Source organism: Kribbella sp. NPDC056861 (assembly GCF_040687575.1).
Taxonomy (GTDB): domain Bacteria; phylum Actinomycetota; class Actinomycetes; order Propionibacteriales; family Kribbellaceae; genus Kribbella.
The window spans coordinates 54,130-111,800 of sequence record NZ_JBFBNQ010000001.1; the positions used below are offsets into that span (position 1 = coordinate 54,130).

Consider the following 57,671-nt stretch of genomic DNA (forward strand, 5'->3'; position numbering starts at 1 on the left):
AACGGTGGGACCAATGGACAGGTGCGTGGTCATCTCGCACATGGCCCGGCCGCCGGTTTACCGGTTGGCTGGTGGGCATGACGATTCTGGTGCTGGCAGCGACAGGGAAGACCGGGCGGCGGCTGGTGCCGCTGTTGCGGGCCGATGGCAACGAAGTACGGGCTGCGTCGCGGTCTGGTGAGGTGCGGTTCGACTGGGGCGAGCGGGAGACCTGGCCGGCGGTGCTGGCCGGACTACGGGCGGTGTATCTGGTGGCGCCGGAGGATCCGGAGCCGATCGAGGCGTTCGTGGCGCAGGCGGTGCAGGCCGGGGTGGAGCGGTTCGTCGTGTTGTCGGGGCGGGAGCTCGACCGGAGTGACGGGCGGTTCGGGCACGAGATGCTCGCGGCCGAGCGGGCGGTGGCCGCGTCGGGGGTTGGCTGGACGGTGGTGAGGGCAAACAACTTCGACCAGAACTTCGACGAGTACACCTGGCGTGAGCCGTTGCTGGCCGGGCGGCTGGGGTTGCCGATCGGTGCTGTTGCCGAGCCGTTCATCGATGTCCGGGACGTCGCTGAGGTGGCTGCCCTCGCGTTGACCGGCGACGGGCACTTCGGGCAGGTGTACGAGCTGAGTGGGCCGGAGGCGCTCACCTTCGCCGAGGCCGTCGGGATGATCTCCGAGGCACTCGGGCGGCCGATCGAGTACGTCGAGCTGTCGGCGGCGGAGTACGAGGCGGAGCTGCTCGCCGAGGGGTATCCGGCGGCGGCTGTCGAGGCGCTGGGGGCTCTCTTCGAGTTGATGCGGGCGGGGCTCATCGCGGAGCCGACCGACACCGTGGAGAAGCTGCTCGGGCGGCCGGCGGCGAGCTTCGCGGAGTACGTCGAACGGGTCTGGCGGCGGCCCTAGCGCATCGCGGCCAAAATTGCGCGGCGGATCGGGGAGTGAGCCAGGTCGTGGCGCGAATCCGCTGACTGGATAGGCTCCCTCTCATGCAGGCTTGGACTCAACCAGAAATCCCGGTGGTAGCCGGACCGGCTCGGCGTCTTCGCCTGTACGACACGGCGTCCGCGGGGCTGGTCGAGGTGAACCCGGCCGATGGCGCCGCGGCCCGGATCTACGTCTGCGGGATCACGCCGTACGACGCGACCCACATGGGGCACGCTGCGACGTACGTCACATTCGACCTGATCAACCGGCTGTGGCGCGACGCCGGGCACGACGTGAACTACACCCAGAACATCACCGACGTGGACGACCCGCTGCTCGAGCGGGCGACCGCGACCGGGGTCGACTGGACCGAGCTGGCGCAGTCGGAGATCCAGCTGTTCCGCGACGACATGACCGCGCTGCGGGTGGTTCCGCCGCAGAACTACGTCGGCGTGGTCGAGTCGATCGATCTCGTCATCGGCGCGATCGAGGACCTGCAGCGGGCCGGTGCCGTCTATGACGTCGACGGTGACCTGTACTTCGCGGTGAAGGCCGATCCCCGGTTCGGTGGGGTGTCGGGGTACGACGCGGAGACGATGCGCGCGTTGTTCGCCGAGCGGGGTGGCGACCCTGATCGCGCGGGTAAGCAGGATCCGCTCGACAGCCTGCTGTGGCGGGCCGAGCGGCCGGGCGAGCCGGCTTGGGAGTCGCCGTTCGGCCGTGGGCGGCCGGGGTGGCACGTGGAGTGCTCGGCGATCGCGCTGAAGTATCTGGGGATGACGTTCGATGTTCAGGGTGGTGGGAGTGACCTGATCTTCCCGCACCACGAGATGTCGGCGAGCGGGGCTGAGGTCGCCACTGGTGAGCACCCGTTCGCGCGGGCTTACGTGCACCAGGCGATGGTCGGGCTGGACGGCGAGAAGATGTCCAAGTCCAAGGGAAATCTGGTGCTGGTCTCCAAGGAGCGGTTGGGCGGGACCGATCCGATGGCGATCCGGTTGGTGTTGCTGGCGCATCACTATCGGACTGACTGGTTCTGGACCGAGACGGACCTGCTGGCCGCGCAGGAGCGGTTGGACATCTGGCGGGGCGCGATCGGTCGCGGCTCAGGTCCTGACGGCGCGGCGGTGGTTGATGCCGTGCGGGCTGCGTTGACCAATGACTTGGATGCGGCGGCGGCGCTGGCTGCCGTTGATCTCTGGGCTGAGAGCAACGGGGATGACACCGCCGCGCCGGCGTTGGTGGCGCAGGCGGTTGATGCGCTGCTGGGGGTTGAGCTGTAGTACTAGCCGGTGACCGGGTGGTGGGTCTTCACCGGAGTCGGCACGGGCGCGGCCGGCGCAGGCGCTTCAGGTGCAGGCACCGGCGGCGTGGTCTTCGGCTGAGTCGGCTTCGGGGTGGCCTTGGCGGCCGGCTTCGCGCAGGTTGCCGAGGCCAAGCGGATCACCTCGGTGCCGCCACCGAGATTGATGGTCAGGCCAGTGATCGTGAACGCGCCGTCCGAGTGCTTGGTCTGCTCGTTGATGGTGATGGTCGCCAGGGGAGCGGCGGGGATCGTCGCGCCCTGCTTGACCGTCGGTACCGCGATCCGCCGACCGAGCAGCGTCAGGGCGCCGACATCGACGCCGCCCGTGGTGCCCGTGCACCAGACGGTGACGGACTCGATGCCGAGCAGCGAGCTCGGCGGGGTGAGCAGCAGTTTGCACAGGTCCGGCAGGTTCTTGACCGGCAGGTCGATCGTGCTGAGGTCCGGCAGCGGGATGCCCAGGTCGGGCAGCGGGAGCTTCGGGATCGGCAGGTCGTCGGCGCCGGTCGCGGGCAGGGTGTCGCAGCTCTTCTTCAGGTCCGGCGGCAGCTTCACCTGGTTGAGGATGTCCGGGCCGACGACGATGTCGAACAGCTCGACCGAGGCGGCGTTGTTCGCGGCGGTCACGGTGCCGGCCCGCACGGACAGCAGCGGGTTCTTCGGCAGCTCGAGCGCGGAGGAGCTGTTCCGCTTGCCGTCCAGCGATTCGGCGTACGGCGTCCTGGCGACCGGCACCTGTCCCTCGGCACTGACCGCGTACGCCGAGGAGGCGCGCGCCGCCGCGTTGCCAACGGGAGCGCTGGCGACCAGCGTGAACGCCACGACGCCGGTCACGGCTGCGAACGTCGTGATGGTCGGCACTAGCTGTCGTCGCATCGGAATCCTCACTTCGTCTACCGAACAGTGCATTTCGAAGAGCTACTTGCCGTCGATCAGAACGAGAGTCCCGAGCGGCACCTTCTGAAGCTTGCTGAGCGCCACCTTCGGCACCCGGACACAGCCGGCGCTGATCGCAGCGCCGAAGACATCAGGTCTGGGCCAGCCGTGGATCGCGACCGTACCAGGACCGCCACCGAACGTGTCCAGAGTGGGACTGTGCGCACCCAGCGGCAGCACGATCGGCGAGGCGGACCGCTTGCTGTCGACGATCGACCCGAGCAGGAAGGTCCGCCCGGACGGTGTCGGCGTGGCCTTCGCCCCGACGCCGGCCTTCCAGCTGCCGAGGCTCTTGCCGTTCTCGAACAGCTCGATCGTCCGCGATCCGGTGTGCACCCGGATCAGGTACGCCGAGGAGGCGCGATCCAGGCCCTCGTCCCGGACCCAGCCGGTCGAGCGGTTCGGCTTCGACGGCAACAACACCTGCAACCAGCCGTCCAGCTTGCTGACGACGGGCAACCAGGTCGGCCCGAACTGGGTCGGCCCGATCTTGGCGAACGGCTCCGCGTCAGGCGCGGAGTACAGGGCGGTCTGGGTGCGCGGGTGGACGACCAGGCCGTCGGTACCGCCGAACGGCTCCGGATCGAGCGGCGCGGCGGCGATGGTGGTCTGCGTCGAAGAACCCGGCAGAACGGTCAGATCGACCACCGGGGCGGCGTCCTTGCGGTTGCCGAGGAACCCGACGACGGCAACAGTGGCCAGCACCAGGAGCACGGCCAGTGCCCCGATCGAACCGCCACCGCGCTCGTTCGCGCGTACCTTGCGCATCCCCGGCTCCCCGTGTTTCCCCGTCGGTCGAGACGACCATAAGCCGCCTCGACCGAAGAAGCTACTCCTCAGTACATCTTTTCTGAACGAGGCGGTTACTCAGGGCGATCCGTGTTGCGCCGGCGAAGGTAGCGCTCGAACTCGGCCGCGATCGCGTCCCCGCTGGCCTCGGGCAGGTCGGTGGTGTCGCGCTGCTCCTCCAGCGACGCCACGTACTCCGCGACCTCGGGGTCCTCTTCGCTGAGTTCGTCCGCGCCGCGCTGCCAGGCCCGGGCCAGCTCAGGCAGGTCGCCCTCGGGGATCGGGAGGTCCAGCAACGCCTCGACCTTGCTGAGCAGTGCCAGCGACGCCTTCGGGCACGGAGTACCGGCGATGTAGTGGGGGATCGCCGACCAGATCGAGACCGCTGGTACGCCGAGGGCGCCGCACAGGTCGGCGAAGACGCCGGTGATCCCGGTCGGGCCCTCGTAGCTCGACGGCTCCAGACTCCACGACGCGGTCAGCTCCGGGTCCGACGAGGACGCCGTGACCGGGATCGGCCGGGTGTGCGGTGAGTCGGCGAGCAGGGCGCCGAGGACGACGACGAGTTGCGCGTTCGACTCGTCGACGACCTCGAGCAGCTCGCGGCAGAAGCCGCGCCAGCGCATGTTCGGTTCGATCCCGCGGACCAGCAGCACGTCGCGGTCGGTGTCGTCCGGCCGGGCCAGGAAGATCCGGGTGGTCGGCCAGGTCAGCCGCCGGACTCCCTCGTCGTCGAACTCGACCTCGGGCCGTTTCACCTGGAAGTCGTAGTACTCCTCGGGGTCGATCGCGGTGACGAGCTCCGCGTCCCACTCTTCGATGAGGTGGTCGACCGCTCCGGTGGCCGCCTCGGCCGCGTCGTTCCAGCCTTCGAACGCGGCGATCACGACCGGATCCCTCAGGTTCGCGAGATCTACCACTCGCCATCCCCCGTCCTAGTCGTCTGTTGAGCCCTGTTGAGTGAGCACTGTCGGACTGCCCAGCCTACGTCGAACGCGCGCTCGGCGGCGGTCGTTTCACGGCCAGCCGAAAGGGTGTCGGCCGCACTCCGTAGGATCTCGGTATGACCCTCCAAGCGGTGCTCTGGGACATGGACGGCACGTTGGTGGATACGGAGCCGGTCTGGGCGCGGGTGCAGATCGACGTCCTCACCGAACTCGGCGGCACCTGGACGGTCGAGGACTGTACGGCGCTGGTCGGCAGCGACCTCTCCCATGCGGTGAAGGTCTGGCTGGCCGCGCTGCCCGCCGGGGCGATCGAGCCCGACGAACTGGCCGAGCGGATCTACAGCGAAGTGGTCGGCACCCTCAAGAACGAGGTCGTACTGCGACCCGGCGCGCTCGAGTTGCTGACCGGCCTGAAGGCGGCGGGCGTCCCGTGCGCGCTGGTCTCCGCGTCGTACCGGGTGATGATCGACGCCGTGCTGTCCCATCTGCCGCCGGATCTGTTCGACGTGATCGTGGCCGGCGACGAGGTCCGCAACGGCAAGCCGCACCCGGAGCCTTATCTGACGGCAGCGGCCGAGCTGCAGGTCGATCCGGCCAACTGCGTAGTGATCGAGGACTCTCCGGGCGGCACCCAATCCGGTACTGCGGCGGGCGCGTTCGTCGTCGCCGTGCCGCAATGGGTGGCCATCCCGGCGGCGCCGCGGCGGCTGGTGCTGGAGTCACTGGAAGCGCTCAGCCCGGACGCGCTGCGCGACTTGCTCCGTTGACGGGATACCTTCTTGGGGTGCTGTGGGGGGTGTTCCGGGGGAAGGTTGGGATGGTGACTGTGCTGAAGCGTCGCGCCGTTTGGCTCGCGCTGGCCGGCGTGCTGGCGGGTTCGCTCGCGGGCTGCGGGAAGTCCGGCGCGGACAAGCCGAACGAAGGCGATACGACGCCGAAGGAACTGGTCATCAAGGTGGCGACCACCGACACGGTCAGCTCGCTCGACCCGGCCGGTCCGTACGAGATCGGCTCCCGGACGCTGCAGGCCAACCTCTTCCAGACGTTGCTGACGATACTTCCGGACAAGCCGACGCCGGTGCCGGACGCCGCCGACTGCCAGTACGACGCGCCGACGACGTACACCTGCAGCCTGAAGGACGGCCTCACCTTCCCGAACGGGCACGAGCTGGAGTCGTCGGACGTCAAGTTCAGCTTCGACCGGATGCTCAAGCTGAAGACGCCGGGCGGTCCCGCTGGACTGTTCACCTCGCTGGCCTCGGTCAGCACGCCGGACCGGCTGACGGCCGTCTTCACGTTGAAGAAGCCCGACGCACGGCTGCCGTACCTGCTGACCACCACCGCCGCGTCGATCGTCGACGAGCAGTTCTATCCGGCGAGCAAGCTGCTCAACGACAACGCGATGGGCAGCGGCCCGTACCAGCTGAGGTCGTACCAGGCCGGCTCGACCGCGGTGCTCGGCAAGTTCAAGGGCTACCGCGGGCCGCGCGCCGCGCAGAACGACTCGGTCGAGGTCAGCGTGGTGCCGAACGGGTCGTCGCTGTCGAAGGCCGTCACGACCGGCCAGGCCGACGTCGCGTACCACGGGTTCGGGCCGGGCACGCTGGACAAGCTGCGCGCCGGCGACCAGGTGCAGGTGGTCGACGGAGGATCGGCTGAGATCCGGTTCTTCTCCTTCCACATGCGCTCGACGGTCGCCCGCAATCCCGCCGTACGACGGGCTGTGGCGCAGCTGATCGACCGGCCGGCCATCGCCAAGCTGGCGTACGGCGATCACGTCACGCCGCTGTACTCCGTGGTGCCGCCGGGGTTCGCGGGACATGTGGAGCCGTTCCGGACGCAATACAAGGAGCCGGGCAAGGTCGCCGCGGCGGCGATCCTGCGCGAGGCGGGGTTCACCACGCCGGTCACGTTGAACGTCGGGTGGACGCCCTCGCAGTACGGCGTACGGGCGAAGGCCGAGGTGCTGGAGCTGAAGCGGCAACTGGAGGCTTCGGGGTTGTTCAAGGTGGTGCTGCGGAGCGCGGAGTGGCCGAAGTACCTGCAACTCGCGCGGGCCGGGGCGTACGACCTCTACCAGGCCGGTCTCTTTCCGGACTACCTCGACAGTGGTGACTACCTGCAGCCGTTCGTACGCGACGGCGGGCTGTTCCAGAACGGTTATCGCAGTGCGGCGGCGAACAAGCTGATGGATCAGGAGATCGCCGAGCAGAACCAGCTCGAACGCGAAGCGTCACTGACCGAGCTGCAGAACCTGCTGGCCGTCGACGCCCCGGTGATCCCGACCTGGCAGGGTCGCGTCACGGTGGTGGCCGGCAAGAACATCGAAGACGTGGACCGGACGCTCAGTCCGCTGTCTTTCCTGTACTTCTCGCCGCTACGCAAGTAGTTGGGTTCTGGCCCGTCGGTGCCAGTGACAGCGCGTCGCCAGCGACCCTCAGTAGGTGCATGCTGTACTGCGTGTTGTCCCACGATACGGGACGATTTCCTACTCATCACGATCGAGCAACGCAGCACTTTCGTCGTTTGACTCCAGCGAGTAATGACGGCAAGTTAAGGCCGCCAGCTATACCGGTTCTGCCGGTTCCACAAACACGAGGCAGGGGTACCCATCGCGTGAGCGCACCACTCGAGGTCGCACCGGGGTCGGAGTCGGCGCAGCCGGAAGCCGTTCTCGCTGGTGTTCGCAAGATCGAGGGCCGCTCGCTGTGGCAGATCTCCTGGATGCGGCTCAAGCGGGACAAGATCGCGATCGCGGGTGGCGTCATCGTCCTCCTGCTGATTCTGGTCGCTGTCACCGCGCCGCTGATCTGCAAGATCTTCGGCGTCACTCCGAACGACTTCCACCAGGATCTGGTCGACCCGTCGCTGCAGACCCCGATCGGCAAGCTCGGCGGGATGAGCGGTGACCACCCGTTCGGGATCGAGCCGGTGAACGGCCGCGACATCCTGGCCCGGATCGTCTACGGTGCCCGGATCTCGCTGCTGATCGCGTTCCTGGCGACCTTGGTGTCGGTGGTGATCGGTGTCGCGATGGGGATCATCGCGGGCTACTTCGGCGGCTGGGTCGACACCCTGATCAGCCGGTTGATGGACATCTTCCTGGCTTTCCCGCTGGTGCTGTTCGCGTTGGCGCTGGTCGGTGCGGTGCCGGACTCGATCCTCGGCCTGGAAGGCGACTCGCTGCGGGTCGCGCTGATCGTCTTCATCATCGGCTTCTTCAGCTGGCCCTACATCGGCCGGATTATCCGGGGTCAGACGCTGTCGCTGCGCGAGCGGGAGTTCGTCGACGCGGCCCGCAGCCTCGGCGCCCGCCGGCCGTACATCCTGTTCACCGAGCTGCTGCCGAACCTGATCGCGCCGATCCTGGTCTACGCCACGCTGCTGATCCCGACCAACGTGCTGTTCGAGGCCGGCCTGTCGTACCTCGGCGTGGGTGTCCGCCCGCCGACGGCCAGCTGGGGCGACATGCTCTCGATCGCCGCCAACTGGTACCGGGTCGACCCGATGTACATGGTCTGGCCGGGCCTCGCGATCTTCGTCACGGTGCTGGCCTTCAACCTGTTCGGCGACGGCTTGCGGGACGCGCTCGACCCACGCTCGCGCTGAGAACTTCTCTCCAACCAGGGAGCCTGGGCTCTCACAAAAAAAGGGGTGCAAGAAAAGATGAGATGGAATCGCATGAAGACGGCGACCGTCGTCAGTGCGGCCGTCGCCTTGAGCCTGGTCGTGGCTTGTGGGGGACCGAAGGCCACTCCGGGTGGAGGCAGCTCCGAGGGCGGCGGCTCGACCGCCGAGTTCAACGGGGCCGTCAACAAGGTGTTCAACCCGAGCGACAAAAAGGGTGGCACGTTGCGGATGGCGATCACCGAGGCGTGGGACTCGCCCGACCCCGGTGACACCTACTTCGGGTTGTCGTGGAACCTGGTCCGGAACTATGTCCGGCCGTTGATGACCTTCAAGGTCGCACCGGGTGCCGACGGCGCGAAGCCGGTCCCGGACCTGGCCGAGGCGGCCGGCGTGCCCAGTGACGGCGCCAAGACCTGGACCTACAAGATCCGCAAGGGCGTCAAGTTCGAGGACGGCACGCCGGTCACCTCGAAGGACGTCAAGTACGCCGTCGCGCGGTCGCTCGACAAGGCGACGCTGCCGAGCGGACCGACGTACTTCAACGACTTCCTGCTGGACGTGCCGAAGGGATACAGCGTCTACAAGGACAAGGCGCTGACCGGTGTCGCCAAGGCGATCGAGACCCCGGACGACCAGACCATCGTCTTCCACTTGAACAAGCCGTTCGCGAGCTTCGACTACTTCGCGCAGCTGCCGTCCACCGCTCCGGTGCCGCAGGCGAAGGACACCGGCGCGAAGTACAAGGAGCACCCGGTCTCGACCGGTCCGTACAAGTTCGGCACCTACGACTCGAACAAGGGCTTCACCCTGGTCCGCAACGACCAGTACGACGCCTCGACCGACCCGGACTCGGGCCGCAAGGCGCTGCCGGACTCGATCAACATCGCCTACAACGTCAACGGCACCGACATCGACAACCGGCTGATCGCCGGTGACCTCGACGTCGACCTCGCCGGTACCGGCGTGCAGGCGGAGACCCAGGCCAAGATCCTGGCCGACCCGAAGCTGAAGGCGCACTCCGACAACGTGCCGGCGTCGCGACTCAACTTCACCGTGCTGAACAGCCAGGTTCCGCCGCTGGACAACGTGAACTGCCGCAAGGCGGTCCTCTACGCGGCCGACCACGAGGGCTACCAGCGTGCCTACGGTGGCCCGATCGGTGGCGACATCGCCACCAACCTGATGCCGCCGCTGGTCGTCGGTGCCAAGAAGTTCGACGACTACGGCTTCGAGGCCGACAAGAACGGCAACGTCGAGAAGGCCAAGGCGGCGCTCAAGGAGTGCGGCCAGCCGAACGGCTTCGCCGTCAACATCTCCTACCGGGCCGACCGGGCCAAGGAGAAGGCGGTCGCCGAGACCCTGCAGCAGTCGCTGAAGAAGGCCGGCATCATCCTCACCACCAAGCCCTACCCGACCGGTGACTACACCAAGCTCTACGCCGGCAAGCCGGACTTCGCCAAGGCCAACAAGCTCGGTCTGATCATCTACAGCTGGGGTGCGGACTGGGGCGACGGCTTCGGCTTCCTGAGCCAGATCGTGGACAGCCGGGTCATCCGCGAGACCGGTGGTAACAGCAACCTGGGTGTGCGGATCCCCGAGGTCGACGCGATGATCGACAAGGCGCTGACCACCACGGACGAGGGCGCCCGTAACGAGATCTGGGCCGGCGTCGACAAGAAGGTCATGGACGAGGCCGGAGTTCTGCCGGGTACCTGGGCCAAGGCCCTGCTGTACCGCCCGGACACCCTGGCCAACGTGTTCTCCAACGACGGTCAGAACATGTACGACTACGCGGGCATCGGCCTCAAGTAGCCCAATCGGTTGCCCTGAACAACCATTTCGCCAGCAGAGGTAGGTGAAGGCTTCGGTGGCCGATGATCAGCGATGATCATCGGCCACCACGCCGAGCACGGTGTTCGCATATCTGGTCCGCCGGGTGATCGGAGCAGTAATCCTGCTCTTCATCGTCACGGCCGTCACATTCTCGATCTTCTTCCAGGTGCCCAAGCTCGGCGGTGCGACCGCCGACGACCTGGCCTCGCGCTATGTCGGTAAGAGCGCGGGTGCAGAGCAGATCCACCAGACGGCGGTGCGGCTCGGCTTCACCGACCCTCTCTACGTGCAGTACGGCCGCTTCGTGAAGGGCCTGGTCGTCGGGCAGGACTACAACTACGGTCCGGCGACCGAGCGCTGCCCGGCACCTTGCTTCGGGTACTCGTTCCTGACCCAGACCCCGGTCTGGCCGGATCTGAAAGCCCGAATACCAGTCACCGCGTCCCTCGCCGGTGGTGCGGCCTTCATCTGGCTGCTCACCGGCGTGGGCACCGGCATCGTCTCCGCGCTGAAACGCGGCTCGGTGCTGGACCGGTCGCTGATGTCGGTCGCACTGGCCGGCGTCTCGCTGCCGATCTTCTTCACCGGTCTGTTGTCGTTGTCCGTCTTCAGTTACGGCCTCGGCTGGACCGCGGAGGGCGGAACCAATCCGCTCGACGAGACGAATCCGATCTGGTGGGCCTACGACCTGATCCTGCCGTGGGTCACGCTGGCCTTCCTGTACGCCGCGGCGTACGCACGGCTGACCCGGGCCGGGATGCTCGAGACGATGAACGAGGACTTCGTCCGGACGGCCCGGGCCAAGGGGCTGAAGGAGGGCGACGTCGTCGTCAAGCACGGCCTGCGCTCCGCGCTGACCCCGATCCTGACCATCTTCGGTCTCGACCTCGGCCTGCTGATGGGCGGCGCGATCCTGACCGAGACCACCTTCTCGCTGCCCGGCATCGGCCAGTACGCCGTGATCGCGCTGCGCGCCAACGACCTGCCGAAGGTGCTGGGCGTGACACTGGTGGCCGCGTTCTTCATCGTGCTGGCCAACCTGGTAGTCGATCTCCTGTACGCCGTCGTCGACCCGAGGGTGCGAATCTCGTGACCGAAGCTGTGCAAGACACCACCCAACGGGTCCCGCGGGGCGAGGCGTTCCTCGACGTCCGGAACCTGCAGGTGCACTTTCCGACCGACGACGGCATCGTGAAGTCGGTGGACGGCATCTCGTTCCAGCTCGAGCGCGGCAAGACGCTCGGCATCGTGGGCGAGTCCGGCTCCGGCAAGAGCGTGACCAGCCTGTCGATCATGGGCCTGCACAAGCGTGGTACGGCGAAGATCTCCGGCGAGGTGTTTCTCGACGGCCAGGACCTGATCTCCTCCACCCCGGAGGAGGTCCGGCTGCTCCGCGGCAAGCGGATGGCGATGATCTTCCAGGACCCGCTGTCGGCGATGCACCCGTTCTACACGGTCGGCAAGCAGATCATCGAGGCCTACCAGGTCCACAACAAGGTCAGCAAGCAGGTCGCCCGCAAGCACGCGATCGAGATGCTCGACCGGGTCGGTATCCCGCAGCCGGACAAGCGGGTGGACGCCTACCCGCACCAGTTCTCCGGCGGGATGCGGCAGCGCGCGATGATCGCGATGGCGCTGTCCTGCGACCCCGACCTGCTGATCGCCGACGAGCCGACCACCGCGCTCGACGTCACCGTGCAGGCGCAGATCCTGGACCTGATCCGGGACCTGCAGCGCGAGTTCAACTCGGCCGTCATCATCATCACCCACGACCTGGGCGTGGTCGCCGAGCTGGCCGACGACATCCAGGTGATGTACGCCGGCCGCGCGATCGAGTACGGCACGGCCGAGGACATCTTCGACCGGCCGCAGCACCCCTACACCTGGGGCCTGCTCGGCTCGATGCCGCGGATCGACCGGGAGCGCACCGACCGGCTGATCCCGATCAAGGGCACGCCGCCCAGCCTGATCAACGTCCCGACCGGCTGTGCGTTCAACCCGCGCTGCAACTACGCGCACCTGAACGACGGCGCCAGCGAGACCGACCGGCCGGAGCTGCTCGACATCGGTGACGGCCACCAGGTGGCCTGCCACCTCACCCCGGAACTGCGCAAGCAGAGCTGGGAAACCGACATCTTGCCGAAGCTGTGAACTCACAGGGGACTGACGGAGCAACCGTGACCACGACTGACACCGAACCGACCGCAGCGACGCCGCCGACCGGCGAGACGCTGCTGTCGGTCACGGGCCTGGTGAAGCACTTCCCCATCCGCAAGGGACTGCTGCAGCGCCAGACCGGCGCAGTACAGGCTGTCGACGGGCTGGACTTCAGCGTCAAGAAGGGCGAGACGTTCTCGCTGGTGGGGGAGTCCGGCTGCGGCAAGACCACCACCGGCCGGCTGCTAACCCGCCTGCTGGAGCCGACCGCGGGCAAGATCGTCTTCGAGGGCGAGGACATCACGCACCTGTCCGAGGGCAAGATGCGGCCGCTGCGCAAAGACGTCCAGATGATCTTCCAGGACCCGTACGGCTCACTGAACCCGCGGCACACGGTCGGCAAGATCGTCGGCGCCCCGTTCCGGCTGCAGAACGTGAAGACCGAGGGCGGCACCAAGAAGGCCGTCCAGGAACTCCTCGAACTGGTGGGCCTGAGCCCCGAGCACTACAACCGCTACCCGCACGAGTTCTCCGGCGGCCAGCGCCAGCGGATCGGCATCGCCCGCACCCTGGCACTGCGCCCGAAGCTGATCGTCGCCGACGAGCCCGTCTCGGCCCTGGACGTCTCCATCCAAGCCCAGGTCGTCAACCTGCTCGAAGACCTGCAGAACGAGTTCGACCTCACCTACGTGATGATCGCCCACGACCTCTCGGTCGTCCGGCACGTCTCGGACCGGGTAGCGGTGATGTACCTCGGCAAGATCGTGGAGATCGCCGACCGCGTCGACCTCTACGAGAAGCCGATGCATCCGTACACCCTGGCCCTGCTCTCGGCCGTCCCGATCCCGGACACCAAGCGCCGCGGCAAGCAGGAGCGCATCCGCCTCCAGGGCGACGTCCCCAGCCCGATCAACCCGCCGCCGGCCTGCCGCTTCCACACGCGCTGCTGGAAGGCCCAGGACATCTGCAAGACGGTGGAACCGCCGCTGCTGCAGCTGGCTCCGGGCCACCAGACGGCTTGCCACTTCCCGGAAAACCAGGAAGGCGGCGAAGCGCCGCGCAAGGCTACTGCCAGCTGATTCAGAGAAGTCCTGGACGCCTGGCCACCTCGGTGGCCAGGTCTGGGTTGTCGAGCAACTCAGAGATCTGGTCTGCAGCTCTCGGATTGTGTTCGCGGAAGAAAACCGAAGCGAACTCGAGATTCATCATGCCCTCGTCGGTGTCGGCTAGGGCGAGCTGACTGGTGCCCAGGCGACGGCGAATCTGGGCTTCCCGGCGGTGGTCCGTCAGGTCGAGCGCAAGCTCGAGACCTGCTTCATAGCTGATCACAGCCTCCTGGTGGCGATCGCCCCTGGCGAGTATCCAACCGAGCCAGCAGTATCCGTCTGAACGGTTGGCGGTCAGGCCGAGACGTTCCAGTTCGGCCAGACCTTGCCTGGCCGTGGTGAGGGCCTGGGTGGTGAGGCCTAGTCGGGAGTACGCGACGGCCGCGTCAATCAGCGAGTTCGCTGCGCCGCTGACGTCGCCGGCTTCGCGGTACAGCTCCCGAGCTTGCACAACGTGCTCGAGTTCGGCTTGGTGATCGCCGATCTCACCGTAGATCTCACTCAACGACAGTATGGCTCTACCAATGCCGCGCACATCGGCCAGACTGCTGTTCAGTTCGAGGGCGTGTTCGGCGAAGGGTCTGGCATCGTGAAAGCGGCCGAGTCGGTTCAGCAGGCGCGCCATGTTGTTGGCAGCCAACGACTGGCCGCGGACATCGCCGGCCGTTTCGAAGGTTTGTGCCGCGGCGCTGAGACGGGCGAGGGACTCGTCGAAGCGGCCGAGCTCGGCCAGCGCAATTCCCGCATCGGCATCCAGTTGCGCCCGGCACCACGGCTCGATCTCCGCCTCGAGTACGGTGTCGATGGTCTCGAGCCAGCTGCTCAGGTGCCCGCATCCGGTGAAGTATCTGAACAGTCCGATGACCAGTCCAGCCGCGCCGTCGGAGTGCTCGGGCAGCGATGCCGCCTGGCTGATCAGCGAGAGCACGTTGGCGAGTTCGCGCTCGAGCCAGTTGATCCCTTCGCCAGTACTCGTCATTTCAGGACCGCGCGAACACCTTCTTTCGCTGTACCACTTCATGCGTACGCTGCCCGAGTCGGACAGCTCGGTAACGCGCCAGGCGGCGGCAACGTGGAAGCTCAGGTATCGGTCGAACGCGACGGTTCGATCGTCCGGCGCGACCAGTTCACCCGCATAAGTACGGACGAGGTCGTGGAGGTGGTAGCGGCCAGGCGAAGCGGATTCGAGCAGGTGAAGGTCAACCAGGCGTTCGAGAGCCCGGTCGGCATCGAGACTTGAGACGTTGAGCAGCGGTGCGGCGATCTCGGCGGTGATGTCTGGGCCGTCGGGGATGCTCAGAAGCGCGAGGGCGCGAATGGCAGCGGTATCACGGTCGGTGTTGGTACCGGCCAACTGCTCGATCGAGAACGACAAGCTGGTTCTGACGTCGAGGTCGTCAGAACCCAAGAGGTCCAGCCGGCGGCTTTCGTCCCCGAGGCGAGCAGCGAGGTCTGTTGGTGTCCATTCGGGCCGTCGGGCGAGCCATGCTCCTGCGACTGAGATGGCCAGCGGCAGATTGCCGCAAAGCTCAGCCACGATCTGCGCATCGGGGTCACTCCGATCGGCGCCGCTGATGGCCGTCAAGAGGTCAAGCGAGTCGCCGCGTGACATTGGATCGAGCTGAAGGTGCAACCCGGCGCCGATCGTCGTCAGGGTGTTGCGGCTGGTGATGACGACGCTGCATCCGGGGGCGGCCGGTAGCAGATCATCGACCTGGGCGACCTCGACTGCGTTGTCGAGTACGACAAGCATCTTCCGATCGGCAAGGCGGGTCCGGTACGTCGCCGCCGCATCCTCCAGCCGACCTGGGACGTCGTCCGGTGATACACCGGTTGCCCGCAGGATTTGACCGAGTGCTGCCAATGGAGTCATCGGGGCACCAGGGCCGAAGCCGCGGAGGTCCACGAACACCGCGCCATCCGGGTACCGGCCAGCTACCGAATGGGCGACCTGCAACGCCAACGCGGTCTTGCCGACGCCTGCCATGCCTTGGATCGTCGCCAACGTGGGGCTTCCAGGACGTGCTGAACCGTTGGTGAGTCGTCCGACCAGTGCGCTGAGCTGGCTGCGCCGACCGACGAAAGTGGTGGTGGCCATCGGGAGCTCGCGTGGGATCGACCACGCGGTGCCGGTCGAAAGAGAATCGTCGGTCGGGTCAGTGGGGACGACACCACGGGCAGCCAGTCGCTCGAAGGCGGATCGCTCGGTGGGGCTCAGACGCAGGGCATCGGCAAGACGGTCGAGGGTGACGCGCTGAGGGAACCGTCGAACGCCACGTTCGAGCAGGCTGATCGCCTGGGGGCTGACACCTGCTGCTTCGGCCAGTCCTTCTTGGGTGAGGTCGAGCTTCAGCCTCAGGCCCTTGAGCACCTGGGCGAACGTTTCCTGCACTCCTCGCTCCCTTCCCCCGAGGCCAAAGTGTCGCACGCGGCGATGTCAGCTGCTGGCCGAATTGAGGGGGATGCAGGTGGGCGCTCGGGTCACCCATGGGAGCTGCGAGGTGGGCAGGGGTGGGAGGTGGCGTCGGGGTGCGGAAACGCGGGGCGGATGGAATCGCGGCCGGCCACTCGCATTGGTTCGGGTGGGCACGGCGCTCAAGCTGCGATACGAGTTCGGGTGGGGCGATGGACGTCAGCCGAAGAGCCACCGGATCGGGCTGCCTATGGGGAGGACGAAGGGGGCTACCCGGGGTGCGGATTTGGTGAAGTTGAAGGCGGAGATGTCGGTGGTGGTGGTTTCGCAGGTGAGGGAGGTGGTGGAGCAGGTGAGGAGGTCTACGGGGGAGGTGGCGGTGGTGGTGCGCAGGCCGGCGGCGGTGAAGGTGGTGTCGGTGAGCCACTGGTTGAAGATCAGGCGAGGGTGGTCGGGGTGGGTGAAGGGGAGTTGCTGGTGGGTGGTGGTCTCGAAGAGTTTCAGGTCGGCTGGGGGCGGGGTGATCTTCTGCGGGTCGGCGGCTGCGGTCAGGAGGTGCTTCCCGGTGGGGGAGAGGTAGCCGTACTTACCGGAGTACGAGCTGAGGACGTTGCTGCCGGCGAGGGTTCGAAGCTGCAGGGTGATCGGCTGGGGGCCGCGGAGGAGCCGTGGGTCGGTGTCGAAGAGGTAGCGGTCGGCGGCCAGGGTGCGGATGGCGCTTGGGCGGACCGAGGGGACGATCAGCCGGTACTGGCCGGTCCTCAGGTCCCAGCGGTAGACGCCGTCGAGCGTGCCGAGGTAGGCGTAGCCGCCGTCGATGGCGACGATGCGGGGACCATCGACCAGCGAGGCGATCGGCGGGGGTGTGTTGCCGAGTGGGGTGCGGACCACCTCACGGCGGGCCGCGACGTCGTAGATGACGGAGTCGTACCGGCCTTCGGAAGGTTCGATCCAGCCGACGAGGTTGCCGTCGCGGGCGGCCGTGAGGTCGGTCAGGTCGCCGGGGTAGTCGGCGAGCTTGTGGATCTGCTTGCCGTCAGCAAGAAACAGACCGCCCTCGGCGCCAGTGGGGATGAAGACGAAGCCGGTGTCGGTCTGGACGAAGGCGCTGATCTTCTGCGGGGCGGCCGATATGACGTCGGCGCCGTAGTGGATCTCGCTGCCGGTCGCATAGGTGGCGCGGCGTTCGGCGAACGACGCCACGGCCGGAGCCGGCTCGCGGTCGACGCCGCGGGCCAGGGTGAGGCCGGTCGCGAGGACGGCGAGCGTGACCAGCGCAGTACCGGCGACGGCGAGGACCCGGCGACGGCGGATCCGGCGGTTGCCGGTGGTGATGATCGTGTCCAGCGCGAGGGCAGCCGGCACGGCGGCGTCCGCGCGCTCGGTCAGGGTGTCCTTCAACAGGTCGGTCATTCCGTCATCCCCGCCTTGTCCATGATCAGGTGCGCGTCGGCGCCGAGCCGGGCTCGGAGCTTCTTGAGGGCGTCGGAGACCTGGCTCTTCACCGTGCCGATCGAGCAGTCGAGTACTTCGGCGGTCTGCGCTTCGGTGAGGTCTTCGTAGTACCGGAGCACCACTGCGGCGCGCTGGCGAGGTGGCAGCTGTTTGAGCTCCTCCCAGAGCCAGAGGCGGGCAGTGGCGTCTTCGGGGACTGCAGGTTGCTCCGGTACGTCGTCGCGCGGCTGCTCGCTGTGCCAGGACTTCCGGCGCCACCAGGTGATCGCGATCGACGTGATCGCCTTGCGGGTGTAGGCCTCGGCGTTGGCGGGGTCGCGGAGCTTGCGCCAGGCGACGTAGGTCTTGGTGAGCGCTTCTTGGACCAGGTCGTCGGCCAGGCCGCGTTCGCCGGCGAGCAGGTAGGCGTAGCGGTAGAGCGCGTGGTGCCTGCTGGTGGCGAACTCCTCGAACCCGGTGCGGTCCGGTCCGGCTGCCATCGGGTCTCCTTCGCCTCGGGTTGGCCCTTGTGACTGCCGTGACGGGTTCGGTGCGGCAAAAGGTTGGGTGGCAAGGCCAGGATGCCGGAATCTGGGCTGGCGATGCAGGAGATAGGAGTGAGATCGGAGGGAGGCGAGCCACCGCTGTGGTTTGGGTGGGCACGCCGCTTGAGCCGCGACGTGAGTTCGGGTGGGGCGAGGCGCTGGAGCGAGGTGCTGCGGGTTGGATCGGACTCGCGGCCGGCCACTCAGGAAGTTTGGGCGGGCACGCCGCTTGAGCCGCGACGTGAGTTCGGGTGGGGCGAGGCGCTGGAGCGGGGAGATGCGGGTTGGATCGGACACGCGCCCGGTCACCCGAGTGGTTTGGGCGGGCACGCCGCGCAAGCCGCGACCCGAGCTCGGGTGGGGCGACGCGCCGGGTCGCAACCCCGAAGACTTGCAACCACCTGGCAGAGTGGTCTCGTTCGACAATGTCGAACGAGTGGCGTTGTGCCGCCTCGCTAACGCTCCTACATTCCAGTTCTCCGTGGTCGTCACGGGGTGGAAGGGAGATCAAGCATGGCTACGACCGAGGCGGTCAAGGCGAAGACCCTTCTGGGGGAGTGCTCCGCCGAGCTCGCCGGTACGTTCATCCTGATCCTGTTCGGCTGTGGCGTCGTCGCCCAGGTTGTCGCCGGGGGTATCGGCGACCACGACTCGATCGCGTGGGCCTGGGGACTCGGTGTGACACTGGGCATCTACGTGGCGGGCCGGATGACCGGCGCGCACCTGAATCCGGCCGTGACGATCGCCCTGGCGGCGTTCCGCGGGTTCAGCTGGAAGAAGGTGCTGCCGTACTCGGTGGCACAGTTCCTCGGAGCGTTCCTGGCGGCGCTGGTAGTTCGGTGGAACTACACCGAGGCACTCAACAAGGTCGATCCCGGCCTGACCATCAAGACCCAGGGCGTGTTCTCCACGCTTCCGGGCAACGGCAGCATGGATCTCGGCGTCCACATGTGGGGCGGTTTCCGGGACCAGATCATCGGTACGGCGATCCTGATGATGGTGATCCTGGCCATCACCGACCTGCGCAACACCTCCCCGGCGGCCAACCTGGCACCGCTGATCGTCGGCCTGCTGGTGGTCGCGATCGGGATGGCGTGGGGCACCAACGCCGGGTATGCGATCAACCCGGCGCGTGACTTCGGTCCTCGGCTGGCCTCCTTCTTCACCGGGTACGGGGGAGCCTTCAAGGATCAGTTCGGGGACATCTATTTCTGGGTGCCGATCGTGGCGCCGATCATCGGAGCCCTCGTCGGCGCGTTCCTGTACGACCTGCTGGTCGGGCGCAACCTGCCGATCGCCGACGACGAGGAAGAGCCCGGCCGGATTCCCGAGGGCGAGACCACCGCATGACCCGCGAGCGTGAGGAGAGGAAATTCCATGGCTGACTTCGTAGGTGCCGTCGACCAGGGCACCACGAGCACCCGCTTCATGATCTTCGACCACTCCGGCAACGAGGTGGGCAAGCACCAGCTCGAGCACGAGCAGATCCTGCCGCAGGCCGGCTGGGTCGAGCACAACCCGGTGGAGATCTGGGAGCGCACCAGCTCGGTGATCCGGACCGCGCTGAACGCCAACAACCTGCAGGCCAGCGACCTGGCGGCGCTGGGCATCACCAACCAGCGTGAGACGGCGGTGGTCTGGAACAAGAAGACCGGCCGGCCGTACTACAACGCGATCGTCTGGCAGGACACCCGGACCGACCGGATCGCGTCGGCGCTGGAGCGTGAGGGCAAGGGCGACGTGATCCGGCAGAAGGCCGGTCTGCCGCCGGCGACGTACTTCTCGGCCGGCAAGGTGCAGTGGATCCTGGAGAACGTGGACGGGGTCCGCGAGGCCGCGGAGGCCGGTGACGCCGTCTTCGGCAACACCGACAGTTGGCTGCTGTGGAACCTCACCGGCGGTACCGAAGGCGGCGTCCACGTCACCGACGTGACGAACGCCAGCCGCACGATGCTGATGAACCTGGAGACGCTCGAGTGGGACGACGAGCTGATCTCGTTCTTCGACATCCCGCGGCAGATGCTGCCGGAGATCCGGCCGTCGTCGGACCCGAACAAGTACGGCGAGACGCTCGCCAACGGCCCGCTCGGCGGCGTGGTACCGCTGACGGGTGACCTCGGTGACCAGCAGGCGGCCACGGTCGGCCAGGTCTGCTTCAACCCGGGTGAGGCCAAGAACACCTACGGCACCGGCAACTTCATGCTGCTGAACACCGGTACCGAGCTGGTCCGCTCCAAGGCGGGGCTGCTCAGCACGATGGCCTACAAGTTCGGCGACGACGCTCCCGTCTACGCGCTGGAGGGATCGATCGCCGTCACCGGTTCGGCCGTCCAGTGGCTGCGCGACCAGCTCGGCATCATCTCGGGCGCGAGTGAGACCGAGACGCTGGCCCGGCAGGTGCCGGACAACGGCGGCGTGTACTTCGTACCGGCGTTCTCCGGGCTGTTCGCTCCGTACTGGCGGTCGGATGCGCGCGGTGCGATCGTCGGGCTGTCGCGGTTCAACACCAACGCCCACCTGGCCCGGGCGACGCTGGAAGCGATCTGCTACCAGAGCAAGGACGTCGCCGACGCGATGGAGAAGGACTCCGGGGTCAAGCTCGAGGTCCTGAAGGTCGACGGCGGTGTCACCGCCAACGAGCTCTGCATGCAGATGCAGGCCGACATCCTCGGCGTCCCGGTGAGCAAGCCGGTCGTCGCGGAGACCACCGCCCTCGGCGCGGCGTACGCGGCCGGGCTGGCGGTCGGGTTCTGGAACAACACCGACGAACTGGTGCAGAACTGGAACGAGGACAAGCGCTGGAGTCCCGAGTGGAACGACGAACAGCGTGCGGACGGGTACAAGGGGTGGGAGAAGGCGGTCAGCCGCACTCTCGACTGGGTCGACGTGGACTAGGTAACACCCCGGACTAACCAGCCCGCGGTCAGCGTTGTGCAGTACGAGGGAAACGACGGAAGGAACAGAAGTGGGAGCAGCGGCACTGTCACCGCAGGCCAGGACCGACGCCATCGAGGCGATGGCGGACGGTCGGGAACTCGACATCCTGGTGGTCGGTGGCGGGGTGGTCGGCACAGGTTCGGCGCTCGACGCCGCGACCCGGGGACTGACCACCGGTCTGCTGGAGGCTCGCGACTTCGCGAGCGGCACCTCCAGCCGGTCCAGCAAGCTGGTCCACGGCGGGCTGCGCTACCTGGAGATGCTGGACTTCCGTCTCGTGCACGAGGCGTTGCAGGAGCGTGGGCTGCTCCTGCAACGCCTCGCACCCCACCTGGTGAAGCCGGTGGCGTTCCTCTACCCGCTACAGCACCGCTGGTGGGAGCGCTTCTACGCCGGCGCCGGCGTCGCCCTGTACGACGCGATGTCACTCAGCTCGGGCCACGGCGCCGGGCTGCCGATCCACAAGCACCTGACCAGGCGCGGAGCGATGCGACTCGCCCCCAGCCTCAAGAAGTCGGCGCTGGTCGGCGCCCTCCAGTACTACGACGCGCAGGTCGACGATGCCCGGCACACGATGGAGCTGGCCCGTACTGCGGCGTCGTACGGCGCGCATGTCGCCAACCGGGTCAAGGTGACCGGCTTCCTGCGTCAGGGCGAGCGGGTGACCGGGGTCAAGGCCAAGGACCTGGAGAGCGGCCGCGAGTTCGAGGTGCGCGCCAAGCAGGTCGTCAACGCGACCGGCGTGTGGACCGATGACACCCAGGCGATGGTCGGCGAGCGCGGTCAGTACCACGTGCGCGCCTCGAAGGGCATCCACCTGGTGGTGCCGAAGGACCGGATCCAGTCCAGCACCGGGATGATCCTGCGGACCGAGAAGTCGGTCCTCTTCATCATCCCGTGGGGCCGGCACTGGCTGATCGGCACCACCGACACCGACTGGAACCTGGACAAGGCCCACCCGGCCGCGACCAGCAAGGACATCGACTACCTGCTCGACCACGTCAACGACGTGCTGGTCACGCCGCTGACCCGTGAGGACGTCGAAGGCGTGTACGCCGGTCTGCGGCCGCTGCTGGCGGGCGAGTCGGAGAGTACGTCGAAGCTGTCCCGCGAGCACGTCGTCGCGCACGCCGCCCCCGGTCTGGTGGTCGTTGCCGGTGGCAAGTACACGACGTACCGGGTGATGGCCAAGGACGCGGTCGACGCGGCCGCCAACGCCCTGGACGGACGGGTGCCGAAGTCGGTCACCAAGAACACCCCGCTGGTCGGCGCGGACGGGTACCACGCGATGTGGAACCAGCGGCACCTGATCGCGCAGCGCTCGGGGCTGCACGTGGCCCGGATCGAGCACCTGCTCAACCGGTACGGCGCCCTGATCGACGAGGTGCTCGCGCTGGTCGAGGAGGACCCGTCGCTGGGTGAGCAGCTGCCCGGCACGCAGGACTACCTCAAGGCCGAGGTGGTCTACGGGGCTCGCAGCGAAGGCGCGCGGCACCTGGACGACGTGCTGGCCCGGCGGACCCGGATCTCGATCGAGGCCTGGGACCGCGGTGTCGAGGCAGCTGAGGCAGCGGCTCGGCTGATGGCGCCGGTGCTCGGCTGGGACGAGGCGACGATCGAGCGGGAGGTCTCCTTCTACACCCAGCGGGTGCAGTCGGAGCGTGACTCGCAGGACCAGCCCGACGACGAGTCGGCCGACAAGGTCCGCCTCGGGGCGCCGGACATCGTCTCACCGGCCTGACGCATTTGGTTGCCAGCAGCAAGTAGTGCTGACTGCTGACTAAAGTGGCGGGCATGGATCTCGCAGAACTGGCCGAGAGTGCCGAAGCGACGCTGATCTCCTCGATCGGCGAGGTCGATCCGGGAGTGGTCGAGCGGCTGGGGATCACCAGCCGCAGGTTCGGACGCGGGATCGCGATCTCGCTCCGCAACGATCCCTCCCGGTTCTGGTCGAAGGCGGTGGGCTTCGGGTTCGACCGGCCGGTGACCTCGGAGTTGATCGGCGAGGTCGTCGACTTCTACCGCGAGGCCGGTACTGCGTCGGCGAGCTTTCACTTGCCACCGGCCGTGCTACCGGCCGACTGGGAAGAGATTCGGGCCACCTACGGACTCGAGTTGACCGGAACACTGGTGCGGCTGGTGCGGGACGACACTCCCATCGAGCCCGTCGAGACGACGTTGCGGGTCGGCCAACTGGACCCCTCGGACACGGCCGGCGTCCGCGCCTGGGCCGAGCTGCAGATCCTCGCGTTCGCGATGCCGGACCCGGACGGTCTGCTGGCGGAGATGCTGGTCGCGTTCTGCCACCTGCGGCACTTCCAGCCGTACGCCGCCTGGGACGGCGACCGGCTGGTCGCGACCGGCGGCTTGTTCGTGGACGGCGCGATGGGTAAGTGCGTCAACGCGTCCACGCTGCCGGAGTACCGCGGTCGTGGAGCGCAGTCGGCGCTGATCGCCGTCCGGGTGCAGAACGCGCTGGCAGCCGGCTGCAAATGGGTCTCGACGGGGGCGGACAAGCCGGCCTTGGGCAAGCGCAACCCATCGCTCGACAACATGCAGCGAGCCGGCTTCAAGGCTCTCTACGAGCGCCCAGGCTGGACCTGGAAGCCGTGACCCTCACTGGTCGGGGCGGATCCAGCCGAAGGTTCGCTGGACCGCCGCCTGCCAGTTGGCGTACTCCGTGGCGCGACGGTCGGGGTCCATGTGGGGGAGCCACTGGCCGGCGCGGTGCCAGTTGCTGCGCAGGCCCTCCAGGTCAGGCCAGTAGCCGACGGCCAGACCGGCGGCGTACGCGGCGCCCAGTGACACCGTCTCGGTGACCATCGGGCGGACCACCGGGACATCGAGCAGGTCGGCGAGGAACTGCATCAGCAGGTTGTTCGCCGTCATGCCGCCGTCGACCTTGAGCGCCTTCAGGGCGATCCCGGAGTCCGCGTTCATCGCGTCGACCACCTCGAGCGTCTGGAACGCGGTCGCCTCCAGCACCGCCCGGGCCAGATGCCCCTTGGTGATGTACGACGTCAGCCCCGCGATCACGCCACGCGCCTCGCTGCGCCAGTGCGGCGCGAACAGGCCGGAGAACGCGGGCACGATGTAGGCGCCGCCGTTGTCCTCGACCGTCCGCGCCAGCGTCTCGATCTCGGCGGCAGTGTGGATCAGCCCGAGGCCGTCCCGAAACCACTGCACCAGCGAGCCGGTGACCGCCATCGACCCTTCCAGCGCGTACGCCGCCGGCTCCGACCCGATCTGGTACGCGACCGTGGTCAGCATGCCGTGCGTCGACCGGACGATCTCCTTGCCGGTGTGCAGCAGCAGGAACGACCCGGTCCCGTAGGTGCACTTGGCCTCACCCGCGCTGAAACACGTCTGCCCGAACAGCGCAGCCTGCTGGTCGCCCAGCGCAGCCCCGATCCGTACGCCGGGAAGCACCTCCGCCGCGGTGCCGAAGTCCCCTGACGACGGCCGGATCTCCGGCAGCACACACCGCGGCACGTCGAAGGCGGCGAGCAGTTCGTCGTCCCATTCGAGCGTCTCGATGTTCATCAGCATCGTCCGGCTGGCGTTCGTCACGTCGGTGGCGTGCAGCCCTCCGTTCGGGCCGCCGGTGAACTTCCAGATCAGCCAGGTCTCCATCGTGCCGAACAACACCTCGCCGCGATTGGCGCGACCGCGCAGACCGGGGGTGTGGTCGAGCATCCAGCGCAGCCGGGGCGCGGAGAAGTACGTCGTCAGCGGCAGCCCGCACAGGTCCGCGAACCGATCCGGGCCTTCGTCGCCGGCCAGTTCGGTGATCAGCCGGTCGGTCCGGGTGTCCTGCCAGACGACGGCGTGACCGATCGGCTGGCCGGTCCTGCGGTCCCAGAGCAGACTGGTCTCCCGCTGGTTGGTGATGCCGATGGCAACGATCTGGGAGGGCTCGGCGCCGATCTGCCGGATCGCGGCCGGCACCACCCGGGTGACGTTGCGCCAGATCTCCGCCGCGTCGTGCTCGACCCAGCCCGGCCGCGGGAAGTACTGCTTGTGCTCCCGCTGCGCCACCGACACCAACCGCCCGCGGCGGTCGAACAGGATGCAGCGGGTCGAGTTGGTGCCCTGGTCGACAGCGGCGACGTATTGCTCGGCCATCAGATCCCCCTCGGTGGGGCAGGGGAGAGCAGTCTCGTCATCGGTCCTCGCGAAGGTCGCGGCCGATGGCTTCCGCGGTCGCGCGGACCATCGTGATCAGGTCGGTGCGATGCCGGAGTCTGCTGTCGCAGATGCGCTCGATCCGGCCGGTCAGGCCGACGGCGCCGACCACCAAGCCCCCCAGACCGCGGATGGGGGCAGCGATGCCGGCCAGTTCGACGGTGTGCTCCTCGAACTCGGCAGCCCACCCCTTCGCCCGTACTGCGGCAAGCTCCTCCGCCAGCCGGGCGGGTTCCGTGATCGTCCTGGTCGTGTAGGCGTCGAGCTTGGCGGGCCGGGTGCCACCGGAAGCGTCGAAGGCGAGCACCGCCTTGCCGAGCGCGCACGCGTGCGGCGGCAACGTCGTACCGACGTCGAGGTTCTGGTCGCTGTCGTCGGGACGGAAGACATGGTGCACGACCACCACCTTGCCCTCCACCAGTCGGCCGACGCGAACCACCTCGCCGCTGCGGGACGCCAGCGAATCGGCCCAGTTGATCGCCCGGCTGCGCAGCTCGTTCGGGTCGAGATAGGTCTCGCCCAGCCGCCCGAACGCGTCGCTGAGCCGGTAGTGCGCGCCGCTGTGGTCCTGGTCGACGAAACCGACCTGGTGCAACGTTTTCAGAATGCCGTGCACGGTCGCCTTGGCCAGCCCGAGCGCATTGCTGAGATCGGCGACGCCCAACCCGTTCGGCGCCGCGGCGAGTAGTCGCAGCACGGCCGCAGCACGCTCGATGGACTGCACGCTGCCCGGCACACCGGCAGGCTACCTGCGATTGCGCGTCGTGGCTGCGCTTCGCACGCGCTTACTCGCTGGCGATCGCCCGCAGTACGTCGAGTCTGGCTGCACGGCGTGACGGCCAGACCGCAGCCAGTACGCCGACCACGGCTGCGACCAGTACTGCGATCACCAGTTGGAGCACGGGGATCTCGAGTACGCCGAGGCCGTCCTCGCGCATCACATGCTGGACCGCCGCGCCGAACAGGACGCCGATCAGCAGCCCGAGAAGCGCACCCAGCAAGGCGATCGCGATCGCCTCGACCTGCAGCATCCGGCGCAGCTGCGGCCCGTCCATCCCGATCGCGCGGAGCAGCCCGATCTCCCGGGTGCGCTCGATCACGCCGAGCGCGAGGGTGTTCACGATGCCGAGGACGGCGATCAGGATCGCCAGCGCGAGCAGCATCGCGATCACGGCCAGCACGGTGTCGATCGGCTGCTGCTGGCTCTGCGCGTAGGCCTGCTGGTCGCGCGCCTTGACGGCCGGGTAGTCGGCGAGCTGGGCGCCGACGGCCTGCCGGACCGTGCCGAGATCGGTGCCATTGGCAACTTCGACGTACAGGGTGCGGTCGGTGGTGGCGCCGCCGGCCCGGGTGAAGGTGGGCTGGGCCACGATGACGGCATTGAGCTGACGGTTCGGCGCGATGATGCCACCGACCCGCAGGGTCTGCTTGGCGCTGTCGGTGGTCAGCTCGAACTTCTCGCCGACCACCAGGTCGAGCTGGTCGGCCAGGTTGCGGGGGATCACCGCGTCGCCGTTCTTCAGCCCGTCCGCCGAGCCGGAGAGGAACCGGGCGGTGATCGGTCCGGCGAGGGTGCCGTCGTCCACACCGGCCACGGTGACCCGGTGATCGGCGATGTCGCCCGGCATCTGCCGGACGCGGTGCACGGAGGTGACCCCGGGGACCTTGGCGATCTTGTCGCCGACCTGGCTGCTGAACGGCTGGTCGGCGCTGACCAGGAGCTCGGCGGTCCCGATCGCGTCCTGCAGCCCCTGGTTGACCGAGGCCTTCGCCGACGCGGCGATGACGACCAGGCCGCTGACCAGGGCCAGCGAGATCATCAGGGCGGACGCGGTGGCCGAGGTACGGCGGGGATTGCGCTCGGCGTTGCGGCGGCCGAGCGTGATGGGGGCCTGGTGGCCGAACGGCGACAGCAGCGCGCGTACGGCGTACCGGCTGATCAGGGGGCTGGTCATCACCACGCCGAGGGTGCCGATGGCGGCGGCGAGGCCGATCAGGATCGCGGCAGGGAGGCCTTGCAGGGTGAAGCCGATCGCGACCAGTAGCGCGGTCATCAGCAGCATGAAGGCGCCGAGCACCAGGCGGAGGAGCAGCGAGCGTTCGGGGACGCTCACGTCGTCGCGCATCGCGGCGACCGGCGGGAGCTTGCCGGCTCGGCGGGCCGCGGGGTAGGCGGCGAAGAGGGTGACGCCGACGCCGAGGAGATAGCAGGCGATGACGGTCGGGATGCTGATCTGGAGGCTGGAGCCCGGGATGGCCAGGTCGAGGGATTTGTAGAAGGCTTGCAGGCCGCCCGCCACCCCCGCGCCGAGGAGCAGGCCGAGGGTCGAGCCGACGACGCCGATCACGAGAGCTTCGATCAGGACCGTGCTGGTCACCTGGCCGCGGGATGCGCCGATCGCCCGCAGCATCGCCAGTTCGCGGGAACGCTGGGCGACCAGCATCGCGAAGGTGTTGACGATCAGGAACGCGCCGACGAAGAGCGCGATCCCGGCGAACAGCAGCAGGACGGCACTGAAGCCGCCGAAGCTGTTGTCGATGGCGCTCTCGCCGTCGGCCGAGACCTGCGCCGCAGTCCGGACGCTGACGTCTTTGCCGGCGACCTTGGCGATCGCCTGGGTGACGGCCTGCACGTCCTGGCCGGGCTCGACGGTGACGGTGATCGTGGTCCAGCCGGGGCGGCCGAGGATCAGCAGTTGAGCGGTGGCGGAGTCGAAGGTGATCAGCGGAGCGCCGGCCGAGGCGCCGGAGAGGCTGGGGGTGGTGACCCCGGTGAGGATCGCGGTGACCGCCCTGACCGGGGTGACGACCTTGATCTGGTCGCCGATCTCGTAGCCCTCGCGCTTGGCCGTCGATTGGTCGATCGTCAGCTGCTGCTGGCCCCAGGACGGCTTGCCGTCGATCAGCTGGAAGGTCGCCGTACGGCGGTCGCGCGGCCAGCTCGCGGCGTACGTGGGGAGGCCGAAGGCGTCGGTCGGTTGACCGTCGGAGCCGAGGATCTGGGCGCCCGCGACGAGGATCTGCGGATCGGCGCTGGCCACGCCGGGGACGCCCGCGATCTGGGTCGCGAGATCAGAAGAAAGGGTGGCGGGGCGGGCGTTGGACAGGCCGGGGTTGTTCTTGAGCGCGGCAGCCGGGGTGACGGTGATGTCGGCGGGGCTGCCGGCGTAGTTCTTCTTGAGGGCGGCCGACAGGGTGTCGGTGAAGATTAGCGCGCCGCCGACGAAGGCGACGCCGAGCAGCACGGCGACCATGCACAGCAGGAAACGGAGCCGGTGCGCGAGCACCGACCGGAGGCCGAGCTTGAGCATCAGCCGGCCTCTTGGGCGTCGAGCTGCTTCATCCGGTCGAGCACGGAGTCCGCGGTCGGATCGAGCAGCTCGGACTGCAGCAAGCCGTCGGCGAGGAAGACCACGCGGTCGGCGTACGAGGCGGCGGTCGGGTCATGCGTGACCATCACGACGGTCTGGCCGAAGTCGCGCACGGAGCGGTGCAGGAAGCTGAGCACGTCGGCGGACGAGCGGGAGTCGAGGTTGCCGGTCGGCTCGTCGGCGAACACGACCTCGGGCCGGGAGACGAGTGCGCGGGCACAGGCGACACGCTGCTGCTGGCCGCCGGACAGCTCGGACGGCTTGTGGTTGAGGCGATCCCGCAAACCGATCGCGTCGATCACCTTGTCGAGCCACTCGGTGTCGGGTTTGCGGCCGGCCAGGTCCAGCGGGAGGGTGATGTTCTCCAGCGCGCTGAGGGTGGGGACCAGGTTGAAGGCCTGGAAGACGAACCCGATCTTGTCGCGGCGCAGGTGGGTGAGGCGCTTCTCGTCGAGCCGCGTGAGGTCGACGTCACCGAGCAGCACCTGCCCGGTGGTGGGCCGGTCCAGGCCGGCCAGGCAGTGCAGCAAGGTCGACTTGCCGGAGCCCGACGGGCCCATGATCGCGGTGAACCGGCCCTTGCCGAAGTCCAGACTCACCTCGGCCAGCGCGTCGACCCGGGTGTCGCCGGCGCCGTAGCTCTTGCCGAGTCCGACGGTCCGGATGGCCACGCTCTGCTCGACAACTTTCACGGTCACACCCAGAACGCTATCCGCCCGCGGGTCCGACGCACATCAGCCCCACCCAACAGTCGCCGGGTGGGGCTGATGAAGGGGTCAGGCGTCGATGACGACCGGGATGACGACCGGACGGCGACGCCAGTGGCGCCAGGTCCAGTTGCCGACCGCCCGGCCGACGAGCTCCTCCAGCGCGTGGGCGTCTCCAATACTTTCGGAGGCCGCCTTCGCGAGGGTGTCCTCGATCACCGGGATGACGTCCTTGAACGTCGTGTCGTCGTGGACGAACCCGCGAGCCAGGAAGTCCGGCGGCTCGGCCAGCCGGCCGGTGTTGGCATCGACCAGCAGCACGACGGTGACGACGCCCTCCTCGGCCAGCGTCCGGCGGTCCTTCAGGTTCGCCTCGGTGACCCCGCCGACCGTCATGGCGTCGACGTACACGTAACCGGCCTCGACCTTGCCGACGATCTTCGCCCGGCCCTTGTCCAGGTCGACGACCACACCGTCCTCGGCGATGATCACCCGATCAGCCGGTACGCCGGTGGCGACGGCGAGCGCCGCGTTCGCCTTCAGGTGCCGGTACTCGCCGTGGACCGGCATCACGTTGCGGGGCTTGATCAGGTTGTAGCAGTAGACCAGCTCGCCGGCACTCGCGTGCCCGGAGACGTGCACCTTGGCGTTGCCCTTGTGGACGACGTTCGCGCCCCAGCGGATCAGGCCGTTGATCAGGCCGTAGATCGCGTTCTCGTTGCCGGGGATCAGCGAGCTGGCCATCAGCACGGTGTCGCCCTCGCCGATCCGGATCATGTGATCGCGGTTCGCCATCCGGGCCAGCGCGGCCATCGGCTCACCCTGCGAGCCGGTGCAGATCAGCGTGACCTTGCGGTCGGGGAGCTTCTCCAGCTCCTTCAGGTCGACGATCAGACCCTTGGGGATCTTTAGGTAGCCCAGGTCACCGGCGATACCCATGTTGCGGACCATCGAGCGGCCGACGAACGCGACCTTGCGGCCGCCCAGCTTGGCTGCGTCCAGCACCTGCTGGATCCGGTGCACGTGGCTGGCGAAGCTGGAGACGATGATCCGGCCGGGCGCGGTCCGGAAGACCGTGTCGATGGCCGGGCCGAGGTCCTTCTCGGAGGTGGTGAAACCGGGCACCTCGGCGTTGGTCGAGTCCGTCATGAAGAGGTCGACGCCCTCTTCGCTGAGCTTGGCGAACCCGCGCAGGTCGGTCAGCCGCTTGTCCAGCGGGAACTGGTCCATCTTGAAGTCGCCGGTGTGCAGCACGATGCCGGCCTTGGTCCGGATCGCGACCGCGAGGCCGTCCGGGATCGAGTGGTTGACGGCGAAGAACTCGGTCTCGAACGGGCCGACCTTGCGCCGGTCGCCCTCCTTGACCTCGATCGTCTTCGGGGTGATCCGGTGTTCCTTGAGCTTGGAGGTGATGAACGCCAGGGTCAGCTTGGAGCCGATCACCGGGATGTCGGCGCGCTCCTTCAGCAGATACGGGACGCCGCCGATGTGGTCTTCGTGGCCGTGGGTGAGGACGATCGCGTCGATCTTGTCCAGCCGGTCCCGGATGTAGCCGAAATCAGGCAGGATCACGTCGACGCCGGGCTGGTGCTCCTCGGGGAACAGCACGCCGCAGTCCACGATCAGCAACCGGCCGCGGTGCTCGAACACGGTCATGTTGCGGCCGATCTCCCCGAGACCGCCCAGAGCGACCACGCGGAGCGCGTCCTGGGGCAGGCGGGGCGGTTGGCCGAGGTCGGGATGCGGATGACTCATACTGCGGACCGTATCCGAGAGTGGTGGTTGTGCCTGGCATCGACCGGGTGTGAGCCGAAACTCAGGCGGGTGCTAGCGCGGCGCGCGAGGGGGTCGCGGAGCCCGGTCAGCCGTCCACGCCGATCAGGTCGACGCCGGCCGACTCCTGCGCGACTTCCTCCGCCGACCGGGTCGGCAGCGGCGGCGGGGTGCCGCCCCAGGCGGGGCAGAGGGCCTTGTGGTCACACCAGTCGCAGAGCGCGCCCTTGCTCGGCTGCCAGTCGCCTGACTCCAGCGCGAGGCTGATGGCCTGCCAGAGCGCCTCGACCTTGCGTTCGCAGGCGCGCAGGTCGGCCTCGTCGGGGACGTAGCGGATGATCTCGCCGTTGCCGAGGTAGACCAGCTGCAGCATCGCCGGTACGACGCCGCGCAGCCGCCACAGCACCAAGGCGTAGAACTTCATCTGGAACAACGCCTTGGCCTCGAAGAACTCCGACGGCGACCGCCCGGTCTTGTAGTCGACGACCCGGATCTCCCCGGTCGGCGCGACGTCGAGGCGATCGACGTACCCGCGCAGAGTCAGACCCGACTCGAGCACGGTCTCGACGTACAGCTCCCGCTCGGCCGGCTCCAGCCGGTTGGGGTCCTCCAGCGTGAAGTACTTGCCGAGCAATTGGTGAGCCTCTTGCAGGAACTTGGCCAGCTCCTCGCCGTCGGCGTCCTCAGTGAACAGCTCGGCCACCTCGGGCTCGGCCTCGAGCAGCTTCTGCCATTGCGGCTCCAGCATCCCGGCAGCTTGCTCGAGCGTGCGTTGGCCGCTCGGCAGGTCGAAGAGGCGCTCCAGTACGGCGTGCACGACCGTGCCCCGGACGGCGGCCGACGACGGCTTCTCCGGCAGCCGGTCGATCACTCTGAACCGGTACTTGAGCGGGCAGCTCATGAAGTCGGCCGCACGGGACGGCGACAGGGCACCGTTCGGATGGCCGTGCCGGTCGACAGCTGCAGCGACGCTCATGCCGTCAAGGCTAGGGGAGAGCGCCGACACTCTGGGGCTCACAGCCAACTCACAGCGGACTTTCGGCGAACCATCGGGTCGGGTCGGCACTCTGGATCCATCGGCGAGACGAGGAGAGCCACAGATGCATGACCACGACAGAGGACTCGAGTACGACCTCGGCGTACTGCGCCGGCGCAACGTGCTGAGGTTGTTCGCCGGTGCCGGGTTGGCTGTTGTCGCCGGCTGCGCCGCCGACAACACCACGACGAGCGGTTCCACACCGAGCACCTCCGGTGCGGCGGCCAGTCCGACATCGACGAGTTCGACGGCGACCACGAATGTCGAGGAGATTCCCGAGGAGACCGCCGGGCCGTTCCCCGGCGACGGGTCCAACGGGCCGAACGTGCTGACCGAGTCGGGCATCGTGCGCAGCGACCTGACCAAGAGCTTCGGCTCCGCGTCGGGTGTGGCCGAGGGCGTCCCGCTGACGGTCGAGCTCGTAGTACTGGACGCTGCCAAGGACACGCCGCTGGCCGGTGCTGCCGTCTACCTGTGGCACTGCGACGCGCAGGGCCGCTACTCGCTCTACGACGGCGAGATCAGCGGCGAGAACTACTGCCGCGGAGTACAGGCCGCCGACTCGGCCGGGAAGGTCACCTTCACCACGATCTTCCCCGCGGCGTACCAGGGGAGGTGGCCGCACATCCACTTCGAGGTGTACTCGTCGCTGTCCGAGGCGACGGCCGCCGGAAGATCAGCGCGACCTCGCAACTAGCTCTGCCGGCCGAGGCGTGCAGCGCGGTCTACGCGACCTCCGGGTACGACGGGAGCGCGCAGAACCTGGCGTCCAGCTCGCTGGAGAAGGACAACGTGTTCAGCGACGACGGCGCCGTGCGCCAGCTGGCGGCGACCACCGGCGGGGTGCAGGACGGATACACCGCCCGGCTCACCGTGGGTGTGTAGCGCGCTCTTACCACTGGACCGATAGCGTTGCCTCGATGTCCGAGTCGCGTGATCCTCACAGTCCCACCCCGTCCGCCGGTCCGACGCCGGGCACGTGGGTGATCGGCAGCGTCCGCGGGATCAAGCTGACGATGCGGTTCACCTGGCTGCCGGTGGCGCTGTTGCTGGCCTTCGGGTTCTCCAGCATCATCGGCGCGCAGTTCCCCGACCTGGGCAGCTGGCGGTACGTCGCGTCGTTCGCGTTCGTGGTCGCCTTCACCGCGTCGATCCTGCTGCACGAGCTGGCGCACGCGCTGGTCGCGCTGCGGTTCGGCATCACGGTCTCCGAGATCAACCTCGGATTCTTCGCGGCCGGCACCCACATCGAGGGGGAGCGGAAACGCCCCTTCGAGGAGTTCGCCGTGTCCGTGGTCGGGCCGCTGGCGTCGCTGCTGGTCGGCGGGCTGGCCTATCTGGGCTCGCGTGCGGCCGACGAAGGTGTGGCGTACGTCGCGTTGTTCGAGCTGGCGGTGGCGAACCTGATCGTCGGCGTCACCAACCTGCTGCCCGGCCTCCCACTGGACGGCGGGTGGGTACTCCGCGCCTTCGTGTGGAAGGTGACCGGCAACCCGCACACCGGCACGATCGCGGCCGCCTGGGCCGGCCGGATCCTGGCCATCGCCGTACTGGCTGCGCCGGTGATCCTGCAGGAGCTGTTCGACCGGCAGCCGACCATCATCGACTTCGTCATCGCGCTGGCCGTCGGGTTCTTCCTCTGGATGGGCTCGACCGCGTCCCTGATGCAGGCCCGCCTCCGGCGCAAGCTGCCCGCGCTGCAGGTCCGCACGCTGGCTCGGCGCGCGATCGCAGTACATGCCAGTACGCCGATCTCCGAGGCCATCCGCCTCGCCACCGGTGCCCAAGCCGGCGCGGTCGTCGTGACCGATGGCGACGACAAGCCCCACGCCCTCGTCTCGGAGTCAGCTGTCAGCGCCGTCGCCCCCAACCAGCGCCCCTGGACCACGGTCGGCGAGGTCGCCACCCGGATCGGCGCCGGCCACATCATCGGCGTCAACGACACCGGCGAAGAGATCCTCGACACCCTCCGCAAGAACCCCTCCTCGGAGTACCTGGTGCTGGACGCCAACGGCCTGGTTTACGGCGTACTGGCCACCGCCGACGTGGAACAGGCCTTCCGCACCCGCTGATCCGGAACTGTCGGGGTCCCGAAGTAGGGTGACCCTCTTATGTCTGATCTTCGCGATTTTCCTGATGCCTCGTTCTCCGGGGTGCACCACGGGCCGCTGCAGGCCGGTGAGTGGATCACCCTGTCCGACTCCAAGCAGCGCCGGCACTCGGTGTTCCTGGAGCGTGGGAAGGTGTTCCACACGACCAAGGGCGGGATCGAGCACGACGAGCTGATCGACGGGCCCGACGCGGTGGTGATCCGGTCCAAGGGTGGCGTGGAGTACCTCGCGCTGCGGCCGTTGATGGCGGACTACTCGGTGTCGATGCCGCGCGGCGCGGCGGTGATCTACCCCAAGGACACCGCTCAGATCGTGACGATGGCCGACATCTTCCCGGGCGCGAAGGTGGTCGAGGCGGGCGCCGGGTCGGGCGCGCTGACGACGGCGCTGCTGCGGGCGGTCGGGATCCACGGGCAGGTGATCTCGTACGAGCGCCGCGAGGACTTCGCCGAGGTGGCCCGCAAGAACGTGACCGGCTTCTTCGGCGCCGAGCACCCGGCCTGGCGGCTGCAGGTCGGCGACCTGGTTGAGTCGCTGGACGAGCAAGACGTGGACCGGATCATCCTCGACATGCTGGCGCCGTGGGAGTGCGTGGACGCAGCCGCCGGCGCGCTGGTGCCGGGTGGGGTGTTCTGCGCGTACGTCGCTACCACCACCCAGTTAAGCAGGGTCGTGGAGACCCTGCGGGCGCACGGCGAGTTCACCGAGCCGCGGTCGTGGGAGTCGCTGGTGCGGGACTGGCACGTCGAGGGGCTGGCGGTCCGGCCGGGGCACCGGATGCAGGGTCACACCGCGTTCCTGGTCACCGCGCGGCGGATGGCGCACGGCGTACAGGCGCCCCGGAAGAAGCGCCGGCCGGCCCCTGGCGCGTACGGCGACGACTATTCCGGACCCCGCAAGTCCGATACCGGTGAAGACACGCCGCCGGCAACCGGATCATCCGCAACCGACACGTGATGGGATTCGGCTTGCTAGGTGAGGTTTTCTGGGTAAGGTCCATAGGGTCGAGCCCCACATGGTGAGGTGATGATCGTGGCTGGAGACGAGAGTCCTACCGCGGCAGAGCTGCGTAACCAGGTCCGGTACCTGGAGGCCGAGGTCGCAGCGTTGCGGCGGAGGTTGTTGGAGCACCCGGCGGACAGCCGGTCGCTCGAGAGCAGACTGTCCGAAACCCAGGCGTCCTTGTCGAGTGTGACCGCCCAGAACGAACGGCTGGCGGACACCCTTCGCGAGGCCCGAGAGAAGATCATCGCCCTGAAGGAGGAAGTCGACCGGCTGGCCCAACCGCCGTCCGGTTTCGGTACCTTCCTGGGCCGCAACGACGATGACACGCTGGACGTGTTCACCGGGGGCCGCAAGCTCCGGGTCGCTGCGAGCCCATCAGTCGACTTGGACGCGCTTCGGCTCGGCCAGGAACTGATGCTGAACGAGGCGCTGAACGTGGTCGAAGCCTGCGACTTCGAGGTCGTCGGTGACGTGGTGATGTTGAAGGAGCTGCTGGCCGACGGCGAGCGGGCACTGGTGATCGCGCAGGCGGACGAGGAACGTATCGTCCGGCTCGCCCAGCCGCTGCTCGACCAGTCGCTGCGGACCGGTGACTCCCTGCTGCTGGAGCCCCGCTCCGGCTATGTCTACGAGAAGATCCCGAAGTCCGAGGTCGAGGAGCTGGTGCTCGAAGAGGTCCCGGACATCGACTACACGCAGATCGGTGGGCTGGCCGGCCAGATCGAGCAGATCCGGGACGCGGTCGAGATGCCGTATCTGCACAAGGACCTGTTCCTCGAGCACGAGCTGAAGCCGCCGAAGGGTGTCCTGCTGTACGGGCCGCCCGGCTGTGGCAAGACGCTGATCGCGAAGGCGGTCGCCAACTCGCTGGCCAAGAAGGTCGCCGAGCGGACCGGGGTGGAGGGGCAGAAGTCGTTCTTCCTCAACATCAAGGGTCCGGAGCTGCTCAACAAGTACGTGGGTGAGACCGAGCGGCACATCCGCCTCGTCTTCCAGCGCGCCCGGGAGAAGGCTTCCGAGGGCATGCCGGTGATCGTGTTCTTCGACGAGATGGACTCGCTGTTCCGCACCCGCGGCTCCGGTGTCTCCTCCGACGTCGAGAACACCATCGTCCCGCAGCTGCTGAGCGAGATCGACGGCGTCGAGGGCCTGGAGAACGTGATCGTGATCGGCGCCTCGAACCGTGAGGACATGATCGACCCGGCGATCCTGCGGCCGGGCCGGCTGGACGTGAAGATCAAGATCGAGCGGCCGGACGCCGAGTCCGCCCGCGACATCTTCTCGAAGTACCTGACCACGACGCTGCCGTTGCACCCCGACGACGTCAGCGAGTTCGGTGGCGACCGCGGCGAGTGCGTGAACGGGATGATCCAGCGCACGGTCGAGCGGATGTACACCGAGGCCGACGAGAACCGCTTCCTCGAGGTCACCTATGCCAACGGTGACAAGGAGGTCCTGTACTTCAAGGACTTCAACTCGGGCGCGATGATCCAGAACATCGTCGACCGGGCCAAGAAGATGGCGATCAAGGCGTTCCTCGACGACGGCCAGAAGGGTCTGCGGGTGCAGCACCTGCTGCAGGCCTGCGTGGACGAGTTCAAGGAGAACGAGGACCTGCCGAACACGACCAACCCGGACGACTGGGCCCGGATCTCCGGCAAGAAGGGCGAGCGGATCGTCTACATCCGTACGCTCATCTCCGGCAAGCAGGGCACCGAGCCGGGTCGATCGATCGACACGGCAACGAACACCGGTCAGTACCTGTAACACGCTTCATCGGCAGCCGCCCCGGATCCTCGGATCCGGGGCGGCTGTTGCTTTGCCCGCTCAGTCGTGTTTCCGTAAGCGAGAGGGGAAAGGGCCTGGGGGACGGGTTCCAGGGGGTGGGCGGCATGCCCAGATTCAGCGTGTCCGGAGCGGTTCGGCAGCTCTCGCAGGCGGACTGGCTCAAGCCGCTGCTGGCCGGGATCTTCGTCGACGGTGTCGAGGTCACCCAGGTGATCCAGTACCGCAAGGCGGCGGCGCACCTGACCGACCGAGACGATCACGGGCCGGACAACTCGATCGGGCTGGTCGCCGACAAGACGGCGTACGTGCGGGTGTACGTGCATGCGGTGTTCGCCGACGTGCCCAACGTGCAGGCGACGGTCACGGTGCAGCGGATGAAGTACGGCGTCTGGGTGGATGCCGGGACGCTCAGTCAGCAAGGTCCAGGGGTGATCACCGCGCTCGCGGAGCCGGACTACGAGACCGAGCGCGGCACGCTCTGGAACAGCCTGAACTTCGTCATCCCCGCGGCCCAGATGCGCGGGACCTTCCGGCTCAAGGTGGTTGCCACCGCGCCGAGCCGCCGCAGCGCGGAGTACACCCAGGTCGTTGGCGCGAGTCTGCTCCAGACGCTCAGAGTGCGGATGATCCCGGTCCGCTATTCGGGTGACGACTTGGCCGGCAACCATGTCGACCTGCCCGCGCCGACGATCGCCGACCTGCAGAGCACAGTGCCACAGACTCTGGACTGGTTCCCGGTCTCGAGGACGCCCGAGTTGTCGATCGCCGGCACGATGAACTGGTTCGTCCCGTTGGCCGGGGCCATTGTCGACGGCAAGTGTCCGGACGCCTGGAACAGCCTGCTCAGCTGGCTCTATCTGATGAAGATGGCCGACGGCAACAGACCCGGTTGGCTGTACTACGGCCTGCTGCCGAGCGCGATTCCGCGGAGCGGCGCGGGCGGCTGTGGTGGTGGCGGGGCAGGCCTCGGCGCCGGCCCGGTCGGTCGGCAGGAGTCGATGGGGCACGAACTCGGCCACATGCTCGGCTTCGACCATGCGCCGTGCGGGCTGACCAACGACCCGAACGTCGACCTCGCCTACCCGGCGTACGAGCCGTACGACTCGGAGACGAGCAAGATGGCGTCGATCGGCGAGTACGGCTTCGACCTGTCCGGGCCGTCCGTGCTCTCGCCGCGAGTCGGCCGCGACTTCATGTCGTACTGCGGACCGCGGTGGCCGTCGCTCTACCAGTACCAGCGGATGCTGCAGCACAGCGCACTGAACCCGGTGTGGATCCCCGGACCGGGCGACGTCCGCCCACCGAACGTGCAGCTCGATCTCGACGGGCCGATCCCGCACTACCTCCCTGACCCGCCACCGCCCTGGGTGGTGGATCAGCAGGTTCCGGTGCTGACCCTGATGGTGATCGGCCGGCTGAACGGTGGAGTGATCGAGGTCGAGCATGTCGTCACGCTGGAAACCGTGGCCACACAGGCCGGTACGCCGCTGCCCGGCGCGCGACTGGACCTGATTGACGACGAGGGCAGGATCGTTGCCACAACCCCTGTTCGGGTGATCGAGACGCTGGCTTGCGGGGACGGCAGCGGCGGCTGTGGTTGCAGCGGAGGCGGCCCGGTGGACTCGGGAGTGATCTGCGCGGTGATCCCCGAGCCGCGGCGCGGTTCGACCTTGCGGATCGTGCGCGACGACGAGGAGGCCTGGATCCGAGAGCCTACCGGCGCACCGCCGCGAGTGGAGGGACTTCAAACGGCCGTCGAGGGTGAGTGGCTGCGGGTGACCTGGCAGGAGGAGGTGGACGCCTATCGGCCGCTTCGGATGCTGCGCTGGTCTGGCGACGAAGGGGAGACCTGGCAGGTCCTGGCCGCTGCCCTGGACGCTGGTGAGGCGAACGTGCCGGTGGCGACGCTGCCGTCGGGATCGGCGCTGATCCAGCTGATCGCCTCGGACGGCTTCGATACCGGCGTCAGTGAGTGGACCCACGTCGACGTACCGCGCCGCGCGCCGGACGTCACGATCATCGCCCCGGCCGCCGGGGCGACTGTGCGAGCAGGATCGTTGATCCGGCTCGCCGCATTGGCCACGGACAGCTTCGGCCACCCGCTGGCCGACGACCAGTTGCAGTGGGAGCTCGACGGCCAGCAGGTCGGTGCCGGGGCCGAGGTCTTCGCCGACCTGATGGACTTCGAAGGCGACCATCGGGCCGTGCTGATCGCCGACGACGGCACCGGCCGGGTCGAGGTGATGACGGACTTCTGGGCCTCCGGCAACGGCCGCGCACCTTTCCGCCGGAGCTGACGGTATTCGAAATATTTCGATAATTCTTAAGGACGATTGCCTAAGAGGAAATCCCCTCAGGGGCGAAATGTTTCGAGAAATTCTCGGTATTTCGCTCTTGATTTATCGGTCCGCTATGCCCACGATCACTGCGTGACGTCACCCCACATCTGACCGCCCCCAGAGAAGGTGAACCGCATGATCAGAAGAAGCCTGGCGGCCTTGACCGTCAGTGCCCTGGCCGCGACCGGCCTGGCAGTACTCGTCCCGTCCACCGCCGAAGCCGCCACCACCCTCGGCGCCTCGGCCGCCCAGACCGGCCGGTACTTCGGTACCGCGATCAGCGCCGGCAAGCTCGGCGACTCGGCGTACACGACCATCGCGAACCGCGAATTCAACATGGTCACGCCCGAGAACGAAATGAAGATCGACGCGACCGAACCGAATCGCAACCAGTTCAACTACACCAACGCCGACCGCGTCCTGAACTGGGCCACCAGCAACGGAAAGCGCGTCCGCGGCCACACTCTCGCCTGGCATTCCCAGCAGCCGGGCTGGATGCAGAGCCTGAGTGGCTCCACCCTCCGCAGCGCGATGCTCAACCACGTCACCCAGGTCGCCAGTCACTACCGCGGCAAGATCTACGCCTGGGACGTCGTCAACGAGGCCTTCGCCGACGGCAGCTCGGGCGCCCGGCGGGACTCGAACCTGCAGCGCACCGGCGGCGACTGGATCGAGGCCGCCTTCCGGGCCGCGCGCACCGCCGATCCGGGCGCGAAGCTCTGCTACAACGACTACAACATCGAGAACATCAACCAGGCCAAGACCCAGGCCGTGGTCGCGCTCGTTCGCGACTTCAAGAACCGCGGCGTACCGATCGACTGCGTCGGTCTGCAGTCGCACTTCAACAGCGGCAGCCCGCTGCCGAGCGACTTCCAGACCACGTTGACCACCTTCGCCAACCTGGGCGTCGACGTGCACATCACCGAACTCGACATCCAGGGCTCGGGAACCGACCAGGCGAACAAGTACCGCAGCGTCGTACGGGCCTGCCTGGCCGTCGCGCGCTGCAAGGGCATCACCGTGTGGGGGGTGCGTGACACCGACTCCTGGCGGCCCGGTGACACGCCCCTGTTGTTCGACGGCAGCGGCAACAAGAAGGCGGCGTACAACTCGACGCTGGCCGCACTGAACGGCGCCATCGCAGTACTGCCACCGGCCGACTGCCGCAACGGTTATGTCGCCCTCACCTACGACGACGGCCCGAACGCCGGCAACACCAGGACGTTGCTCAACGCGCTGGGCTCAGCCGGCGTACGGGCGACGATGTTCAACACCGGTCAGAACGCTGCCGCCAATCCAGGCCTGGTGGCAGCCGAGGTGAGCGCGGGGATGTGGGTCGCCAACCACAGCTACACCCACCCACACATGCTCACTCTGGGATCGGCCCAGCAGTCGTCCGAGTTGTCCCGAACCCAGACGGCCATCCGCAACGCGGGCGGCGGTACGCCGAACCTGTTCCGCCCGCCGTACGGCGAATCGAACGCCGGCCTCCAGTCGGTCGCCTCGGGCCTCGGCCTGCGAACCATCATCTGGGACGTCGACTCGCAGGACTGGAACGGCGCCTCCACCGCCCAGATCGTGCAAGCCGCAAGCCGGCTGACCAACGGCCAGAGCATCCTCATGCACGACCAGTACGCGACCACGGTCGCCGCCGTACCGCAGATCGTCTCCGGCCTGCGCAGCCGGGGCCTGTGCGCCGGCAAGATCTCCCCAACCACGGGCCGGGCAGTCGCCCCTTAGTCCGCCCCCACTGGCTATCGGGGGTTTCCCCGATAGTCAGTGGTCCGGTCGCGTCGTACCTTGCTGGTATGGCGACGGACGAGATTCGCAAGGACCTGCGGGCCGCGGTGGCGGCGCGGCAGGAGCTGGGGCCGGAGTACGAGCTCGAGGTGATCGAGGGGTTCCTCGCCAAACTCGACGCGCACACCGCGCAGCATGTCGCCACGCCGCCGGTGCAGGCGCCGAAGCCGACCCGGGACGGTGATCCGGGTGGGCTGGCGCTGGCCATCGTGTCGGTGGGCGCGGGGATTCCGATCACCGCCATCGCCGCTGCTCAGGAAGGTGTCTTCGCGATCGTGGTCTGCTGGGGCGGTCTGGTCGGGATCAACCTGGCCCGTTCCATCTCACGCTTCGTCAGAAACAACTGACGATCCTCGGGAGACCGCTCTGGACGTCGTCGGGCAGGTCGAGCAATAGGCCGCGGTGGACCTGGTACCACGGGCTGAGCCGGATCCAGTCGAGCGCTCGGTGTCGTAGCTCGTCGGTCACTGGGTAGGTCTCCTGCAGGCCGGTCGCGATGCCTTCTGGGGCGCCGTTGAGGAGCCAGCACAGGTCCAGGGCGGGGTCGCCGATCTGGGCGTCGGTCCAGTCGATGATGCCGGTCATGCGGCCGTCGGCGACCAGTAGGTGGTTGCTGCCGAGGTCGGCGTGGATCAGCGACGTACGGGTTTGGGCCACGCGGGTCAGTAAGGCCTCGGCGGGCTGGTGGAGGTCGGGTGGGAGCAGGGGGATCACCTGGGCTCGGCACTCGTCGAGGAAGGTCGCCTTCTCCAGGGCGGCTGTTGCGGCGTCCAGTGCGCGATATGCGACCGCTTCGGTTGGGTCGACGGCGTGCAGTGCGGTGAGGAACTCGCCTAGCTGGCGGCCGAGCGCAGTACTGCCTGCTTCTAATGGCTCGCCGAGCAGCACCCGGTGGCGTACGCCGTATTGCGTGAGCTCGGGGACCGGTACTGGGATCGGCAGCTGTGGCGCGAGCCAGGGGAGGAGCGTGGCCTCAGCGAGGAGTCGTGGGCGGACCTGTTCGCGGCGGGGCTCGCGGTGGAGCCAGTCGCCGTCCAGCCAGGCTCTGCTGTCCCAGCCGTCGTCGTTGATTGTCACTGCAGGTAGGTCCGGACCAGTGGGCCCAGGAGGGCGACTGTGTCGGGCATGAAGGGCCACTCGTCCAGCTTGGCGACCAGCTCTGCGGGTGACATCCAGGCGCCCCAGGCGACCTCCTCCGGCTGGTGCTTGACCGGGCCTTCCCAGACACACGTGTAGAGGTAGGCGTGGTAGCTGGTGTTGTCGTCCGCGTAGTCGCCCTCGGGCAGGCGGGTCAGCTCGACACCGGTGATGCCCAGCTCCTCGTCCAGCTCGCGGACGACAGCGTCGTACGGGTCCTCGCCGGCCGCGACGACACCACCGGCCGCGAAGTCGTAATGGCTCGGGTAGACGTCCTTGGTCGCGGTTCGGCGGTGCACGTAGATCTCACCGGCGCCGTTCCGGACCAGGACGCCGGTCGCGCCGTGCCGCAGGTTGTCGCGTCTCATCACCGAGCGCGGCGCGGACCCGCACACCCGGCCGTCGCTGTCCAGCAAAGCCACCAGTTCGTCCATTTGCGCAGTCTCACAGGTAACCCTGTGGACAGTTCAACCCCTTTAGTCGTCCTTACCGCGTAGGCTCGATTCATGAGTGTTCGGCGGATCATGGGGACTGAGACCGAGTTCGGCATCTCGGTTCCTGGCCAGCCCGGGGCCAACCCGATGCTGACCTCGAGCCAGGTGGTCAACGGCTACGCGCAGACGCAGCCGCTGGCGCGCAAGACGCGATGGGACTTCGACGAGGAGCACCCGTTACGCGACGCGCGCGGCTTCGACCTGAGCCGGGAGGTGGCGGACTCCAGCCAGCTCACCGACGAGGAGACCGGGCTGGCAAACGTCATCCTGACCAACGGCGCCCGGTTGTACGTCGACCACGCCCACCCGGAGTACTCCGCGCCGGAGTGCACCAACCCCCGCGACGTGGTGGTCTGGGACAAGGCCGGCGAGCTGGTGATCATGGAGGGCGCCCGGCAGGCCCGGCAGATCCCCGGCGCGCCGCAGCTGAACCTGTACAAGAACAACACCGACAACAAGGGCGCGTCGTACGGCTCGCACGAGAACTACCTGATGCGCCGGTCCACGCCGTTCGCGTCGATCGTGCGGCACCTGACCCCGTTCTTCGTCAGCCGCCAGGTGGTCACCGGGGCCGGCCGGGTCGGGATCGGCCAGGACGGCAGCACGAACGGCTTCCAGATCAGCCAGCGGGCCGACTACTTCGAGGTCGAGGTCGGCCTGGAGACCACGCTGAAGCGGCCGATCATCAACACCCGTGACGAGCCGCACGCGAACCCGGACCGGTACCGCCGGCTGCACGTGATCATCGGCGACGCGAACCTGGCCGAGATCTCGACCTACCTGAAGGTCGGCACCACCTCGCTGGTGCTGGCGATGATCGAGGACGGCTGGCTGACCGACGACCTGTCCGTCGACCGGCCGGTGATGGCGCTGCACGAGATCAGCCACGACCCGACCTGCACGCACCTGATGACGCTCAAGGACGGCCGCAAGATCACCGCGATCCAGCTCCAGGTGGAGTATCTGGAGCAGGCCCGCAAGTACGTCGAGGACAAGTACGGCGACGACGCCGACCGGCAGACCAAGGACGTGCTGCACCGCTGGGAGAGCGTGCTGGACCAGCTCGCGATCGACCCGATGCAGCTGTCCGACCAGCTCGACTGGGTCGCGAAGTACAAGCTGCTGCAGTCCTACCGCGACCGCGACGGGCTGGAGTGGGACGACCCGAAGCTGCACCTGGTCGACCTGCAGTACGCCGACCTGCGCCCGGACAAGGGGCTGTACTACAAGCTGGTCAAGTCCGGCCGGATGCAGCGCCTGGTCAGCGACGAGGAGATCCGGATGGCCGTCTCGCATCCGCCGACCGACACCCGCGCCTACTTCCGCGGCCGCTGCATGCAGCAGTACGCCGGTCAGGTCGCGGCCGCCTCCTGGGACTCGGTGATCTTCGACCTCCCGGGCCGTGAATCGCTTCAACGCATCCCGACCCTGGACCCGCTGCGCGGTACGAAAGCCCACGTCGGAGCGTTGCTCGACCAGTGCGACACCGCGAGTGACCTGGTTCGCACCATTACTGGGGGTGCTGCCGGGTAGGGTCGTTCGTAGAGAGCCGGTTGGGCGGTTCTCCACTGCGGTTCTAGGAGGTGTGTGCCATGGCGAAAGACGGCGGACAGCAGCACAAGCAGCCGAAGCGCTCGTCGACCGAAGAAGAGGTCACCGAGGTCAAGTCCGGTGAGGACGTGGCCGAGCGCAAGGAACGGCTCGACGACGACGTCGACTCGATCCTGGACGAGATCGACGAGGTGCTGGAGGAGAACGCGGAAGAGTTCGTCCGCGGCTTCGTGCAAAAGGGTGGGGAGTGAACCGCTAGATGACATTCGATGCCTCCGGCCGGTTGCCGGAAGCCTTCCTGACCCCAGGTGGCTCGTCCTTCATGGACTTCCTGGCCGGGCACGCGCCCGACCTGTTGCCCGGACGACGCGACCTGGGGGTGGGTGACTTCGGCAAGGACGTCCCGCACGGTACGACGATCGTCGCCGCCACCTTCGACGGTGGCGTGGTGATGGCCGGCGACCGGCGCGCCACGATGGGCAACATCATCGCCCAGCGCGACATCGAGAAGGTGTTTCCGGCCGACGAGTACTCCTGCGTGGCCTTCGCCGGTACGGCGGGCCTCGGGATCGAGATGGTGCGGCTGTTCCAGGTCGAGCTGGAGCACTACGAGAAGCTCGAGGGCACCACGCTCAGCCTCGACGGCAAGGCCAGCCGGCTGACCGCGCTGATCCGCGGCAACCTGCCGATGGCGATGCAGGGCCTGACCGTGGTGCCGCTGTTCGCGGGCTACGACCAGGACATCAAGGGCGGCCGGATCTTCTCCTACGACCCGACCGGCGGGCGGTACGAGGAGCGCGCCTTCCACAGCGTCGGCTCCGGCTCGCTGTTCGCCCGGGGCGCGCTGAAGAAGCTCTACCGCGAGGACCTGACCGAGACCGAGACCGTCACGGTGGCGATCCAGTCCCTGGTCGACGCCGCCGACGACGACTCGGCGACCGGTGGTCCGGACATGCTGCGGCGGATCTTCCCGGTGATCGGTGTGGTCACCGCCGACGGCTACCGGCGGCTGCCGGCCGAGGAGGTCGGCGAGCTGGTCGACACCGTCATGGCGGCCCGGCAAGTGCGTCCCGACGGCCCGGCCGCGCCCCTCACCTGACCACCATCGACTGATAGAGGACGACACCCTAGATGAGTACGCCGTTCTACGTCTCGCCCGAACAGTTGATGCGGGACCGGGCCGACTTCGCCCGCAAGGGCATCGCGAAGGGTCGCAGCGCGATCGCCCTGCAGTATGCCGACGGCATCCTGTTCGTGGCGGAGAACCGGTCCCCGGCCCTGCACAAGGTGGCCGAGATCTACGACCGGCTGGCCTTCGCCGCGGTCGGTCGCTACAACGAGTTCGAGAACCTGCGGATCGCCGGTGTGCGGCTGGCCGACATGCGGGGGTACTCCTACGACCGGCGCGACGTCACCGGCCGGGCGCTGGCCAACGCCTACGCCCAGACCCTCGGCGCGATCTTCTCCTCCGGTGGTGAGAAGCCGCTCGAGGTCGAGATCCTGGTCGCCGAGGTCGGCGCCAGCACCGCCGAGGACACGATCTACCGGCTCACTTACGACGGCTCGATCGCGGACGTCCGCGGTTACGCCGTGATGGGCGGCCCGGCCGAGCAGGTCGCGGAGTACGTCGGTGAGCACTACTCCGAGGGCATCTCGCTGGCGGGCGCGCTGCGCCTGGCGGTGGACGCGCTCGGGCACGAGGGCACCGAGGTACGCCAGTTGGAGCCGGATCAGATCGAGGTCGCCATCCTCGACCGGACCCGCACCCAGGTGCGCAAGTTCAAGCGGATCTCGGATGAGACGCTGGCCCGGATCCTGGCCGAGTCGCGCCCGGACACCTCTCCGGCCGGTAATGCCGAGCCGGCGACGCACGCCGAGTCGGCCCAGCCGGTCAACGGTGGCAGCTACGAGAGCGACTCCGCCGACGACGCCCCGGTGGCGCCGCCGGCTGAGGACGACACTCCGATCGCCCCGCCGGAAAACCCGGACACCGACCGCCCGCTGTGACGAGTTCTTCGCCGTCCGCCCCAGATACTTCTGGGGCGGACGGCGTTCGTCCAGGTGACCCTGAGCCGTGGGTCCTGCTCGACGAGGAGCCGGGGTACGACGGGTTTCTCACCGTGCGGAAGCGGCGCTACCGGATGCCGAACGGGCAGGAAGCCGACTGGGATGTCTTCGGCCCAGCACTCAACGCAGGGGTCAGCGGCGGTGTTGCCGTGCTCCCGCTGACGCCTGACGGCAAGATCGTGGTCGTGCGGATGTTCCGGGCCGGCCCCGACCAGGTGGTGACCAACCTCCCCGGCGGGCTGATCGACCCGGGCGAGGAACCGGCCGACGCGGGTCGCCGGGAGTTGGAAGAGGAGACCGGCTACACCTGCGAGTCGATCGAGATCGTGGGATGGATGTGGTCCGGCGCGTCCTCCGTCTACCGCAAGCACGTCGCGGTCGCCCGCGGCTGCCGGCCGGACGGCAAGCAGTCGCTCGACGAGTTCGAGGACTGTGTGCCGGCCGAGCTGACCATCGCCGAGTTCCTGGCCGATCTCCGCACCCCGGGGACGATGACCGGCACCGACGCGGCGTACTTCGCCCTGGATCACGCCGGTCTGCTCTAGCAAACCAGTTGCTCAGCACCAGGCGAGGTCCGAGGATGTCCGCGTGCTGACTGACCGCTGGCCGTTGCGCAACCTTCGCCTCACCACCGAGCGACTCGTCCTGCGCCAACCGGCCGAGGACGAACTGGCGGAGCTGGCCGACCTCGCCGCGGCTGGCGTGCACAAGCCTGGCGAGCGCCCGTTCCTCACTCCCTGGACGGATCTCGAGCCGGCCGAGCGGGCGCAGTACGTGCTGCAGCAACACTGGAACCGCCTCGGCGCGTGGTCGCCGGACAACTGGGCGCTGGAGCTGGCCGTGTTCCGCGACGACCTGCCGATCGGGTTGGTCACGCTGAAGGCCCGCGAATTCGCAGTACTGCGGGAAGTGCGCACCGAGTCCTGGCTGGGTCTGGCTCATCACGGCAAGGGCTACGGCACCGAAGCCCGTACTGCGCTGCTGCACCTCGCCTTCGCGCAGCTCGGAGCCGAGGCGGCGCTGTCGGAGGTGTTCCAGGACAACCACGGTTCGCAGGCGGTCTCTCGCAAGCTCGGTTATCAGCCCGACGGCATCTCCCGCGACGTGTTGCACGGAGAAGTGGTGATCTCGGACCGTCTGCGACTCACCCTCGCCGACTGGCGGCCGCGCGCAGTACGGGTCGAGGGGCTGGAGCAGTGCAGGGAGTCTTTCGGCGGGCAGTAAACTGCTCGACGGACCGCGACTGGCGTTGAGGTGGATGACCACCGGGGAACGGTCTGCCGCATCGAGTCGGCCGAGCCGCGCGCCTGGGCATTCAGACTTCTGTCCAGAGGAGTACGCGTGAGTGCCAAACTGATGATCGGGACCGACCTGGCCGCCGAGATGGTGACCAAGGCGGGGGAGCGGGCCAAGAAGCTGTACGACGAGACCGGCGTCCAGCCCTGTCTCGCGACGGTGCTGGTCGGGGACGACCCGGCCTCGGCCACCTACGTCCGGATGAAGCAGAACCGGAGCAAGAAGGCCGGCATCGGCTCGCGCAGTGTCGTGCTGCCCGCCGAGACGACCACCGAAGAACTGGTTGCCGAACTACACAAACTTTCCAACGATCCTGAGGTGCACGGCATCCTGCTGCAGCACCCGGTCCCGGCGCAGATCGACGAGCGGGCCGCGTTCGAGGCGATCGCTCCGGCCAAGGACGTCGACGGCGTGACGATGCACGGCTTCGCCGCGATGGCGTTCGGTGAGCCCGGCTTCGTCTCCTGTACGCCGGGTGGCATCCTCCGGTTGCTGCAGGCGTACGACGTACCGCTGGAAGGCGCGCACGCGGTCGTGATCGGCCGCAGCCCGATCCTCGGCAAGCCAGCCGGGATGTTGCTGCTGGCATCGAACGCGACCGTCACCTACACCCACTCCAAGACCCGCGACCTGGCCTCGATCGTCAGGACGGCGGACATCGTCGTCGCCGCGGTCGGCCGGGCGAACTTCGTCCGCGGCGACTGGCTGAAGCCGGGCGTCGTCGTGATCGATGCCGGATACAACGAAGGCAACGTCGGCGACGTGCACTTCGAGGAGGCCTCACAGGTGGCGAGCCTGATCACGCCGGTTCCTGGCGGGGTCGGGCCGATGACCATCGCGCTGCTGCTGGAGCAGACCGTCGAGGCCGCGGAATCCGAGACGGTCGCGCATCCGGTGGACGTTCTGTCCTAGTGTTGAGACAGCAACACCATCGATCGAGGAGGCAGTAGCTGTGGCGGTACGGGCGATCCGGGGTGCCACCCAGCTCGAGGTGGACGAGCGCGAGCATCTGCTCGAGCGGTCCGCCGAGCTGGTCAGGGCCGTGCTGGAGGCCAACGAGCTGGAGTCGGAGGACCTGATCAGCATCCTGTTCACCGTCACGCCCGATCTGCGGTCGGAGTTTCCGGCGGTGGCCGGGCGGCAGGTCGGCCTGACCGACGTACCGCTGATGTGCATGCAGGAGATCAACGTCCCGCACGCGTTGCCGCGAGTGGTCCGGATGATGGTGCACGCGGACTCGCCGCGGTCGCGGGAGAAGATCCAGCACGTCTACCTGCACGGCGCCGTCAGCCTGCGCCCCGACCTGACCGGCGCCCAGTGACCGAGCTGCGCGGCCCGGTGCGGATCGTCGGCACCGGCCTGATCGGTACGTCGATCGGTCTCGCGCTGAGCCGGCTCGGGGTCGTGGTCGAGCTGGTGGACGCCAGCCCCGACAACGCCCTGATGGCCGAGCGGATCGGGGCCGGTTCGCGGCTGGTCCAGATCGAGCCGCAACTGGTCGTCGTCGCCGTCCCGCCGGACCACGTCGGGGCGGTGATCGTCGAGCAGCTCCAGCAAACCGACGCGATCGTCACCGATGCCGCCAGCGTGAAGGGCAAGCCGCTCTTCGACGCACGTGCCCTGGTCGCCAAGCCCGAAGACCTCGCCCGGTACGTCGGCAGCCACCCGATGGCCGGCTCCGAGCGAAGCGGCCCATTGGCCGGCCGCGCTGACCTGTTCGAGGGCGCGACCTGGGCCATCACCCCGCACGAGAACAGCGACCTGGACGCGATCGAGCTGGTACGGCGGCTCGCCGTGGCCGCCGGTGCTCGTACGGTCGAGCTGTCGGTGGCCGACCACGACCTCGCGGTGGCCCGCGTCTCGCACCTGCCACAACTGATGTCGTCGCTCGCCGCAGGCACGCTGGTCGACGCACCGGCTGCTCACCTCGAGCTGTCCGGACAGGGTGTCCGCGATGTCACGCGGATCGCGGCCGGTGACCCTGGCCTGTGGACGCAGATCGTCTCCGCCAACTCGCCCGCGTTGAGCGGCCTGCTGGAAGGGATCCGGGACGAGCTCGACCGGCTGCTCATTGCCTTGGGCAAGGAAGAGGCGACCGACGAGGTGACCGCGGTGCTGAACCGCGGTGTCTCCGGCGCGATCCGGGTGCCGGGCAAGCACGGCGCCCCGCACATCGAGCTGGTCCCGGTGCTGGTCACCATCCCCGACCGGCCCGGCCAGCTGGCCCGGTTGTTCGCGGATGCGGCCGCGTCCGGCGCCAACGTCGAGGACCTGCGGATCGATCACAGCCCGGGCCGCCCGGTCGGTGAGGTCGAGTTGTCGGTCAAACCGGCGTCGGTGGATCAGCTGGTCGGGGTACTGACCGAGCGGGGCTGGGCCGTCCACCGGTAATCTTCGGCCCATGATCATCGCTGTTGACGGCCCGAGCGGGTCCGGTAAGTCGAGCACGGCCCGCGGAGTCGCGACCCGGCTCGGGCTGCAGTACCTGGACACCGGTGCGATGTACCGCGCTGTCACCTGGTCGGCGCTGGAGCACGGGCTCGACCTGGACGACCTCGGCGCGGTCGCCGAGCGGGCCCGGGCGGTCGAGCTGTCGATCAGCACCGATCCGGAGCGCGGGCGGTTCGCGGCCGACGGGGTCGATGTCACCGAGGCGATCCGCGACCCGCGGATCAGTGCCAGTGTCAGCAAGATCGCCACCAACCTCGAAGTACGGGCTGAGTTGATCCGGCGGCAGCGCGAGCTGATCGACGCTTCTCAGCCGACGGGTGGTGCCGTGGTCGAGGGGCGTGACATCGCGACCGTGGTGGCGCCGCAGGCGGAGCTGAAGGTGCTGCTGACCGCGGACCAGGACGCCCGGATGGCGCGCCGCAAGGCGGAGTTGGCCGAGGGCTCGGTGACCGCGGAGCAGTTGCGGGACCAGATCGTCCGGCGTGACGCCGACGACTCGACCGTCTCGCAGTTCCAGGTCGCCTCGGACGGCGCGGTGGAAATCGATTCGACCCATCTGACGTTGGAAGAAGTGATCGACGTGATCTGCCGACTGGCGAAGGAGGCTGAGGCCGCACCACGCGACCTGACTTCATGACAGCTGACGAACTGACCGGGCAGCAGGAACTGCCCCGGACCGACGACCTGCCTGCCATCCCGTACCGGCTGGGCAGCATCGTCCGCCATCTGGTCGAGCCGTACGTGCGCTGGCGCTACGACCTCACCATCCACCACGAGGAGCGGTTCCCGCGGACCGGGCCGGTACTGGTCGCTCCCAACCACCTCGGCCTGCTCGACGGGCCGTTGCTGGGCTCGACCGCGCCCCGGATGATGCACCAGCTGGGCAAGATCGAGGCCTTCCACGGGTTCCAGGGAGTGCTGCTGCACCGGGCCGGCCAGATCGCGGTCGACCGTTCGCAGTACGACGTCCGCGCGATCCGCCGGGCGATCCAGATCCTGCGTGAACGCCGGGTGCTGAGCGTCTACCCGGAGGGCACTCGCGGGCCGGGCGACTTCCGCCAGGTGCATGGGGGAGTGGCGTACCTGGCGATGGTCACCGGCGCGCCGATCCTGCCTGTCGCGCTGCTCGGGACCCGGCAGCCGGGCGGCGATATCGAGATCTATCCGCCCCGGGGCAGCCGGGTCGACGTGGTATATGGCGAGACCTTCACGGTGGACCGCGTATCATTTCCCCGGAGGCAGGTCGACGTACGCGCGGTTGCCGACCAGATCGGCGACGTGTTGCGAGCCCATGTGCAGGCGGCCGTCGAAGCCACCGGCCACCCGCTCCCGGGCGTGCCAGACCAGAAGGATCCTGATGAGTGACCTGCCCACCGGCTACGAGTTCGACGCGCAGCCGACCCACGAACGCGAAGACACCGGGCCGATGCCGGTCGTGGCAATCGTCGGCCGGCCGAACGTCGGCAAGTCGACGCTGGTGAACCGGATCATCGGCCGCCGCGAGGCGGTGGTCGAGGACACCCCGGGCGTCACTCGCGACCGCGTCTCGTACGACGCCAACTGGGCCGGCCGCGGCTTCACCCTGGTCGACACCGGCGGCTGGGACCCGGACGCCGTCGGCTTCGCGGCGCTGGTCGCCGCCCAGGCCGAGGTCGCGATCAGCGCGGCCGACGCGGTGATCTTCGTGGTCGACGCGACGGTCGGCATCACCGACTCCGACGAGGCCGTCGTCCGCGTGCTGCGGAAGGCGGGCAAGCCGGTCGTACTGGCTGCCAACAAGGTCGACGACGCCCGCGTCGAGGCCGAGGCGATGAACCTGTGGAGCCTCGGGATCGGCGAGCCGTTCCCGATCTCCGCGATGCACGGCCGCGGTACCGGCGACATGCTGGACGCAGTACTGGCCGCGTTGCCGGAGGCACCGGCCGAGCGGGACGCCCAGCTGGGCGGGCCGCGCCGGGTCGCGATCGTCGGCAAGCCGAACGTGGGCAAGTCGTCGCTGCTGAACAAGGTCGCCAAGGAGGACCGGGTCGTCGTCAGCGAGGTCTCCGGCACCACCGTCGACCCGGTCGACGAGGAGATCACCCTCGGCGGCAAGCAGTGGCGCTTCATCGACACCGCCGGCATCCGGCGCAAGGTGAAGAACGTCCAGGGCCACGAGTACTACGCCAGCCTGCGCACCAACAGCGCGATCGAGCGGGCCGAGGTCGTGGTGGTGGTGATCGACGCGTCCGAGCCGATGACCGAGCAGGACCTGCGGATCATGAACACGGTCGAAGAGGCCGGCAAGGCGCTGGTGATCGCCTACAACAAGTGGGACCTGGTCGACGAGGACCGGCGCTACTACCTGGAGCGCGAGATCGACCGCGACCTGGTGCAGTTCCGCTGGGCGCCGCGGGTGAACATCTCCGCGATGACGGGTCGCCACATGGAGAAGCTGGTGCCCGCGATCGAGGCCGCCCTCGACGGCTGGCAGACCCGCGTCCCGACCGGCCAGCTGAACGCCTTCCTGGGCCGGCTGGTCGCAGCCCACCCGCACCCGGTGCGCAGCGGCAAGCAGCCGAAGATCCTGTTCGGCACCCAGGCGACCACGATGCCGCCGACCTTCGCGATCTTCACCTCCGGCGCGTTCGAGCCGTCGTACCAACGGTTCATCGAGCGCCGGCTGCGCGAGGATTTCGGCTTCGTCGGCAGCCCGGTGCACGTCCAGATCCGGCCGCGAGTGAAGAAGCTCAGAGGCTAGCCCCCTTGGTCAAAAGTGGTCTGGGAATGGGGTAAGGTTTACCCCGGTCGCCCCCACGGGGACGGCCATTCGGGCTGTGGCCTAGCCTGGTAAGGCGCCTGTCTGGGGGACAGGAGATCGCGAGTTCAAATCTCGCCAGCCCGACACAAATGAGGGGCACCGACACTGTCGGTGCCCCTCGTGTTTGTTTCAGGCGGGTACTGGGACGTGGGCTTCCAGTAGTGCCTTGTCGAGGGCGGCCGCCAAGGTGGGGACGTTGGGTGGGCGCATGAGGGTGTAGTGGTCGCCGGGGACGGGGTAGTGGTTGAGCGGGCCCATGGCGATCTGGGGCCAGCGGGAGATGGCTGCTTCGGCGTTGGGGGCGTCGGTGGCGCAGAAGACGGCGACCGGGCTGTCGTACGGCGTGAGACGGTGGTCGCAGACTGCGCGGGCGAAGCTGTCGAAGACTGCCAGGAGGCGGGCTACCTGGGGGCCGGCGGTGTCGGCGGGGACTACTCCCTGGGCGACGGCCTCGGCGAGTACTGCGTCCGCGAGGTCGGCGCCGGTCAGGTGGCGGAGTTCGTCCGGGTCGAGTTCCAGGTCCTTGTTGACGGCGCGGCCGAGTTCCCAGGCGAACCAGGCTGCGGTTGTTGCCTCGTCGCCGTGTTGGACCAGGGCGTCGACGTCGGCGGGGCCGCCGTCCAGGGCCGCCAACAGAGCGACCTCGTGGCCCAGTTCGCGGAGCTGGCAGGCCACGACGGTTGCGATGATGCTGCCTGCGCAGTAGCCGGCCAGGTAGTACGGGCCTTCCTCCTGGACTGAGCGGATCGCGTCGACGTAAATGCGACCCAGCTTGTCGAGGTTCGGTTCGGGAGTGGTGCCTGCGTCGAGGCCGGGTGCCTGGAGGCCGTAGACGGGTAGGTCGTCCGGCAGGTTGGCGGCGAGGTCCACGTAGCTGAGCGCGTTGCCGACCGCAGGTGGCAGGCAGAACAGCGGGGGCCGGGTGCCGGAGGCCCGGATCGGTACCAGCGGCGACCAAGGCAGCGACTCCGTACGGCGCAGCTCCCGGGCCAGTCGCTCGATCGTGCTGCCGCCGGTGAACATCACCGCGACCGGCAGCTCGATCCCGTGGTCGGCAGTGATCCGGCTCAGCAGCCGGATCACGTGCAGCGACGTACCGCCGAGGTCGAAGAAGTCGTCGGTGACACCGATGTTCCGCCGATCAAGCAGGTCCTCCCACACAGCGGTCAGCGCCAGCTCGAGTCCGTCCCGGGCAGTCACCTTCGGACCGTCGTCCCCGGCGGCCGCGCCCGGGTCCGGCAGTTTCGCTCGATCCACCTTGCCGTTGGCCGACAGCGGCAGCGCATCGAGCCAGCAGACCCGAGTCGGCACCATGTACTCCGGCAGGATGCCGGCCACGTGTGCCTTCAGGTCAGCAGTCGACACCTCGTCTCCGACGACGTATGCGACGAGCTGCTCTTCCCGGCCGACCACAACGGCATCGCGGACTCCGTCCACACCCCGTACTGCGGCCTCGACCTCACCCAGCTCGATCCGGAACCCGCGCAGCTTGACCTGATGGTCCAGTCGGCCCAGGAACTCGATCACCCCGTCGCGACGCCACCGGGCCAGGTCGCCGGTCCGGTAGAGCCGGCCACCGTGCCAGCGGTTCGCGACGAAGTGCCGCTCGGTCAGCTCGGGCCGGTTCACATAACCCTCGGCAACCTGGACCCCGCCGAGATACAGCTCGCCGGGAACGCCAACAGGTACCGGCTCGCCGAGCTCGTCGAGGACGTACAGCTGGGTGTTGGCCACCGGCCGGCCGATCGGCACCATCGCAGACTCGTCGTCCGCGAGGCAGCTCCAGTGACTGACGTCGATCGCGGCCTCGGTCGGGCCGTAGAGGTTCTCCAGCCGGCAACCGGGCACGGCGGCGAGGAACCGCCGTGCCAGGTCACCGGACAGCGCCTCGCCACTGCAGACCACCCGTCGCAGTGAGGAGAGCCGGCCGAGCTCGACTGCCTCGGTGAACGCGGCGAGCATCGACGGAACGAAGTGCAGGGTGGTGACCCCCGCGCTCTGGATCAGTCCGGCCAGGTACGCCGGGTCGCGGTGCCCCTCCGGCCGTGCGACGACCAGGCGTGCCCCGGTCATCAGCGGCCACAGGAACTCCCACACGGACACGTCGAAGCTGAACGGCGTCTTCTGCAGTACGACGTCCGAGCCGTCCAGCTGGTACTCGGACTGCATCCACTGCAGCCGGTTGACGATCGCCCGATGCCTCGTCGGCACGCCCTTCGGCTGACCGGTGGAGCCGGAGGTGTAGATCACATACGCACCGTCGTCCGGACCAGCCGCGGCGCTGACCTCTGCACCGGCACCAAGCTCCTCGTCCAGCCGCACCACCACCGGCCCGGCCGGTACCCGGTCGAGCGTGGTGCCATGAGCGAGAACCACCGAGATCTCGGCGTCGGCAACCATGAACTCCAGCCGGAGATCCGGGTACCCCGGGTCCAGCGGCACGTAGGCAGCGCCGGCCTTCAGAATCCCCAGCAGCCCGACAACCAACTCAACGGATCGCTGCAGGCACAGCCCGACCCGCGAACCCGTACCGATCCCCGACGCACTGAGGACCCTCGCCACCTGGTCGGCCCGACGGTCCAACTCCGCGCCGGTCAACTGCTCACCCTCGAAGACAAGCGCGACCTCATCGGCCCGAGCCCGCAGCGAGCGCTCGATCAGCACATGCACCGGTACGTCGCTGTCGTCGAAGGACACCGCGGTGTCGTTCCAGCCGTTCAGGATCGTGTCCCGCTCGGCGTTGGACAGCAGTTCGATCTCGTCGATCCGAGCCTCGGGGTCCAGCGCGACAGCGGCCAGTACCCGGACCAGCCGGTCGGCGAGGCCTTGCGCGGTGTCGGCGTCGTACAGGTCGCACGAGTACTCGAGGTTCCCATCGATCCCCGCCGAGCTGCCGTCCTCCTCGAACGACTCAGCGAACGCCGCGGTCAGATCGAACTTGGCGACATCGTTGCGGGCCCGCTCGGCTGCGACCTCCAGCCCGGCCAGCTCCAGCTTGGCCGGGGCGTTGCTCTGCAGCACCATGCTGACCTGGAAGACCGGGTGCCGGGCCAGCGACCGTGGCGGGTTGAGGATCTCGACCAGCCGCTCGAACGGCAGGTCCTGATGCGCGTACGCCGCCAGGTCGGTCTCGCGGACCCGGTCGACGAGCTCGGCGAAGGTCGGCCGGCCTGACGCATCGGTGCGCAGCGCCAGCGTGTTGACGAAGCAGCCGACCAGGTCTTCCAGCTCCTCGTCGGTACGGCCGGCGATCGGCGTACCGACGACCAGGTCGTGGCCGGCGCCGGACCGCGACAGGACGGTGAGCAGCGCGGCCTGCAGCACCATGAACAGCGTGGCCTGCCTGGTCCGGGCCAGCTCGCGCAGCGCCCGGACCGTACCGGACTCGAGCTGGAACTCGATCAAGCCGCCCTGATGTCCCGGCTGAGCGGGACGCGGCCGGTCGGTCGGGAGGGCCAGCTCTTGCGGCGCGCCGGCCAGTGTCGTCGTCCAGTACTTCACCTGGTCGGAGATGACACTGCTCGGGTCGTCCTCGCTACCGAGCAACTCACGCTGCCACATCGTGTAGTCGGCGTACTGGACCGGGAGCGGCGACCACTGCGGCGCAGTACCGCTGCACCGCGCTTCGTAGGCGCTGGTCAGGTCGCGGACCAGCGGGGACATCGACCAGCCGTCGGTCGCGATGTGATGGATGACCAACAGCAGCACGCTTTCCGAGGGCCCGAGGACGAACAGGACGGGCCGCAGCGACGTGTCGGCGGCCAGGTCGAACGGCCGGGTGAACTGCTCGGCCATCCGATCGGACAGCTCGGCCTCCGAGCACTCGACGATCGTCAGCGCGGGCGCACCCGCCGTGGCGTCGAGGACCAGCTGGTGAGCCGTCCCGTCGGCCATCGGGAAGATCGTCCGCAGAGACTCGTGCCGCCCGACCACGTCGGTCAGTGCCTGGCGGAGCGGGTCCACCTGGACCTTGCCGTGCAGCCGGAGCGCGAGCGTCACGTGGTATGCGGTCGACCCGCGGTGCAGCTGTTCGAGCATCCAGAGGCGGTGCTGGGCATAGGACAGCGGGATCATGAGGTCTCCTGAGTTCTGGCGCGCGGGCGCAGCGTCGGGCGGGCCTTGGCGGCCTGGGTGAGCCGCTCGGCCAGCTGGGCGACGGTCGGCGCCTCGAAGATGGTGCGGATGGACAGCTCGGCCCGCAGCACCGACCGGACCCGGCTGATCAGCCGGGTGGCCAGCAGCGAGTGGCCGCCGAGGGCGAAGAAGTCGTCGTCGATCCCGACCTTCGGCAGCTTCAGCACGTCGGCGAACAGCTCGCAGAGGATCTGCTCGCTGGGGGACCGCGGCTCGCGCCCGGCGGCCGTGGGAGTGAACTCCGGGTCGGGCAGCGCGTTGCGGTCGAGCTTGCCGGTGGAGGTCCGCGGCAGGTTCTCCAGTACTACGACCGTCCCCGGCACCATGTGTCGAGGCAGCCGCTCGCCGGCGAACTGCCGCAGCCCGGCCGGGTCCACCCGCTCGCCCGGCGCCGCCACCACGTAGGCCACCAGGAGCTGGCTGCCGGAGTGGTCGCGGGCCACGACTGCGGCCTGGCCGACTGCCGGATGCGCCAGCAGGCTGGCCACGACCTCGCCCGGCTCGATCCGGAAGCCGCGGATCTTGATCTGGTCGTCGGCCCGGCCGGCGAACTCGAGTACTCCGTCGCGGGTCCAGCGACCGAGGTCACCGGTCCGGTACATCCGGGTGCCGGGTGCACCGTGCGGGTCGGGTACGAACCGCTCGGCGGTCAGCGCGGGCTGGTCCAGGTAGCCGTGGGCCAGCC

At 68.3% G+C, this 57,671-nt stretch carries 49 protein-coding genes, 1 tRNA gene and 1 riboswitch (1 of these 51 running past the window's edge); of the genes, 33 read left to right on the forward strand and 17 right to left on the reverse strand.

The genetic code is table 11. The annotated features are described in order from the left end of the window. The first annotated feature begins 77 nt into the window (after positions 1-77). Complete coding sequence (locus AB0P21_RS00305; protein WP_363692616.1) at positions 78-887, forward strand: NAD(P)H-binding protein; 810 nt, start codon at positions 78-80, stop codon at positions 885-887. 83 nt (positions 888-970) lie between these two features. Then, positions 971-2,191 (forward strand): cysteine--1-D-myo-inosityl 2-amino-2-deoxy-alpha-D-glucopyranoside ligase, encoded by a 1,221-nt coding sequence (gene mshC / locus AB0P21_RS00310; protein ID WP_363692618.1) that lies wholly within the window; start codon positions 971-973, stop codon positions 2,189-2,191. A gap of 2 nt (positions 2,192-2,193) precedes the next feature. Here mshC and AB0P21_RS00315 read toward each other — a convergent pair whose 3' ends face one another. From AB0P21_RS00315 to AB0P21_RS00325, 3 genes are all read right to left on the reverse strand, one after another. After that, positions 2,194-3,090 (reverse strand): hypothetical protein, encoded by an 897-nt coding sequence (locus tag AB0P21_RS00315; protein WP_363692620.1) that lies wholly within the window; start codon positions 3,088-3,090, stop codon positions 2,194-2,196. Positions 3,091-3,132: 42 nt separating this feature from the next. Next, a complete protein-coding gene (locus tag AB0P21_RS00320; protein ID WP_363692621.1) occupies positions 3,133-3,918 on the reverse strand; it encodes a L,D-transpeptidase in 786 nt (261 codons plus the stop codon). Positions 3,919-4,013: 95 nt separating this feature from the next. Continuing rightward, positions 4,014-4,859 (reverse strand): PAC2 family protein, encoded by an 846-nt coding sequence (locus AB0P21_RS00325; protein ID WP_363692622.1) that lies wholly within the window; start codon positions 4,857-4,859, stop codon positions 4,014-4,016. Between the two features lie 143 nt (positions 4,860-5,002). Here AB0P21_RS00325 and AB0P21_RS00330 point away from each other — a divergent pair, with 143 nt between their 5' ends. The 7 genes from AB0P21_RS00330 (at position 5,003) to AB0P21_RS00360 (ending at position 13,585) form a co-directional block, all read left to right on the forward strand. Further along, positions 5,003-5,653 (forward strand): HAD family phosphatase, encoded by a 651-nt coding sequence (locus tag AB0P21_RS00330; RefSeq protein ID WP_363692623.1) that lies wholly within the window; start codon positions 5,003-5,005, stop codon positions 5,651-5,653. Between the two features lie 50 nt (positions 5,654-5,703). Further along, a complete protein-coding gene (locus AB0P21_RS00335) occupies positions 5,704-7,275 on the forward strand; it encodes an ABC transporter substrate-binding protein (protein ID WP_363692625.1) in 1,572 nt (523 codons plus the stop codon). Between the two features lie 227 nt (positions 7,276-7,502). Next, positions 7,503-8,495 carry an ABC transporter permease gene (locus tag AB0P21_RS00340; RefSeq protein ID WP_363692627.1) on the forward strand — a complete coding sequence of 331 codons (993 nt, stop codon included), beginning with the start codon at positions 7,503-7,505 and terminating at the stop codon, positions 8,493-8,495. Between the two features lie 57 nt (positions 8,496-8,552). Next, a complete protein-coding gene (locus tag AB0P21_RS00345; protein WP_363692628.1) occupies positions 8,553-10,328 on the forward strand; it encodes an ABC transporter substrate-binding protein in 1,776 nt (591 codons plus the stop codon). 100 nt (positions 10,329-10,428) lie between these two features. After that, positions 10,429-11,442: an ABC transporter permease gene (locus AB0P21_RS00350; RefSeq protein WP_363692629.1), complete on the forward strand. Its 1,014-nt coding sequence runs from the start codon at positions 10,429-10,431 to the stop codon at positions 11,440-11,442. After that, positions 11,439-12,500, forward strand: coding sequence for an ABC transporter ATP-binding protein (locus AB0P21_RS00355; protein ID WP_363692630.1), 1,062 nt, complete (start codon positions 11,439-11,441; stop codon positions 12,498-12,500). Before AB0P21_RS00350 ends, AB0P21_RS00355 begins: the two co-directional genes overlap by 4 nt. Before the next feature lie 26 nt (positions 12,501-12,526). Then, the gene (locus tag AB0P21_RS00360; RefSeq protein ID WP_363692632.1) at positions 12,527-13,585 is read left to right on the forward strand and encodes a dipeptide ABC transporter ATP-binding protein; all 1,059 of its coding nucleotides are present in this window, start codon (positions 12,527-12,529) and stop codon (positions 13,583-13,585) included. 1 nt (position 13,586) lies between these two features. Here the strand turns inward: AB0P21_RS00360 and AB0P21_RS00365 are convergent, their stop codons facing one another. The 3 genes from AB0P21_RS00365 to AB0P21_RS00375 form a co-directional block, all read right to left on the reverse strand. Then, complete coding sequence (locus AB0P21_RS00365) at positions 13,587-16,004, reverse strand: tetratricopeptide repeat protein (RefSeq protein ID WP_363692633.1); 2,418 nt, start codon at positions 16,002-16,004, stop codon at positions 13,587-13,589. Between the two features lie 240 nt (positions 16,005-16,244). After that, positions 16,245-17,438 (reverse strand): hypothetical protein, encoded by a 1,194-nt coding sequence (locus tag AB0P21_RS00370; RefSeq protein ID WP_363692635.1) that lies wholly within the window; start codon positions 17,436-17,438, stop codon positions 16,245-16,247. Beyond that, positions 17,435-17,959: a SigE family RNA polymerase sigma factor gene (locus AB0P21_RS00375; RefSeq protein ID WP_363692636.1), complete on the reverse strand. Its 525-nt coding sequence runs from the start codon at positions 17,957-17,959 to the stop codon at positions 17,435-17,437. Before AB0P21_RS00375 ends, AB0P21_RS00370 begins: the two co-directional genes overlap by 4 nt. Positions 17,960-18,517: 558 nt before the next feature. Here AB0P21_RS00375 and AB0P21_RS00380 point away from each other — a divergent pair. From AB0P21_RS00380 to AB0P21_RS00395, 4 genes are all read left to right on the forward strand, one after another. Continuing rightward, the gene (locus AB0P21_RS00380) at positions 18,518-19,354 is read left to right on the forward strand and encodes an MIP/aquaporin family protein (protein ID WP_363692637.1); all 837 of its coding nucleotides are present in this window, start codon (positions 18,518-18,520) and stop codon (positions 19,352-19,354) included. A 27-nt stretch (positions 19,355-19,381) separates the two neighbouring features. After that, positions 19,382-20,899 carry a glycerol kinase GlpK gene (gene glpK / locus AB0P21_RS00385; RefSeq protein ID WP_363692638.1) on the forward strand — a complete coding sequence of 506 codons (1,518 nt, stop codon included), beginning with the start codon at positions 19,382-19,384 and terminating at the stop codon, positions 20,897-20,899. Positions 20,900-20,969: 70 nt separating this feature from the next. Beyond that, a complete protein-coding gene (locus AB0P21_RS00390; protein WP_363692640.1) occupies positions 20,970-22,682 on the forward strand; it encodes a glycerol-3-phosphate dehydrogenase/oxidase in 1,713 nt (570 codons plus the stop codon). A 53-nt stretch (positions 22,683-22,735) separates the two neighbouring features. Beyond that, positions 22,736-23,554 carry a GNAT family N-acetyltransferase gene (locus tag AB0P21_RS00395; protein ID WP_363692642.1) on the forward strand — a complete coding sequence of 273 codons (819 nt, stop codon included), beginning with the start codon at positions 22,736-22,738 and terminating at the stop codon, positions 23,552-23,554. Between the two features lie 3 nt (positions 23,555-23,557). Here AB0P21_RS00395 and glpK (AB0P21_RS00400) read toward each other — a convergent pair whose 3' ends face one another. The 6 genes from glpK (AB0P21_RS00400) to AB0P21_RS00425 all read right to left on the reverse strand — a co-directional run bounded on the left by glpK (AB0P21_RS00400) (position 23,558) and on the right by AB0P21_RS00425 (position 31,953). Next, positions 23,558-25,066: a glycerol kinase GlpK gene (gene glpK, locus AB0P21_RS00400; RefSeq protein WP_363692644.1), complete on the reverse strand. Its 1,509-nt coding sequence runs from the start codon at positions 25,064-25,066 to the stop codon at positions 23,558-23,560. A gap of 37 nt (positions 25,067-25,103) precedes the next feature. Continuing rightward, on the reverse strand, positions 25,104-25,862 hold the full coding sequence (locus AB0P21_RS00405) for an IclR family transcriptional regulator (RefSeq protein WP_363692646.1): 759 nt from the start codon (positions 25,860-25,862) through the stop codon (positions 25,104-25,106). A 49-nt stretch (positions 25,863-25,911) separates the two neighbouring features. Then, a complete protein-coding gene (locus AB0P21_RS00410) occupies positions 25,912-28,437 on the reverse strand; it encodes an FtsX-like permease family protein (protein ID WP_363692647.1) in 2,526 nt (841 codons plus the stop codon). Continuing rightward, complete coding sequence (locus AB0P21_RS00415; protein ID WP_363692648.1) at positions 28,437-29,195, reverse strand: ABC transporter ATP-binding protein; 759 nt, start codon at positions 29,193-29,195, stop codon at positions 28,437-28,439. Before AB0P21_RS00415 ends, AB0P21_RS00410 begins: the two co-directional genes overlap by 1 nt. A 78-nt stretch (positions 29,196-29,273) precedes the next feature. Beyond that, the gene (locus AB0P21_RS00420; protein ID WP_363692649.1) at positions 29,274-30,959 is read right to left on the reverse strand and encodes a ribonuclease J; all 1,686 of its coding nucleotides are present in this window, start codon (positions 30,957-30,959) and stop codon (positions 29,274-29,276) included. A 106-nt stretch (positions 30,960-31,065) separates the two neighbouring features. Further along, positions 31,066-31,953 carry a PD-(D/E)XK nuclease family protein gene (locus tag AB0P21_RS00425; protein ID WP_363692650.1) on the reverse strand — a complete coding sequence of 296 codons (888 nt, stop codon included), beginning with the start codon at positions 31,951-31,953 and terminating at the stop codon, positions 31,066-31,068. 124 nt (positions 31,954-32,077) lie between these two features. On the opposite strand from AB0P21_RS00425, the gene AB0P21_RS00430 reads away from it, so the two are divergent. Next, positions 32,078-32,710, forward strand: coding sequence for a 3,4-dioxygenase subunit beta (locus tag AB0P21_RS00430; RefSeq protein WP_363692651.1), 633 nt, complete (start codon positions 32,078-32,080; stop codon positions 32,708-32,710). A 28-nt stretch (positions 32,711-32,738) separates the two neighbouring features. Here the strand turns inward: AB0P21_RS00430 and AB0P21_RS00435 are convergent, their stop codons facing one another. Beyond that, entirely contained in the window at positions 32,739-32,885 is a 147-nt protein-coding gene (locus AB0P21_RS00435; protein ID WP_363692652.1) for a hypothetical protein, read from the reverse strand. 48 nt (positions 32,886-32,933) lie between these two features. Here AB0P21_RS00435 and AB0P21_RS00440 point away from each other — a divergent pair, with 48 nt between their 5' ends. The 6 genes from AB0P21_RS00440 to AB0P21_RS00465 all read left to right on the forward strand — a co-directional run bounded on the left by AB0P21_RS00440 (position 32,934) and on the right by AB0P21_RS00465 (position 41,403). Further along, the gene (locus AB0P21_RS00440; protein ID WP_363692653.1) at positions 32,934-34,085 is read left to right on the forward strand and encodes a site-2 protease family protein; all 1,152 of its coding nucleotides are present in this window, start codon (positions 32,934-32,936) and stop codon (positions 34,083-34,085) included. A gap of 39 nt (positions 34,086-34,124) precedes the next feature. Continuing rightward, positions 34,125-35,081 (forward strand): tRNA (adenine-N1)-methyltransferase, encoded by a 957-nt coding sequence (locus tag AB0P21_RS00445; protein ID WP_363692654.1) that lies wholly within the window; start codon positions 34,125-34,127, stop codon positions 35,079-35,081. 69 nt (positions 35,082-35,150) lie between these two features. Beyond that, positions 35,151-36,896, forward strand: a complete 1,746-nt coding sequence (arc, locus tag AB0P21_RS00450) for a proteasome ATPase (protein WP_363692655.1) — start codon at positions 35,151-35,153, stop codon at positions 36,894-36,896. Between the two features lie 125 nt (positions 36,897-37,021). Next, the gene (locus AB0P21_RS00455; protein ID WP_363692656.1) at positions 37,022-39,214 is read left to right on the forward strand and encodes a hypothetical protein; all 2,193 of its coding nucleotides are present in this window, start codon (positions 37,022-37,024) and stop codon (positions 39,212-39,214) included. A gap of 177 nt (positions 39,215-39,391) precedes the next feature. Beyond that, positions 39,392-40,996 carry an endo-1,4-beta-xylanase gene (locus AB0P21_RS00460; protein WP_363692657.1) on the forward strand — a complete coding sequence of 535 codons (1,605 nt, stop codon included), beginning with the start codon at positions 39,392-39,394 and terminating at the stop codon, positions 40,994-40,996. A gap of 68 nt (positions 40,997-41,064) precedes the next feature. Beyond that, on the forward strand, positions 41,065-41,403 hold the full coding sequence (locus AB0P21_RS00465) for a hypothetical protein (protein ID WP_363692658.1): 339 nt from the start codon (positions 41,065-41,067) through the stop codon (positions 41,401-41,403). Here the strand turns inward: AB0P21_RS00465 and AB0P21_RS00470 are convergent. Together AB0P21_RS00470 and AB0P21_RS00475 are read right to left on the reverse strand one after the other, a co-directional pair. Next, positions 41,390-42,133, reverse strand: coding sequence for a phosphotransferase (locus tag AB0P21_RS00470; RefSeq protein ID WP_363692659.1), 744 nt, complete (start codon positions 42,131-42,133; stop codon positions 41,390-41,392). The genes AB0P21_RS00465 and AB0P21_RS00470 overlap by 14 nt on opposite strands. Continuing rightward, entirely contained in the window at positions 42,130-42,627 is a 498-nt protein-coding gene (locus AB0P21_RS00475; RefSeq protein WP_363692660.1) for an NUDIX domain-containing protein, read from the reverse strand. Before AB0P21_RS00475 ends, AB0P21_RS00470 begins: the two co-directional genes overlap by 4 nt. Positions 42,628-42,699: 72 nt before the next feature. On the opposite strand from AB0P21_RS00475, the gene dop reads away from it, so the two are divergent. From dop to AB0P21_RS00540, 13 genes are all read left to right on the forward strand, one after another. Beyond that, positions 42,700-44,220 (forward strand): depupylase/deamidase Dop, encoded by a 1,521-nt coding sequence (gene dop, locus AB0P21_RS00480; protein WP_363692661.1) that lies wholly within the window; start codon positions 42,700-42,702, stop codon positions 44,218-44,220. Positions 44,221-44,279: 59 nt separating this feature from the next. Further along, positions 44,280-44,489 (forward strand): ubiquitin-like protein Pup, encoded by a 210-nt coding sequence (locus tag AB0P21_RS00485; protein ID WP_164593993.1) that lies wholly within the window; start codon positions 44,280-44,282, stop codon positions 44,487-44,489. Between the two features lie 8 nt (positions 44,490-44,497). Then, the gene (gene prcB / locus AB0P21_RS00490) at positions 44,498-45,337 is read left to right on the forward strand and encodes a proteasome subunit beta (protein ID WP_363692662.1); all 840 of its coding nucleotides are present in this window, start codon (positions 44,498-44,500) and stop codon (positions 45,335-45,337) included. Positions 45,338-45,369: 32 nt separating this feature from the next. After that, positions 45,370-46,245, forward strand: a complete 876-nt coding sequence (prcA, locus tag AB0P21_RS00495) for a proteasome subunit alpha (RefSeq protein WP_363692663.1) — start codon at positions 45,370-45,372, stop codon at positions 46,243-46,245. Then, positions 46,242-46,850, forward strand: a complete 609-nt coding sequence (locus AB0P21_RS00500; protein WP_363692664.1) for an NUDIX hydrolase — start codon at positions 46,242-46,244, stop codon at positions 46,848-46,850. The genes prcA and AB0P21_RS00500 overlap by 4 nt, the downstream gene beginning before the upstream one ends. Positions 46,851-46,893: 43 nt before the next feature. After that, the gene (locus tag AB0P21_RS00505; RefSeq protein WP_363692665.1) at positions 46,894-47,529 is read left to right on the forward strand and encodes a GNAT family protein; all 636 of its coding nucleotides are present in this window, start codon (positions 46,894-46,896) and stop codon (positions 47,527-47,529) included. A gap of 5 nt (positions 47,530-47,534) precedes the next feature. Further along, positions 47,535-47,625, forward strand: a riboswitch (ZMP/ZTP riboswitch). Between the two features lie 21 nt (positions 47,626-47,646). Then, a complete protein-coding gene (locus tag AB0P21_RS00510; RefSeq protein WP_363692666.1) occupies positions 47,647-48,513 on the forward strand; it encodes a bifunctional 5,10-methylenetetrahydrofolate dehydrogenase/5,10-methenyltetrahydrofolate cyclohydrolase in 867 nt (288 codons plus the stop codon). 40 nt (positions 48,514-48,553) lie between these two features. Then, positions 48,554-48,922 (forward strand): chorismate mutase, encoded by a 369-nt coding sequence (gene aroH / locus AB0P21_RS00515; protein WP_363692667.1) that lies wholly within the window; start codon positions 48,554-48,556, stop codon positions 48,920-48,922. After that, positions 48,919-49,992: a prephenate dehydrogenase gene (locus AB0P21_RS00520; protein ID WP_363692668.1), complete on the forward strand. Its 1,074-nt coding sequence runs from the start codon at positions 48,919-48,921 to the stop codon at positions 49,990-49,992. Before aroH ends, AB0P21_RS00520 begins: the two co-directional genes overlap by 4 nt. Positions 49,993-50,002: 10 nt before the next feature. Next, the gene (gene cmk / locus AB0P21_RS00525) at positions 50,003-50,689 is read left to right on the forward strand and encodes a (d)CMP kinase (protein ID WP_363692669.1); all 687 of its coding nucleotides are present in this window, start codon (positions 50,003-50,005) and stop codon (positions 50,687-50,689) included. Beyond that, complete coding sequence (locus AB0P21_RS00530) at positions 50,686-51,417, forward strand: lysophospholipid acyltransferase family protein (protein WP_363692670.1); 732 nt, start codon at positions 50,686-50,688, stop codon at positions 51,415-51,417. Before cmk ends, AB0P21_RS00530 begins: the two co-directional genes overlap by 4 nt. After that, positions 51,410-52,792: a ribosome biogenesis GTPase Der gene (gene der, locus AB0P21_RS00535; protein ID WP_363692671.1), complete on the forward strand. Its 1,383-nt coding sequence runs from the start codon at positions 51,410-51,412 to the stop codon at positions 52,790-52,792. Before AB0P21_RS00530 ends, der begins: the two co-directional genes overlap by 8 nt. A 70-nt stretch (positions 52,793-52,862) precedes the next feature. Beyond that, a tRNA-Pro gene (locus AB0P21_RS00540) sits at positions 52,863-52,936 on the forward strand. 45 nt (positions 52,937-52,981) lie between these two features. Here AB0P21_RS00540 and AB0P21_RS00545 read toward each other — a convergent pair. Then, positions 52,982-56,926, reverse strand: a complete 3,945-nt coding sequence (locus tag AB0P21_RS00545; RefSeq protein ID WP_363692672.1) for an amino acid adenylation domain-containing protein — start codon at positions 56,924-56,926, stop codon at positions 52,982-52,984. After that, a protein-coding gene (locus AB0P21_RS00550; protein ID WP_363692674.1) for an amino acid adenylation domain-containing protein crosses the window boundary here: on the reverse strand, positions 56,923-57,671 show its final stretch. It continues 2,413 nt past the right edge of the window; the window shows 749 of its 3,162 coding nt (coding positions 2,414-3,162); the start codon falls outside the window, past its right edge; its stop codon occupies positions 56,923-56,925. The genes AB0P21_RS00545 and AB0P21_RS00550 overlap by 4 nt, the downstream gene beginning before the upstream one ends.

Excerpts from the sequence above, each read along its gene's own strand:
- AB0P21_RS00335 (WP_363692625.1), top strand. The coding sequence starts at position 5,704 with ATGGTGACTGTGCTGAAGCGTCGCGCCGTTTGGCTCGCGCTGGCCGGC.
- AB0P21_RS00380 (WP_363692637.1), top strand. The coding sequence starts at position 18,518 with ATGGCTACGACCGAGGCGGTCAAGGCGAAGACCCTTCTGGGGGAGTGC.
- dop (WP_363692661.1), top strand. The coding sequence starts at position 42,700 with ATGAGTGTTCGGCGGATCATGGGGACTGAGACCGAGTTCGGCATCTCG.
- AB0P21_RS00395 (WP_363692642.1), top strand. The coding sequence starts at position 22,736 with ATGGATCTCGCAGAACTGGCCGAGAGTGCCGAAGCGACGCTGATCTCC.
- AB0P21_RS00315 (WP_363692620.1), bottom strand. The coding sequence starts at position 3,090 with ATGCGACGACAGCTAGTGCCGACCATCACGACGTTCGCAGCCGTGACC.
- AB0P21_RS00345 (WP_363692628.1), top strand. The coding sequence starts at position 8,553 with ATGAGATGGAATCGCATGAAGACGGCGACCGTCGTCAGTGCGGCCGTC.
- AB0P21_RS00445 (WP_363692654.1), top strand. The coding sequence starts at position 34,125 with ATGTCTGATCTTCGCGATTTTCCTGATGCCTCGTTCTCCGGGGTGCAC.
- AB0P21_RS00425 (WP_363692650.1), bottom strand. The coding sequence starts at position 31,953 with ATGAGCGTCGCTGCAGCTGTCGACCGGCACGGCCATCCGAACGGTGCC.
- glpK (WP_363692638.1), top strand. The coding sequence starts at position 19,382 with ATGGCTGACTTCGTAGGTGCCGTCGACCAGGGCACCACGAGCACCCGC.
- AB0P21_RS00370 (WP_363692635.1), bottom strand. The coding sequence starts at position 17,438 with ATGACCGACCTGTTGAAGGACACCCTGACCGAGCGCGCGGACGCCGCC.
- cmk (WP_363692669.1), top strand. The coding sequence starts at position 50,003 with ATGATCATCGCTGTTGACGGCCCGAGCGGGTCCGGTAAGTCGAGCACG.
- AB0P21_RS00320 (WP_363692621.1), bottom strand. The coding sequence starts at position 3,918 with ATGCGCAAGGTACGCGCGAACGAGCGCGGTGGCGGTTCGATCGGGGCA.
- AB0P21_RS00330 (WP_363692623.1), top strand. The coding sequence starts at position 5,003 with ATGACCCTCCAAGCGGTGCTCTGGGACATGGACGGCACGTTGGTGGAT.
- AB0P21_RS00420 (WP_363692649.1), bottom strand. The coding sequence starts at position 30,959 with ATGAGTCATCCGCATCCCGACCTCGGCCAACCGCCCCGCCTGCCCCAG.
- AB0P21_RS00375 (WP_363692636.1), bottom strand. The coding sequence starts at position 17,959 with ATGGCAGCCGGACCGGACCGCACCGGGTTCGAGGAGTTCGCCACCAGC.
- AB0P21_RS00460 (WP_363692657.1), top strand. The coding sequence starts at position 39,392 with ATGATCAGAAGAAGCCTGGCGGCCTTGACCGTCAGTGCCCTGGCCGCG.
- glpK (WP_363692644.1), bottom strand. The coding sequence starts at position 25,066 with ATGGCCGAGCAATACGTCGCCGCTGTCGACCAGGGCACCAACTCGACC.
- mshC (WP_363692618.1), top strand. The coding sequence starts at position 971 with ATGCAGGCTTGGACTCAACCAGAAATCCCGGTGGTAGCCGGACCGGCT.
- AB0P21_RS00530 (WP_363692670.1), top strand. The coding sequence starts at position 50,686 with ATGACAGCTGACGAACTGACCGGGCAGCAGGAACTGCCCCGGACCGAC.
- AB0P21_RS00410 (WP_363692647.1), bottom strand. The coding sequence starts at position 28,437 with ATGCTCAAGCTCGGCCTCCGGTCGGTGCTCGCGCACCGGCTCCGTTTC.
- arc (WP_363692655.1), top strand. The coding sequence starts at position 35,151 with ATGATCGTGGCTGGAGACGAGAGTCCTACCGCGGCAGAGCTGCGTAAC.
- AB0P21_RS00465 (WP_363692658.1), top strand. The coding sequence starts at position 41,065 with ATGGCGACGGACGAGATTCGCAAGGACCTGCGGGCCGCGGTGGCGGCG.
- AB0P21_RS00305 (WP_363692616.1), top strand. The coding sequence starts at position 78 with ATGACGATTCTGGTGCTGGCAGCGACAGGGAAGACCGGGCGGCGGCTG.
- AB0P21_RS00455 (WP_363692656.1), top strand. The coding sequence starts at position 37,022 with ATGCCCAGATTCAGCGTGTCCGGAGCGGTTCGGCAGCTCTCGCAGGCG.
- AB0P21_RS00475 (WP_363692660.1), bottom strand. The coding sequence starts at position 42,627 with ATGGACGAACTGGTGGCTTTGCTGGACAGCGACGGCCGGGTGTGCGGG.
- AB0P21_RS00485 (WP_164593993.1), top strand. The coding sequence starts at position 44,280 with ATGGCGAAAGACGGCGGACAGCAGCACAAGCAGCCGAAGCGCTCGTCG.
- AB0P21_RS00430 (WP_363692651.1), top strand. The coding sequence starts at position 32,078 with ATGCATGACCACGACAGAGGACTCGAGTACGACCTCGGCGTACTGCGC.
- der (WP_363692671.1), top strand. The coding sequence starts at position 51,410 with ATGAGTGACCTGCCCACCGGCTACGAGTTCGACGCGCAGCCGACCCAC.
- prcB (WP_363692662.1), top strand. The coding sequence starts at position 44,498 with ATGACATTCGATGCCTCCGGCCGGTTGCCGGAAGCCTTCCTGACCCCA.
- prcA (WP_363692663.1), top strand. The coding sequence starts at position 45,370 with ATGAGTACGCCGTTCTACGTCTCGCCCGAACAGTTGATGCGGGACCGG.
- AB0P21_RS00440 (WP_363692653.1), top strand. The coding sequence starts at position 32,934 with ATGTCCGAGTCGCGTGATCCTCACAGTCCCACCCCGTCCGCCGGTCCG.
- AB0P21_RS00545 (WP_363692672.1), bottom strand. The coding sequence starts at position 56,926 with ATGATCCCGCTGTCCTATGCCCAGCACCGCCTCTGGATGCTCGAACAG.